This is a genomic window from Sulfitobacter sp. PS-8MA (assembly GCF_040933935.1).
In the GTDB taxonomy this organism is placed as follows: Bacteria; Pseudomonadota; Alphaproteobacteria; order Rhodobacterales; family Rhodobacteraceae; genus Sulfitobacter.
This window is the reverse complement of sequence record NZ_JBFQYJ010000007.1, coordinates 280,919-336,166: the sequence shown is the minus strand read 5'-3', so window position 1 is coordinate 336,166 and position 55,248 is coordinate 280,919. Positions and strand designations below refer to the sequence as shown.

The 55,248-nt window shown below is 61.6% G+C and carries 56 protein-coding genes and 3 pseudogenes (2 of these 59 only partly in view); 27 read left to right on the top strand and 32 right to left on the bottom strand.

Going from position 1 to position 55,248, the window contains the following annotated elements:
* Positions 1 to 1,756 (top strand): annotated as a pseudogene (locus AB4M76_RS15000) (hypothetical protein); it begins 286 nt to the left of the window's first position.
* Here AB4M76_RS15000 and AB4M76_RS14995 read toward each other — a convergent pair.
* Positions 1,753 to 2,634 carry a nickel/cobalt transporter gene (locus AB4M76_RS14995; RefSeq protein ID WP_368442808.1) on the bottom strand — a complete coding sequence of 294 codons (882 nt, stop codon included), beginning with the start codon at positions 2,632 to 2,634 and terminating at the stop codon, positions 1,753 to 1,755. The pseudogene AB4M76_RS15000 and the gene AB4M76_RS14995 overlap by 4 nt on opposite strands.
* On the bottom strand, positions 2,619 to 3,269 hold the full coding sequence (locus AB4M76_RS14990) for a DUF1007 family protein (RefSeq protein WP_368442807.1): 651 nt from the start codon (positions 3,267 to 3,269) through the stop codon (positions 2,619 to 2,621). The genes AB4M76_RS14995 and AB4M76_RS14990 overlap by 16 nt, the downstream gene beginning before the upstream one ends.
* A gap of 162 nt (positions 3,270 to 3,431) precedes the next feature.
* On the opposite strand from AB4M76_RS14990, the pseudogene AB4M76_RS14985 reads away from it, so the two are divergent.
* Positions 3,432 to 5,647 (top strand): annotated as a pseudogene (locus AB4M76_RS14985) (response regulator).
* Here the strand turns inward: AB4M76_RS14985 and yaaA are convergent.
* From yaaA to AB4M76_RS14970, 3 genes and pseudogenes are all read right to left on the bottom strand, one after another.
* Complete coding sequence (gene yaaA, locus AB4M76_RS14980; RefSeq protein WP_368442806.1) at positions 5,632 to 6,411, bottom strand: peroxide stress protein YaaA; 780 nt, start codon at positions 6,409 to 6,411, stop codon at positions 5,632 to 5,634. The pseudogene AB4M76_RS14985 and the gene yaaA sit on opposite strands and share 16 nt — an antisense overlap.
* Before the next feature lie 29 nt (positions 6,412 to 6,440).
* Positions 6,441 to 8,486, bottom strand: a pseudogene (gene recQ / locus AB4M76_RS14975) (DNA helicase RecQ).
* Between the two features lie 99 nt (positions 8,487 to 8,585).
* A complete protein-coding gene (locus tag AB4M76_RS14970; RefSeq protein ID WP_067267829.1) occupies positions 8,586 to 8,873 on the bottom strand; it encodes a YggT family protein in 288 nt (95 codons plus the stop codon).
* 132 nt (positions 8,874 to 9,005) lie between these two features.
* Between AB4M76_RS14970 and AB4M76_RS14965 the strand changes: the two genes are divergently transcribed.
* The 7 genes from AB4M76_RS14965 (at position 9,006) to AB4M76_RS14935 (ending at position 15,471) form a co-directional block, all read left to right on the top strand.
* On the top strand, positions 9,006 to 9,575 hold the full coding sequence (locus tag AB4M76_RS14965) for an acyl-CoA thioesterase (protein WP_368442805.1): 570 nt from the start codon (positions 9,006 to 9,008) through the stop codon (positions 9,573 to 9,575).
* A 68-nt stretch (positions 9,576 to 9,643) separates the two neighbouring features.
* Positions 9,644 to 11,017 carry an MFS transporter gene (locus AB4M76_RS14960; RefSeq protein WP_368442803.1) on the top strand — a complete coding sequence of 458 codons (1,374 nt, stop codon included), beginning with the start codon at positions 9,644 to 9,646 and terminating at the stop codon, positions 11,015 to 11,017.
* A complete protein-coding gene (mepA, locus tag AB4M76_RS14955) occupies positions 11,014 to 11,952 on the top strand; it encodes a penicillin-insensitive murein endopeptidase (protein ID WP_368442802.1) in 939 nt (312 codons plus the stop codon). Before AB4M76_RS14960 ends, mepA begins: the two co-directional genes overlap by 4 nt.
* Positions 11,925 to 12,839 (top strand): esterase-like activity of phytase family protein, encoded by a 915-nt coding sequence (locus AB4M76_RS14950; RefSeq protein WP_368442801.1) that lies wholly within the window; start codon positions 11,925 to 11,927, stop codon positions 12,837 to 12,839. Before mepA ends, AB4M76_RS14950 begins: the two co-directional genes overlap by 28 nt.
* Before the next feature lie 63 nt (positions 12,840 to 12,902).
* Positions 12,903 to 13,523: a queuosine precursor transporter gene (locus AB4M76_RS14945; RefSeq protein WP_368442800.1), complete on the top strand. Its 621-nt coding sequence runs from the start codon at positions 12,903 to 12,905 to the stop codon at positions 13,521 to 13,523.
* A gap of 382 nt (positions 13,524 to 13,905) precedes the next feature.
* Positions 13,906 to 14,328 carry an alternative ribosome rescue aminoacyl-tRNA hydrolase ArfB gene (gene arfB / locus AB4M76_RS14940; protein ID WP_368442799.1) on the top strand — a complete coding sequence of 141 codons (423 nt, stop codon included), beginning with the start codon at positions 13,906 to 13,908 and terminating at the stop codon, positions 14,326 to 14,328.
* A gap of 132 nt (positions 14,329 to 14,460) precedes the next feature.
* Complete coding sequence (locus AB4M76_RS14935; protein WP_368442798.1) at positions 14,461 to 15,471, top strand: PAS domain-containing protein; 1,011 nt, start codon at positions 14,461 to 14,463, stop codon at positions 15,469 to 15,471.
* A 3-nt stretch (positions 15,472 to 15,474) separates the two neighbouring features.
* Here the strand turns inward: AB4M76_RS14935 and pncB are convergent, their stop codons facing one another.
* The 3 genes from pncB to pncA are packed head-to-tail and all read right to left on the bottom strand — an operon-like array spanning position 15,475 to position 18,014.
* Positions 15,475 to 16,767: a nicotinate phosphoribosyltransferase gene (pncB, locus tag AB4M76_RS14930; protein ID WP_368442796.1), complete on the bottom strand. Its 1,293-nt coding sequence runs from the start codon at positions 16,765 to 16,767 to the stop codon at positions 15,475 to 15,477.
* A gap of 60 nt (positions 16,768 to 16,827) precedes the next feature.
* Positions 16,828 to 17,421: a hypothetical protein gene (locus AB4M76_RS14925; protein WP_368442795.1), complete on the bottom strand. Its 594-nt coding sequence runs from the start codon at positions 17,419 to 17,421 to the stop codon at positions 16,828 to 16,830.
* On the bottom strand, positions 17,418 to 18,014 hold the full coding sequence (gene pncA / locus AB4M76_RS14920) for a bifunctional nicotinamidase/pyrazinamidase (RefSeq protein WP_368442794.1): 597 nt from the start codon (positions 18,012 to 18,014) through the stop codon (positions 17,418 to 17,420). The genes AB4M76_RS14925 and pncA overlap by 4 nt, the downstream gene beginning before the upstream one ends.
* A 99-nt stretch (positions 18,015 to 18,113) precedes the next feature.
* Between pncA and AB4M76_RS14915 the strand changes: the two genes are divergently transcribed.
* A complete protein-coding gene (locus AB4M76_RS14915; protein ID WP_368443527.1) occupies positions 18,114 to 19,013 on the top strand; it encodes a rhodanese-related sulfurtransferase in 900 nt (299 codons plus the stop codon).
* On the opposite strand, the gene AB4M76_RS14910 is transcribed toward AB4M76_RS14915, so the two are convergent.
* Positions 18,973 to 20,220: an MFS transporter gene (locus tag AB4M76_RS14910; protein WP_368442793.1), complete on the bottom strand. Its 1,248-nt coding sequence runs from the start codon at positions 20,218 to 20,220 to the stop codon at positions 18,973 to 18,975. The genes AB4M76_RS14915 and AB4M76_RS14910 overlap by 41 nt on opposite strands.
* 146 nt (positions 20,221 to 20,366) lie before the next feature.
* Between AB4M76_RS14910 and AB4M76_RS14905 the strand changes: the two genes are divergently transcribed.
* From AB4M76_RS14905 to AB4M76_RS14885, 5 genes are all read left to right on the top strand, one after another.
* Positions 20,367 to 21,194, top strand: a complete 828-nt coding sequence (locus AB4M76_RS14905) for a flagellar motor protein MotB (RefSeq protein ID WP_368442792.1) — start codon at positions 20,367 to 20,369, stop codon at positions 21,192 to 21,194.
* A gap of 137 nt (positions 21,195 to 21,331) precedes the next feature.
* A complete protein-coding gene (locus AB4M76_RS14900; RefSeq protein ID WP_368442791.1) occupies positions 21,332 to 22,630 on the top strand; it encodes a flagellar hook protein FlgE in 1,299 nt (432 codons plus the stop codon).
* Between the two features lie 37 nt (positions 22,631 to 22,667).
* Positions 22,668 to 24,122: a flagellar hook-associated protein FlgK gene (flgK, locus tag AB4M76_RS14895; protein WP_368442790.1), complete on the top strand. Its 1,455-nt coding sequence runs from the start codon at positions 22,668 to 22,670 to the stop codon at positions 24,120 to 24,122.
* Between the two features lie 2 nt (positions 24,123 to 24,124).
* Positions 24,125 to 25,135 (top strand): flagellin, encoded by a 1,011-nt coding sequence (locus AB4M76_RS14890; RefSeq protein ID WP_368442789.1) that lies wholly within the window; start codon positions 24,125 to 24,127, stop codon positions 25,133 to 25,135.
* Positions 25,132 to 26,235, top strand: a complete 1,104-nt coding sequence (locus AB4M76_RS14885) for a flagellar basal body P-ring protein FlgI (protein WP_368442788.1) — start codon at positions 25,132 to 25,134, stop codon at positions 26,233 to 26,235. The genes AB4M76_RS14890 and AB4M76_RS14885 overlap by 4 nt, the downstream gene beginning before the upstream one ends.
* Positions 26,236 to 26,251: 16 nt before the next feature.
* On the opposite strand, the gene AB4M76_RS14880 is transcribed toward AB4M76_RS14885, so the two are convergent.
* The 5 genes from AB4M76_RS14880 to fliF form a co-directional block, all read right to left on the bottom strand.
* Positions 26,252 to 27,046 carry a hypothetical protein gene (locus AB4M76_RS14880; protein WP_368442787.1) on the bottom strand — a complete coding sequence of 265 codons (795 nt, stop codon included), beginning with the start codon at positions 27,044 to 27,046 and terminating at the stop codon, positions 26,252 to 26,254.
* 561 nt (positions 27,047 to 27,607) lie between these two features.
* Entirely contained in the window at positions 27,608 to 28,285 is a 678-nt protein-coding gene (gene fliP / locus AB4M76_RS14875) for a flagellar type III secretion system pore protein FliP (RefSeq protein ID WP_368443525.1), read from the bottom strand.
* Between the two features lie 59 nt (positions 28,286 to 28,344).
* Entirely contained in the window at positions 28,345 to 28,632 is a 288-nt protein-coding gene (locus tag AB4M76_RS14870; protein WP_368442786.1) for a FliM/FliN family flagellar motor switch protein, read from the bottom strand.
* A complete protein-coding gene (locus AB4M76_RS14865) occupies positions 28,625 to 29,221 on the bottom strand; it encodes a hypothetical protein (protein WP_368442785.1) in 597 nt (198 codons plus the stop codon). Before AB4M76_RS14865 ends, AB4M76_RS14870 begins: the two co-directional genes overlap by 8 nt.
* On the bottom strand, positions 29,218 to 30,846 hold the full coding sequence (gene fliF, locus AB4M76_RS14860; RefSeq protein WP_368442784.1) for a flagellar basal-body MS-ring/collar protein FliF: 1,629 nt from the start codon (positions 30,844 to 30,846) through the stop codon (positions 29,218 to 29,220). Before fliF ends, AB4M76_RS14865 begins: the two co-directional genes overlap by 4 nt.
* A gap of 120 nt (positions 30,847 to 30,966) precedes the next feature.
* Here fliF and fliL point away from each other — a divergent pair, with 120 nt between their 5' ends.
* The 9 genes from fliL to AB4M76_RS14815 all read left to right on the top strand — a co-directional run bounded on the left by fliL (position 30,967) and on the right by AB4M76_RS14815 (position 40,266).
* Positions 30,967 to 31,458, top strand: coding sequence for a flagellar basal body-associated protein FliL (gene fliL, locus AB4M76_RS14855; protein ID WP_368442783.1), 492 nt, complete (start codon positions 30,967 to 30,969; stop codon positions 31,456 to 31,458).
* Between the two features lie 10 nt (positions 31,459 to 31,468).
* Positions 31,469 to 31,921, top strand: a complete 453-nt coding sequence (locus AB4M76_RS14850) for a hypothetical protein (RefSeq protein ID WP_368442782.1) — start codon at positions 31,469 to 31,471, stop codon at positions 31,919 to 31,921.
* Positions 31,918 to 32,529 (top strand): MotE family protein, encoded by a 612-nt coding sequence (locus AB4M76_RS14845; RefSeq protein WP_368442781.1) that lies wholly within the window; start codon positions 31,918 to 31,920, stop codon positions 32,527 to 32,529. The genes AB4M76_RS14850 and AB4M76_RS14845 overlap by 4 nt, the downstream gene beginning before the upstream one ends.
* Positions 32,530 to 32,594: 65 nt before the next feature.
* Positions 32,595 to 33,464: a flagellar motor stator protein MotA gene (motA, locus tag AB4M76_RS14840; RefSeq protein ID WP_368442780.1), complete on the top strand. Its 870-nt coding sequence runs from the start codon at positions 32,595 to 32,597 to the stop codon at positions 33,462 to 33,464.
* Positions 33,464 to 35,725, top strand: coding sequence for a hypothetical protein (locus AB4M76_RS14835; RefSeq protein WP_368442779.1), 2,262 nt, complete (start codon positions 33,464 to 33,466; stop codon positions 35,723 to 35,725). The genes motA and AB4M76_RS14835 overlap by 1 nt, the downstream gene beginning before the upstream one ends.
* 179 nt (positions 35,726 to 35,904) lie before the next feature.
* A complete protein-coding gene (flhA, locus tag AB4M76_RS14830; protein WP_368442778.1) occupies positions 35,905 to 37,989 on the top strand; it encodes a flagellar biosynthesis protein FlhA in 2,085 nt (694 codons plus the stop codon).
* Positions 37,986 to 38,759, top strand: coding sequence for a flagellar biosynthetic protein FliR (locus tag AB4M76_RS14825; protein WP_368442777.1), 774 nt, complete (start codon positions 37,986 to 37,988; stop codon positions 38,757 to 38,759). The genes flhA and AB4M76_RS14825 overlap by 4 nt, the downstream gene beginning before the upstream one ends.
* Positions 38,756 to 39,841: a flagellar biosynthesis protein FlhB gene (locus AB4M76_RS14820; RefSeq protein ID WP_368442776.1), complete on the top strand. Its 1,086-nt coding sequence runs from the start codon at positions 38,756 to 38,758 to the stop codon at positions 39,839 to 39,841. Before AB4M76_RS14825 ends, AB4M76_RS14820 begins: the two co-directional genes overlap by 4 nt.
* Positions 39,838 to 40,266 (top strand): hypothetical protein, encoded by a 429-nt coding sequence (locus AB4M76_RS14815; protein WP_368442775.1) that lies wholly within the window; start codon positions 39,838 to 39,840, stop codon positions 40,264 to 40,266. The genes AB4M76_RS14820 and AB4M76_RS14815 overlap by 4 nt, the downstream gene beginning before the upstream one ends.
* Here AB4M76_RS14815 and AB4M76_RS14810 read toward each other — a convergent pair.
* The 9 genes from AB4M76_RS14810 to AB4M76_RS14770 all read right to left on the bottom strand — a co-directional run bounded on the left by AB4M76_RS14810 (position 40,260) and on the right by AB4M76_RS14770 (position 44,883).
* On the bottom strand, positions 40,260 to 40,754 hold the full coding sequence (locus tag AB4M76_RS14810; RefSeq protein ID WP_368442774.1) for a flagellar basal body-associated FliL family protein: 495 nt from the start codon (positions 40,752 to 40,754) through the stop codon (positions 40,260 to 40,262). The two genes, AB4M76_RS14815 and AB4M76_RS14810, sit on opposite strands and share 7 nt — an antisense overlap.
* A 9-nt stretch (positions 40,755 to 40,763) precedes the next feature.
* Positions 40,764 to 41,492 carry a flagellar basal body L-ring protein FlgH gene (gene flgH / locus AB4M76_RS14805; protein ID WP_368442773.1) on the bottom strand — a complete coding sequence of 243 codons (729 nt, stop codon included), beginning with the start codon at positions 41,490 to 41,492 and terminating at the stop codon, positions 40,764 to 40,766.
* A 9-nt stretch (positions 41,493 to 41,501) separates the two neighbouring features.
* Entirely contained in the window at positions 41,502 to 41,918 is a 417-nt protein-coding gene (gene flgA, locus AB4M76_RS14800; RefSeq protein ID WP_368442772.1) for a flagellar basal body P-ring formation chaperone FlgA, read from the bottom strand.
* Positions 41,918 to 42,703, bottom strand: a complete 786-nt coding sequence (flgG, locus tag AB4M76_RS14795; RefSeq protein ID WP_368442771.1) for a flagellar basal-body rod protein FlgG — start codon at positions 42,701 to 42,703, stop codon at positions 41,918 to 41,920. Before flgG ends, flgA begins: the two co-directional genes overlap by 1 nt.
* Before the next feature lie 28 nt (positions 42,704 to 42,731).
* On the bottom strand, positions 42,732 to 43,442 hold the full coding sequence (locus AB4M76_RS14790; protein ID WP_368442770.1) for a flagellar hook-basal body complex protein: 711 nt from the start codon (positions 43,440 to 43,442) through the stop codon (positions 42,732 to 42,734).
* Position 43,443: 1 nt separating this feature from the next.
* Positions 43,444 to 43,713: a flagellar biosynthetic protein FliQ gene (locus AB4M76_RS14785; RefSeq protein ID WP_368442769.1), complete on the bottom strand. Its 270-nt coding sequence runs from the start codon at positions 43,711 to 43,713 to the stop codon at positions 43,444 to 43,446.
* On the bottom strand, positions 43,713 to 44,000 hold the full coding sequence (gene fliE / locus AB4M76_RS14780; RefSeq protein WP_368442768.1) for a flagellar hook-basal body complex protein FliE: 288 nt from the start codon (positions 43,998 to 44,000) through the stop codon (positions 43,713 to 43,715). The genes AB4M76_RS14785 and fliE overlap by 1 nt, the downstream gene beginning before the upstream one ends.
* A gap of 101 nt (positions 44,001 to 44,101) precedes the next feature.
* Entirely contained in the window at positions 44,102 to 44,494 is a 393-nt protein-coding gene (gene flgC, locus AB4M76_RS14775; RefSeq protein WP_368442766.1) for a flagellar basal body rod protein FlgC, read from the bottom strand.
* Between the two features lie 2 nt (positions 44,495 to 44,496).
* A complete protein-coding gene (locus AB4M76_RS14770) occupies positions 44,497 to 44,883 on the bottom strand; it encodes a FlgB family protein (RefSeq protein WP_368442764.1) in 387 nt (128 codons plus the stop codon).
* Positions 44,884 to 44,963: 80 nt separating this feature from the next.
* Here AB4M76_RS14770 and AB4M76_RS14765 point away from each other — a divergent pair, with 80 nt between their 5' ends.
* On the top strand, positions 44,964 to 46,328 hold the full coding sequence (locus AB4M76_RS14765) for a FliI/YscN family ATPase (RefSeq protein WP_368442762.1): 1,365 nt from the start codon (positions 44,964 to 44,966) through the stop codon (positions 46,326 to 46,328).
* Between the two features lie 6 nt (positions 46,329 to 46,334).
* Here AB4M76_RS14765 and AB4M76_RS14760 read toward each other — a convergent pair whose 3' ends face one another.
* From AB4M76_RS14760 to AB4M76_RS14735, 6 genes are all read right to left on the bottom strand, one after another.
* Entirely contained in the window at positions 46,335 to 47,123 is a 789-nt protein-coding gene (locus tag AB4M76_RS14760; RefSeq protein WP_368442760.1) for a DUF1217 domain-containing protein, read from the bottom strand.
* Positions 47,123 to 47,527: a flagellar biosynthesis repressor FlbT gene (gene flbT / locus AB4M76_RS14755; protein WP_174860779.1), complete on the bottom strand. Its 405-nt coding sequence runs from the start codon at positions 47,525 to 47,527 to the stop codon at positions 47,123 to 47,125. The genes AB4M76_RS14760 and flbT overlap by 1 nt, the downstream gene beginning before the upstream one ends.
* Positions 47,524 to 47,895 (bottom strand): flagellar biosynthesis regulator FlaF, encoded by a 372-nt coding sequence (flaF, locus tag AB4M76_RS14750; RefSeq protein ID WP_368442758.1) that lies wholly within the window; start codon positions 47,893 to 47,895, stop codon positions 47,524 to 47,526. The genes flbT and flaF overlap by 4 nt, the downstream gene beginning before the upstream one ends.
* Before the next feature lie 81 nt (positions 47,896 to 47,976).
* The gene (locus tag AB4M76_RS14745; RefSeq protein WP_368442756.1) at positions 47,977 to 48,819 is read right to left on the bottom strand and encodes a flagellin; all 843 of its coding nucleotides are present in this window, start codon (positions 48,817 to 48,819) and stop codon (positions 47,977 to 47,979) included.
* A 207-nt stretch (positions 48,820 to 49,026) separates the two neighbouring features.
* The gene (locus tag AB4M76_RS14740) at positions 49,027 to 49,386 is read right to left on the bottom strand and encodes a flagellar biosynthesis protein FlgN (RefSeq protein WP_368442754.1); all 360 of its coding nucleotides are present in this window, start codon (positions 49,384 to 49,386) and stop codon (positions 49,027 to 49,029) included.
* Positions 49,376 to 49,654 (bottom strand): rod-binding protein, encoded by a 279-nt coding sequence (locus tag AB4M76_RS14735; RefSeq protein ID WP_368442753.1) that lies wholly within the window; start codon positions 49,652 to 49,654, stop codon positions 49,376 to 49,378. Before AB4M76_RS14735 ends, AB4M76_RS14740 begins: the two co-directional genes overlap by 11 nt.
* Positions 49,655 to 51,221: 1,567 nt before the next feature.
* On the opposite strand from AB4M76_RS14735, the gene AB4M76_RS14730 reads away from it, so the two are divergent.
* Both AB4M76_RS14730 and AB4M76_RS14725 read left to right on the top strand, forming a co-directional pair.
* Complete coding sequence (locus AB4M76_RS14730; protein ID WP_368442751.1) at positions 51,222 to 51,797, top strand: flagellar hook-length control protein FliK; 576 nt, start codon at positions 51,222 to 51,224, stop codon at positions 51,795 to 51,797.
* Positions 51,798 to 51,811: 14 nt separating this feature from the next.
* Positions 51,812 to 52,489, top strand: coding sequence for a flagellar hook capping FlgD N-terminal domain-containing protein (locus tag AB4M76_RS14725; protein ID WP_368442749.1), 678 nt, complete (start codon positions 51,812 to 51,814; stop codon positions 52,487 to 52,489).
* Between the two features lie 9 nt (positions 52,490 to 52,498).
* Here the strand turns inward: AB4M76_RS14725 and AB4M76_RS14720 are convergent, their stop codons facing one another.
* The 3 genes in view from AB4M76_RS14720 to AB4M76_RS14710 are tightly spaced (each overlapping or abutting the next) and all read right to left on the bottom strand, a layout consistent with a single transcriptional unit that may run on beyond the window.
* Positions 52,499 to 53,827, bottom strand: coding sequence for an NAD(P)/FAD-dependent oxidoreductase (locus tag AB4M76_RS14720; RefSeq protein WP_368442747.1), 1,329 nt, complete (start codon positions 53,825 to 53,827; stop codon positions 52,499 to 52,501).
* Positions 53,824 to 54,645, bottom strand: a complete 822-nt coding sequence (locus AB4M76_RS14715; RefSeq protein ID WP_368442745.1) for an ABC transporter permease — start codon at positions 54,643 to 54,645, stop codon at positions 53,824 to 53,826. Before AB4M76_RS14715 ends, AB4M76_RS14720 begins: the two co-directional genes overlap by 4 nt.
* Positions 54,642 to 55,248: the 3' portion of an ABC transporter permease subunit gene (locus AB4M76_RS14710; protein ID WP_368442743.1), read on the bottom strand. It continues 275 nt past the right edge of the window; only the last 607 of its 882 coding nucleotides appear in the window; its start codon lies off the right edge, out of view; the stop codon is at positions 54,642 to 54,644. Before AB4M76_RS14710 ends, AB4M76_RS14715 begins: the two co-directional genes overlap by 4 nt.

Below are 55,248 nucleotides of genomic sequence, written 5' to 3'. Positions count from 1 at the left end.
GGCGCGTATCACCGCCCGCCCCAATACCGAACTGCGCCGCATCACCGTGCCGGACGGGGCCGAGGACGCGGGCACCCGGCTGATGACCACGCTGGCCGATGCGCTGGCCGAAGAGCCGCGCGCACGCATTGCCGGTATTCTGGCGATCAGCGATGGCCGCGTGCATGACGCCGATCTGCCGCTCGACCTGCCCGCCCCGCTGCATCTGCTGCAAACCGGCAAGCAGAGCGATTGGGACCGCCGCCTGACCGTGCGCAACGCCCCGGCCTTTGCCATTATCGGCGAGCCGGTGACCCTGACCCTGCGCATCGACGATCTGGGGGCCGCGCCTGAAAGCGGCGGGCTGACCCAGCTTGATATCTCGGTCGACGGAGAAGACCCGCAGAGCTTTAACGTGCCGGTGGGCCAAGACATCGACCTGCCCGTCACCCTGCCCCATGGTGGGCGCAATGTGATCCGCTTTTCCCTGCCCGAGGCCGAGGGGGAACTGACCGACCGCAACAATGCCGCGCTTATTCAGATGAACGGCGTGCGCGACCGGCTGCGCGTGCTGCTGGTCTCGGGCGAGCCGCATGCCGGGGGGCGCACATGGCGCAACCTGCTGAAGTCCGACAGTTCCGTCGATCTGGTGCATTTCACCATTCTGCGCCCGCCGGACAAACAGGACGGCGTGCCGGTCAATGAGCTTTCGCTGATCGCCTTCCCGACGCGCGAGCTTTTCATGGATAAGATCGACGACTTCGATCTGATCATCTTTGACCGCTACCAACGGCGCGGCATTCTGCCGGCGCTCTACCTCGATAACGTGGCGCAATATGTGCGCAACGGGGGCGCGGTGCTGGTCGCCGCCGGGCCGGATTTCGCCAGCGCCGACAGTCTCTACCGCTCCCCGCTTGGCACGGTGCTGCCCGCGACGCCCACGGCCCGGGTGCTGGAAGAAGCCTATCCGCCCGCCGTCACCGATCTAGGCCAGCGTCACCCGGTCACCGCCGACCTGCCGGGCAAGGGCGACTGGGGCCGCTGGCTGCGCCAGATCGATGTGACCGCCGAGCGCGGCGATGTGGTGATGAGCGGCGCGGATCAGCGTCCGCTGCTGGTGCTGGACCGCGTCGGCGAGGGCCGTGTGGCGCTGCTGGCCTCCGATCACGCGTGGCTCTGGAACCGAGGCTATGAGGGCGGCGGGCCGCAGTTGGAGCTGCTGCGCCGTCTGGCCCATTGGATGATGAAGGAACCGGAGCTTGAGGAAGAGGCGCTGACCGCCAGCGCCGAGGGGCTCAGCATGCGCATCACCCGCCGCACGCTGGACGAAACCGTGCCGCCTCTCACCCTCACCGCCCCCGATGGCAGCGTGACCGAACTGTCCCTCACCCCGGCCGGGCCGGGACGTTTTGAGGCAGCGCATACCGGCGAGGACATCGGTCTCTACCGGCTGGAGAACGGCGACGAGGTCACCGTCATCGGCCTCGGCCCCGCCGCCCCGCGCGAATTTGTCGAGACCATTGCCAGCGACGACGCCCTGCGCCCGGTGATCGACGCGCTGCGCGGTGGCGTCGCGCGGGTGGAAGACGGTCTGCCGCGCCTGCGCGAGGTGCGCCTTGGCCGCCCCGCCGCGGGCCGCGGCTGGCTCGGGCTGACCCCGCGCGGCGCCTATGAGACCCGCGACCTGCGCCAGACGCCGCTGCTGCCGGGCTGGCTGGTCCTGTTGCTCTCAGGGTTTCTGATCACCGCCGCCTGGCTGCGCGAGGGCCGCCGCTAAAGCGCGCGCAGCAACAGGCCGCTTGCCAAGACCACGACGGTCATGCCGGCGGTCAGCTCGGCCAATGCCGCCGCCTGAGCGAGCCGGGGGGAGCCGGAAAACCCGCCCAGCAGCCCCGCCCGCAGACCCGTCGCGGCCAGTCCGGTGGCGATGGTGACCAAGCCGGTGCCAAGCGCCATGGCGAAGGCGCCAAGCACGCCGACCCCGCCGATCCCCATATGCCAGGTGATGACCAGCACAAAGAGCGCCCCGGTACAGGGCCGCATCGCGATCCCGCCGATCAACAGCAATGCGTCGCGCAGGTTTCCGGCCTGCTGCACCGCCTCGATGCTCGGCCCATGGGCATGGCCGCAATGGCCGCAGACCGCGTCAGGACCGGCGGTGCTGGTCCGCCGCGCATGGCGCAGCCCGCGCCAGATCAGCCAAAGCCCGATCAGCGCAATCGCCGCATAGCTGACGGGGGCCATGATGCTCTCGGTCACCCCAACCAGCGCTTCGCGTCCCAGCCCCAAAAGCATGATCCCGGCATAGACCAGCGCCACCGCCGTCACCGCCTGCCCCAAGGAGGCCGCCAGCGCGATCAGGGAGAGGCGCAGCATCGGCACCTGCCGGGCCAAACCATATCCGCCGATGACGATCTTGCCATGGCCCGGCCCCGCCGCATGAACGACACCATAGGCAAAGGAGGCCAGCAGCACCGTCCAGAACGCCGCCATATCGCCGCCCCGCGTGGCCCGCAGCCCGCCGGCGATGCTGTTCTGAAACCCCCGTTGCTGCCCGGCCGCCCATTGCGCCAAAGCGGCAAAGCCCCCGGTCCACCAGAGCGCGGCAAGGGTCACCAGGGTGACGAGCGCGGCAAGGGTTATGAGCTTTCGCATGTGACAACCACCTCATTGGCAAGCGCCGCGCCCAGATTGGGCAGGCCCACATCGCTCGGATCAGTCTGCGCATCCAGCTTGCTGAGATCGGCCTGAAGCGCCCGCAGATCGGCTGTCATATCCGGCATTTTCACCCGCGCGCGGCAGGCGTCATTCCCGGTGACAGTCACTTTGCCGACGACCTCATAGGCGGTGTAATAGGTCGGATCATAGGGTTTGATCACCAGCCCGCTGGCCTCTGGCTGTGCTCCTTCGACCGCGCGCAGATGGGTGGTGACGATCCGGCCTTCGGTGAATTTCGTCTCCACCTCCTGCGGGGCCGAGAGCGGCAATTCCGCCCCCGCCTTCAGCAGCACGGTGTCGCCGTTGAAGCCTTCGATCCATTGCATGTCGAACCCGTTGAGCGCGGCGATTTCGGCCTTGGTCAGCACCCCGTCATAATCGGGATCAAGGCCGCGGTCTTCGGTCACCAGCAAGGAATAGAATTCATCGTAAGCCCAGGTGATCCGCAGATGGGTCAACCGCCCCTCCGCATCGACGATCACCTCAAGCCCGGTATCGACAAAGATATGCGGATGCGCGCCAAGCGGCGCGGCAAAGCTCAGGCAGAACAGGGAGGCAAGCGCATGTTTCATGCCTCATGCTCTAACCGCCTTCGTCCCCTTCGGCAATTGCCCCACGCCCCGCCCGGTGGCGGGATCACGCCCGCGGCAGCGCCGAAAACCTGCCGCCGTTTAACGGATATTTACCAAGCCCGGCCAGATTGCGACCCAAAGACCTGCCACGCCGGAGCCGCCATGAGCCTTGCCCAGATGCTGACCGAAGAGCGCCGCAGCCGATTGGCGGCGGAGCGGATGCTGGAGTTGAAACAGGCCGAGCTTTTCGCCGCCAACCGCAAGCTGGGCGAACATGCGCAACAGTTGACCGAGGAGATCGTCGAGACCCGGGCCGAGGTTGAAACCATCCGGGGCGAGAACCAGCGCGTGAAATCGGACCTTTCGGCGGCGAACCAGCGCATCGCGCTGACCGAACGGCGGCTGTGGCAATCGATCGACGCGATCAAGGATGGGTTTGCCCTGTTCAACGCAGACAACAAACTGATCATGGCCAACCGAAGCTACCTGCATATCTTCGACGGGCTGGAGATGGTGAAACCCGGGATCAGCATCGTGTCCATCGTGCAGATCATGACCGACGAAGGCATCGTCAACACCGCCGAGAAATCCCCGCATGAATGGCGACAACAGCTTATCGAACGGCTGCATCAGACCGACCCTGAGCCGACCGTGATCCGGCTTTGGAACGACAAATACATCAAACTGGTCAACCAGCGCGGTGCGGGGGGCGATCTGGTGTCGCTTTGCCTCGATATCACGGCCACGGTGAAATACGAGCAACAGCTCAAGGAAGCCCGCAGCGTGGCAGAGAGCGCGAACCGGGCGAAATCCTCCTTCCTCGCCAATATGAGCCATGAAATCCGCACCCCGATGAACGGTGTCGTCGGCATGGCCGATGTGCTGACGGATACCGGGCTGACGCCTGAGCAATCGCTCTATGTCGACACGATCAAGAACTCGGGCGAAGCGCTTTTGGTCATCATCAATGACGTACTGGACTATTCCAAGATCGAGGCGCGCAAGCTTGAGCTGCACCCCGAACCCTTTGATCTGGAACGGATCATTCAAGAGATCCTGATGCTGCTGCAGCCCTCGGCCCGCGCCAAGGGGCTCGATCTGCTGCTGGATTACGATCTTTTCCTGCCCACGCAGTTGATCGGCGATCCGGGGCGGCTGCGGCAAGTGCTGACCAACCTCATCGGCAATGCAGTAAAATTCACCGCCCAGGGCTATGTGCTGGTGCGGGTGACGGGCGTGCCGGGCGATGCCGGGGGCCCACCGATGTACATGTCAGCATTGAGGACACGGGCGTCGGCATCCCCGCCGATATGGTCGACCATATTTTCGAGGAGTTCAATCAGGTCGAAAACGAACGCAACCGCCAGTTTGACGGCACCGGGCTGGGCCTGGCGATCTCGCAGCGGTTGATCGATCTGATGGGCGGGCAAATCTGGGTGACCTCCGAAGAGGGCGTGGGATCGAATTTCGGCTTCCGGGTCACGCTCACCCCCAGCGGGGCGGCCCCCCTGCCCCGCCCCCGGCTGCCGGAGGGGTTGAAACATGTGATGGTGGTTGACGATATCGAGGCGAACCGCACCATTCTGGACCGTCAACTCAGCCATCTCAGCATCAAGGTGACCTGCTGCGAAAACGGTGCGCAGGCGTTGGAGCGGCTTGATCCTTCGGTCGATCTGATCCTCACCGATCACCATATGCCCGGCATGGACGGGTTGGAGATGACCAGCCAATTGCGCGCCCGCGGGGACAGCACGCCGGTGATCATGCTCAGTTCAAACCTCGGCGCGGTGGAGGCGAACCCGGCGCGGCAGCATCTGTTGGGGCTGATGCAGAAACCCGTGCCGCGACAAAGCTTGATGGCCCGGCTTGGCGCCCTGTCGATGGACCCCACGGCACCGGTTGAACCTGCCGCCGCGACCGCCGTCACGCCGCCCCGAGCCATGCGCATACTCGCGGCAGAGGACAATAAGACCAACCAATTGGTGTTTCGCAAGATGATCAAGGATCTTGATGTTGACCTGACCTTTGCCAGCAACGGCGAAGAGGCCATCGCGCAGTTCCGCACGATTCAACCCGATCTGATCTTCATGGATATTTCGATGCCCCGGATGGACGGCAAACAGGCCACCACCGCGATCCGCGCGCTGGAGGCAAAATCAGGCGGCCATGTGCCCATCGTCGCCCTGACCGCCCATGCGATGGACGGCGACGATACCGGCATCCTTGCGGCGGGGCTGGATCACTATCTGACCAAACCCCTGCGCAAACCCGAGATCATCGAACGTATCCTTGCCGCGCATCCAGCCAGCACCCGCCCGCCGCTGCCGCCCGAGCCAGAGGAGAAGACATGCGCGCGCGCCGCTCAGCCTGAGGGATAGGGGCGGACGAAAACCGGGCGGTCCGGGGTCGAGGCATCGGGCTGGAAAGCATAGCCGCCGCTGTCGAAATCCTTCAAAGCCTCGGCGTCGCGCAAGCGATGCTGCACGATATAGCGCGCCATGGCCCCCCGGGCCTTTTTGGCAAAGAAACTGACGATCTTCGGCCCTTTGCCATCGCCCTTATCTTCCATGAACTGCGGGGTGATGACCTTGAGCTTCAGGGTTTTCAGATCGACCGCGCCGAAATATTCCTGACTGGCGCAATTGACCAATATGTCACTGCCCGTCGCCTCGGCCTGCGCGTTCAGCGCTTTCGACAAAGCGTCGCGCCAGTAGTCATAGAGGTTGCCGCCGCGCCGGGTTTTCAACCTGCTGCCCATCTCCAACCGGTAGGCTTGGATCGCGTCCAGCGGGCGCAGCACACCGTAGAGACCCGAGAGGATGCGCAGGTGATCTTGGGCATAGGCCATCTCATCCGCATCGAGGCTCGCGGCCTCCAACCCCTGATAGGTGTCACCGGCAAAGGCCAGAGCGGCGGGGCGGGTTGCCGCGGCATCGGGCGCGGCGTCAAAGGCGCGAAACCGGTCGCGGTTCAGCTTGGCCAGATCATCGCTCAGCCCCATCAGCTTTTTCAGGTCGCCCAGGGTCAGATTGCGCGCTGTGGTGGCCAGACGCATGGCATCTTCTTGAAAATCCGGCTGGGTGACATCCAGATCGCGCTCCGCCCAATCAAGCCGTTTGGCGGGAGAGATAACAACGAGCATAGGGGCCTCCTTTGGCGTGTCGGGCAGATCTAGCCCGCGTCGCGCAGAACGTCCAGAAAGGCGGGGCCAAAGCGCTCGGCGCGTTTGTCGCCGATCAGCCGTTCAATGGCGCTGCTGTCGGCGCTGCGCAGCTGCGCGACCTTGGCCAGCATCGCAGCAGAGCAGCTCAGCGGCTTCTCGGTGCCCTGCTCGCCGCGCGCCAGATCGGCCTGCACTTGTAGCAACTGGTCATAGACATTGCCCGCTTCGCGCCCCGCGAGCTTGCGCCGCGCTTTGTGCATCGGCTGCGCCTCGCCATTGATGACCTCAAGGAAAGCCGCGCCGTAATTCTCCAGCTTCTTCGCGCCGACGCCGCCGATCTTTGCCATTGCGTCAAGGTTTTGCGGACGGGCCTCGGCCATCTCGATCAAGGTGCGGTCGGTGAAGATGATATAGGCGGGCACCCGCGCGGCTTCGGCCAGAGCGCGGCGTTTGGCTTTGAGCGCCGACAGGAGCGGCGCATCCTCGTCGCTGACCATGGCCTTGACCGCGGGTCGCCGATTGGCCGCCGCCGCGCGGATACTGTCCCGCCGCAGGTTGATCGACGCTTCGCCGCGCAAGAGCGGCAGGGCCGCATCGGTCATGCGCAAGGCACCGTGGCGTTCGGCATCGGGGCGCACGAGATCATGGCCCATCATCTGCCGGAACACCGCCTGCCATTCATTGCGGCTGTATTCCCCGCCGACGCCATAGGTCGGCAGCGACTGATGCCCGCGCTGGCGGACTTTCTCGGTCTCATTGCCCAGCAGGATGTCGATCAGATGCCCGGCGCCGAACCATTCATCGGTGCGCAATATGGCCGAGAGCGCCTTGCGCACCGCCGTTGTGCCGTCGAAGACCTCCGCCGGGTATCGCAGAGGTCGCAGCGGCCACAGGTGATTTCAGTCTCATCGAAATACCCCAGCAGCGTCTTGCGGCGGCATTCCAGCGCCTCGGCCAGACCCAGCAGCGCGTTGAGCCGCCCGTGATCCGCCGCGCGGCGTTCCGGTGGGGCCAGCCCTTCGTCGATCTGCGCCCGGCGCAGGCGGATGTCGTCGGGGCCGAAAAGGGTCAACGTCTCGGCTGGAGCGCCGTCGCGCCCGGCACGGCCAATCTCCTGATAATAGGCCTCGATCGACTTGGGCAGATCGGCATGGGCGACCCAGCGGATGTCGGGTTTATCGACCCCCATGCCAAAATGCCACGGTGGCGCAGACGATCAGCCCGTCCTCCTGCTGGAAGCGGCGCTCGGCGATGCGGCGGTCTTCGGCCTCCATCCCGCCGTGGTAATGCAGCGCGGTCTGGCCCTGATCGCGCAGGGCTTTCGCCAGCCCCTCGGTCTTGGCCCTTGTGCCGCAATAGACGATGCCCGACTGGCCGCGCCGCGCGGCGGCGAAGTTCAGGATCTGGTCGCGCGGCTTGTTCTTGGCGGCAAAAGCAAGGTGGATATTGGGCCGGTCAAAGCCGCGCAGAAAGGCGCGCGGCGGGGTGCCGTCGAAGAGCTTCTCGACAATCTCGGCTTGGGTTTCGGCATCTGCCGTGGCGGTGAAGGCCGCCAGCGGCACGCCGAGCGTGCGGCGCAATTCACCAATGCGCAGGTAGTCAGGGCGGAAATCATGGCCCCATTGGCTGACGCAATGCGCCTCGTCCACGGCGATGAGATTGACACCGACGCGCCGCAGCATCCCCATGGCCGAGCCCGCCGCCAGCCGTTCCGGCGCCATATAGAGCAGTTTGAGCGTGCCGGCCTCCAGCGCCTCCCAGACCGCGTCGGTCTCCTCAGGCGTGTTGCCAGAGGTCAGCGCCCCCGCCGCCACGCCCGCCTCTTGCAGGCTGCGGACCTGATCGCGCATCAGGGCAATCAGTGGCGAGATCACCACCGTAACCCCTTCGCGCATCAGGGCCGGCAGTTGGAAACATAGGGATTTGCCACCGCCCGTGGGCATGATGGCGAGCACGTTCTCGCCATGGGTGACTGCCTCAACAATCTCTTGCTGGCCGGGGCGGAAACCATCAAACCCGAATACATCACGAAGAAGCGTGGCAGCGCCTGTCATGGGAAACCTGTAAAATTGTCTGCTCTTTTCATGCAGACTCACACACTAACAAATCGTGAACAAGACCCGATACCCACGGCAGAGGCGCGCGCCGCAGGATCAGTAAAAGGCCGCTGCATTATTGGTCAGCACGATCCGCGCCATGGCCACGGCGATCAGCACGATCAGCGGCGCCAGATCAAGGCCGCCCATCGGCGGGATCACATTGCGCACGCGGCTATAGACCGGCTCAAGAATACGGTTCAGCCCGTCCCAGATCTGCGCCACCAGCGGCTGGCGCAGGTTCAGCACCTGAAAGTTGATCAGCCAGGACATGATGACATGGGCGATGACGATGAACCAAACGATGTTCAAAAGCAGCATCAGAATTTGGAACAGCGACGTCATGGAATACCCCCTTGGTGTGACGCAAGACAGTTAAGCGCCCTGCCTGCAAAGGGCAAGAGTGCCGCGACGTCTATGCTTGACCCCGCGTGCCTTCCGCCGCAGATGCGCAGCGTCAACACAAAGGAAAGCCCGATGTTCCCGATCATCCGCATGGTAAAAGACGTCATCGTCGCCGCGCGGCAGGCGCCGCTGGAAAATCTGACCGACACCCATGTCAGCCACCACATCTGCTGGCCGCATGATCTCGACATCTGGATGGAGCTGAACAACGGGCGGGCGCTGTCGCTTTATGATCTGGGCCGCACCGCCATGGCGCAGCGCGCCGGGTTGATCGCGCTTTTGCGGCAGAACAAATGGGCGATCACAATCGCAGGCTCCAGCACCCGCTTTCGCCGCCGCATCCGCATGTTCGAGAGCTTCGAGATGCGCAGCCGGACGCTCTGCTGGGACGACAAATTCATCTATCTGGAACAATCCATGTGGAAGACGAACGGCGAATGCGCGAGCCATGTGCTCTACCGCTCTGCCGTGACGGATAAAAACGGGCTGATCCCGCCGGAAAAAGTGCTGAGCGCGATGGGCCGGCAGCAAGCCTCCCCGGCGATACCGGGTTGGGTGGCCGAATGGATCCGCGCCGACAGCCACCGCCCCTGGCCGCCGATGCAAGAGAGCGAGGCCGTCCGTCAAAGCCAGACCGGTTAGCACAAGCTTGCGCCTTGCCGCGCGCCCTGCTCTAACTCGACCCGAGGCAGGCCGCGAAAGGGCGTATTATGGCAGAGATCACGCGGCGTAAGCGTATCTGGGGATGGTATTTTTTCGACTGGGCGAGCCAGCCCTATAACACCCTGCTGCTGACCTTTATCTTTGGCCCCTATTTCGCCCAGACCGCGACCCAGGCGCTGGTCGAAGGCGGCATGGACCTGCGTGCCGCCAAGGCGCAGGCGCAGGCCTATTGGGGGTATGGGCTGGCGCTGGCGGGGGTTGCGATTGCGATACTGGCCCCGATCCTTGGCGCGGTGGCGGATTCCTCGGGCCGGCGGATGCCGTGGATCTGGCTGTTCTCGGCCATGTATGTGACCGGCGCTGGCGCGCTTTGGTGGAGCGCGCCGGACGGGTTTTCGATGCTCTGGGCGCTGTTCTTCTTTGGCATCGGGCTGATCGGCATGGAATTTGCCACGATCTTTACCAATGCCTATCTGCCGGAGCTGCACCCCGACGCGGATGAGCGCGGGCGTATTTCGGGCGATGGCTGGGCCTTTGGCTACGCCGGCGGTGTGCTGGCCCTGATCGCGATGATCGCCCTGTTTCAAAGCGGCGACAATGGCCGCACCATGGCCGGGCTGACACCGCTCTTCGGGCTCGATCCGGCAACCAAGGCGGACACCCGCGTCGTTGGCCCCCTGGTGGCGGCTTGGTTCGTGGTCTTCATGGTCCCCTTCTTTCTTTTCATGCGCGACACGCCCCAACCGGGGGCGGTGCGCATCCGCGTCGGGGCCGGCCTGTCAGACCTCGCCCGCACCCTGCGCCACCTGCCGAACCACCCTTCGCTGCTGGCCTATCTCGGCTCGTCGATGTTCTACCGCGACGCGCTGAACGGCATGTATACCTTCGGCGGGGTCTATGCGCTTGGCGTGCTGGACTGGTCGATCCAGGAGATCGGCATCTTTGGCATTCTGGCCGCCATTTCGGGCGCCGTGTTCTGTGTTTGGGGCGGCCGCATTGACCGGCGCTATGGGCCGATGCCGGTGATCGTCGCCTGCTGTCTGATCCTGGTTGCGACCGCCTGCCTGATCATCTCGCTCGGGCCGAATTCGGTGATGGGCGTTTCTTTGCCAGAGGGGTCGGCGCTGCCCGATATCCTCTTCTATGTCGCCGGTGCGTCGATCGGCGCCGCCGGGGGCGCCTTGCAGGCCTCCTCGCGCAACATGCTGACCCGGCAGGGAAACCCCGTGCGGATGACCGAAGCCTTTGGGCTCTATGCGCTCTCGGGCAAGGCCACCTCTTTTCTCGCGCCTGCCTTGATCGGCATCACAAGCGACCTCACGGGCAGCCAGCGGCTGGGAATTACCCCGGTGGTGGGGCTGTTCATCATCGGTTTGATCCTGTTAGCATGGGTGAAACCCAAGGGAGATTTCGCCAGATGATGCTGCACCGTGTCTTCGCTTCGGCCGCTCTGATCCTCGCGCTCGCCTCTTGCGGCGGGGGGGAGACAGAGACCGATATCAGCGGCAAGAAAGTTGCCCTGCCCACGATCGGCTCTTCCGGCGGGGCGCTGAACAATGTGGTGGCCAAGCGGCTGTTTGGGGCCAAGAGCTTTGCCTCCAGCCAGTCGCCCGCCGCCTATGGCAGCTATTCGAAAGGCTGTCTTGCGGGCGCGGTGCAATTGCCGGAAACCGGGCCGACATGGCAGGCCATGCGGCTGTCGCGCAACCGCAACTGGGCACATCCCGAAACCATCGACATGGTTCAGAAACTCAGCCGCAAGGCCGCACAGCAACCCGGCTGGGCCGGCATCTATGTGGGCGACATGAGCCAGGCGCGGGGCGGGCCGATGCTGACCGGCCACCGCAGCCATCAGATCGGTCTGGATGCCGACATCTGGATGCTGCCGCCGAAATCGCTGAACCTGAGCCGCGCAGAGCGTGAGAGCATCTCGTCGATCTCCCTGCGCCGGGCCAAAGGCGCCTACGTAAACGCATCCTGGACCCCTGCGCATCACGAGGTCATCAAAGCCGCGGCCCAAGACCCGCGCACCGCGCGTATCTTTGTCTTTCCCGGGGCCAAGGTGCAGATGTGCGAGGATGAGAAAGGCGACCGCAGCTGGCTGCGCAAAGTGCGGCCTTGGTATGGGCATCACTACCATTTCCATGTGCGTCTGAAATGCCCCAGCGGGGCGCGGGGCTGTGTCGATCAGGCCCCGCCGCCGCCCGGTGACGGCTGTGCAGATGCGCGGCAATGGCAGCGCAATATCCTGAACCCGCCGCCGCCAGACCCGACACCGCCCAAGACCAAACCACGCCGCGACCTGCTGCTTGCCGATCTGCCTGCCCAATGCAACACCGTATTAAACGCAGACTGACCGCCGCGCTGCTGCCGCTTTGGGTTGTGATGTCCTGTGCCGCTCCGGCGGCGCAGACCGAACCCGTCCTGCAGGCCGAGCCCAGTATCACATGGCACCATCCGGCCCCGTGGTTTGGCGGTTTTTCGGGGGTGGAGATCGCGGCGGACGGCAGCCGTTTGATCACCGTCTCGGACCGGGGCCGGCTCGTCCATGCGCGGCTGGTCCGCGCAGACGGGCATCTGGTCGGCTTGCGGGTCGTGAAACAGGTGCCGCTGAAAGGCCCCGGCGGCAAGCCCCTGCGCAAAAACGACAATGACCCCGAAGCGCTGGCCCGGGACAAGACCGGCGCGCTTTATATCTCCTTTGAGCATAACCACCGGGTTGCCCGGCTGGACCCCGACAGCGGGATCACCACCCCGTTGCCGAAACATCCGGATTTCGCCCGGCTCGGGGTCAATGCGGGGATCGAAGCGCTGGCGGCCCATCCGGACGGACGGCTTTTCGCCCTGCCCGAGCAATCGGTGCCTTCGGGGCAGGACTTTCCGCTCTATACCTTCGACGGTGCGAAATGGACCACCGGCGCCAAGATCCCCCGGCGCGGGCCTTTCCTGCCCGTTGGCGCTGATTTCGCGCCCGATGGCACGCTCTACCTCTTGGAACGCACCGTGACCCCGCTGGGCTTTCGCAGCCGCATTCGCAGCTTTGACCTCACCGCGCCCGATTTGGGCGAGACGATCCTGCTGACGACCGGCCCGGGCCAATATGACAACCTTGAAGCACTTGGCACATGGCAGGATGCGAAGGGCCAAACCCGTCTAATCCTGCTCTCGGACGACAATTTCTTCTTGATGCAGCGCAATGAGGTGGTCGAGCTGACCCTTGCCAAGCCCGGCCCGCAGGATTAAAGCCCGCCTGTCTGCGATGCCCGCAGGCCAAGTCGCCGCACCCTTGCACAAAACGGTTTACATATGACACGCACCTATCTCCCCGGCATTCTTGCCATGGCCGCTATTGTTGTGGCCTCGAATATCCTCGTCCAGTTTCTCTTTGGCCAATGGCTGACATGGGGCGCCTTTACCTATCCGCTGGCCTTCCTCGTCACCGATGTGATGAACCGCCTCTACGGCGCCTCTGCCGCGCGCCGGGTGGTGCTGGTGGGCTTCGTTGTCGGGCTCATCTGTTCGCTGATCGGCACCCAGATCATGGGCGAGTTCGGCCCTCTGGTCACCCTGCGGATCGCCCTCGCCTCAGGCACGGCCTTTTTGGTCGCCCAGTTGCTTGACGTGACGATCTTCAACCGCTTTCGGAGCGGCCCTTGGTGGCGCGCCCCGCTGGTCAGCACCCTGATCAGCAGCGCGATCGACACGGCGCTTTTCTTCTCCATCGCCTTTTCCGCGGCGCTGTCCTTTCTCCACCCGGCCACGGATGTCGCATGGGCTGGCGAAATGCTGCCGCTCCTCGGCAGTGGCCCGCTGGCCCCGCTCTGGGTCTCGCTCGCCGTGGCGGATTGGTCGGTGAAACTGGCCATCGCCCTGATCGCGCTGATCCCCTTCCGCCTGATCACCGCCCGGCTGATGGCGCGGGCCTGACACTCTTTTGGCGGGTGGCGCTTGGAAGGGAAACGCGCGGGGGAGGAACGCCCCCCGCGCCGGCCTGGCAAGTTGCCGCTACGTCAACTTGGGCAAAAAATGCTTTGTGAAATGCCAAACCTGTGCAACGCTCAAGGTGAGTTCAACAAATGAAAAGGAGGTGATCCAGTGTCAAGAAAGGTATTGGAGCGAGGTGTCGGAACAGCCAGAGAGGTTTCGCGCTAGGGCAGCCCCTGGCAGTCGCAACCACCTGGTGGATCACGGTCTAACCGATCCCCCTCCTGAAACCATTCGATTGGGCCGTTCCGCAAGGGGCGGCCCATTTCGCATCGCCCCTTCACCCTTTTGCCTGTGGCTGCCATGATATGCACAAGGAGAGCCCATGCTGCACATCAATGATGACATCGCCATTCAGGACTGGGAGCTGACCGAGAGCTTCATGCGCGCCTCCGGCCCCGGCGGGCAGAATGTGAACAAGGTCTCCTCTGCCGTTGAACTGCGCTTTGAAGCGGCGACCTCGCCCTCGCTGCCGCAACCGGTCAAGAACCGGTTGCGCAGGCTTGCCGGGCGCCGCTGGACGACGGAGGGGGCGCTGGTCCTGCAATGTGACGAGACCCGCAGCCAGGCGCGCAACCGCGAATTGGTGCGCGAGCGGCTGGCCGATCTGGTCCGCAAGGCACTGACGCCGCCAAAGCGACGGATCGCGACCCGGCCCACGCTGGGGTCGAAGAAGCGGCGCCTGAAGGCAAAGAAGGTCCGGGGCGAGGTCAAGGCGATGCGCGGCAAGGTGGACCCCGACGGGTAACTTCCCCCGCGGGTTTTAACAGATGTGGAATCCAGACGATCAGGCTTGCGGCGCCCCGACGCCCCCCTTGACCCGGCTTCCACCAATAAGGCACATGGAATGGACATTTCTTAATGGGGCGATGAACAGCGGATGAGCGATGCAACTGCGGCCCCGGTCCGGCCTGCCCTTCTTGAAGACATCCTTGGCAAAGCCGTGCGCTACGCGCGCCTGCCGCTTTGCATCACGGACCCCAAGCTGCCCGACAACCCCATTGTCTATGTCAATGCGGCCTTTACCGAGCTGACAGGCTACGCCCTGGAGGAGATCGTTGGCCAGAACTGTCGCTTTCTGCAAGGCCCGGAAACCACGCGCGACAGCATCAATGCGGTGCGGGAGATCTTGCTGGACCGCCGGGTGGATACCGTCGAAATTCTGAACTACCGCAAGGATGGCAGCGCCTTTCTCAACGCGCTGCAACTTGGCCCGATCAATGACGAAGAAGGCAATCTGGCCTTTTTCTTCGGCTCGCAGATGGATGTCTCCGAACGGCGCCGGGCCGAGCGCGAAGATCGCGAGCTGGCGGATCAGGAACTGCTGCACCGGCTGCGCAATATCGTGAATGTGATGACCGCCATGGTCCGCATGACCGCGCGTGAGGAAACCGACCCTGACCAATTTGCCGAAAAGGTGATGACCCGGCTTTCGGCCCTTGGTGCTGCGCATTTCGACACCATTGGCCGCAGCGACCAGTCCGCGATTGATTTCGCGACCCTGTTGGGGCCCATCGCGCGGGCCTATACTTCGGGCGAGAGCGCGCAGATCCGTCTGAGCGGCAAGAACCCGCTGATCTCGCATCAATTGGTCTCGCCTTTGACGCTGGCGCTGCATGAATTGGCGACGAATGCGGTCAAACATGGGGCGCTGAGCACGCCGCTCGGCAAGGTCGATCTGGATGTCTCGTTGCTGAAAAACCCCGCCCGGATGCGCTTTACCTGGCAGGAAACGGGCGGCCCCGAGGTGATCAAAACGAGCCGCAGCAGCGGTTCCAAGATCATTCAATCCCTGACCCGCGCCGCCGGGGGCACGCTGAGCTATGAGTGGCGGCGCGAAGGGCTCAAGGCGACAGCGGAATTTCCGCTCAGCGCCTTTCAACAGGGCTGAGCCTCAAACAATAACCTGCTGCGCGGTCTGATCCCCGACACCGAAGACCCGCTTATAGCGCGCGACCTCATCCGCCGGGCCCATCGCCTTATTAGGATTGTCCGAAAGCTTCACCGTGGGCTGCCCATTGGCGCTGACCGCCTTGCAGACCAGACTGAAGGGCGCCAGCGCATCATCTGGCACCAAGCCGCGAAAGTCGTTGGTCAGCAATGTGCCCCAGCCGAAGGAGATCTTGGCCTTGCCCGCGAACTGCGCGTGCAGCTCTTTGATCTTGCCGACGTCGAGCCCATCGCTGAAGATCACCCGCTTCCCGGTCGGGTCTTCGCCGCGCTCCCGCCACCAGTCGATGGCGGTCTGGGCAGCGGTTGCCGGATCGCCGCTGTCGACGCGAATGCCGGTCCAGCCTGCCAGCCAATCGGGCGCATTGTCCAAGAAACCCTTGGTGCCATAGGTGTCGGGTAGGATGATCCGCAGATTGCCCTCATGCTCATCATGCCAATCTTGCAAGACATCATAGGGGGCCTGGGCCAGCGCCGCGTCATCCTGGGCCAGGGCGGCATAGATCATCGGCAGCTCATGGGCATTGGTGCCAATCGCCTCGACCTCGCGGCCCATGGCGATCTTGCAGTTTGACGTGCCGGTAAAGGCATCGCCCAGCCCCTCGCGCATCGCCTGCACGCACCAATCCTGCCAGAGATAGGAATGCCGCCGTCGCGTGCCGAAATCGGCAATCGACAGCCCGTCAATCTCGCGCAGCTCCTCGATCTTCTCCCAGACACGGGTCATGGCGCGGGCATAGAGGATTTGCAGCTCGAAGCGGTCCATCCGGTTGAGCACGGCGCGGCTGCGCAGCTCCATCAGGACCGCCAAGGCGGGCACTTCCCAAAGCATCACCTCGGGCCAACTGCCCTCGAATGTCAGCTCATATTGATCGCCCTTGCGCTCCAGATGATAGGGCGGCAGGCGCAGGTTCTCGAACCACTCCATAAAATCCGGGCGGAACATCTGACGCTTGCCGTAAAAGGTGTTCCCGCGCAGCCATGTGCTTTCGCCGCGCCCAAGGCTGAGCGAGCGGATATGGTCAAGCTGCTCGCGCAGCTCGCCTTCGTCGATCAGGTCTGCCAGCGGAATCTGGGTGGAGCGGTTGATCAGGCTAAAGGTGACCTGGGTGTCCGGCTTGTTGCGGAACACCGATTGGCACATCAAGAGCTTGTAGAAATCCGTGTCGATCAGGGACCGCACGATCGGGTCGATCTTCCACTTGTGATTATAGACGCGGGTGGCGATGTCGACCATGGGGGGTTCCTTTTGATAAGGACCACGCCCGGCACGCGCCGGACGGGATTTCTATCGTTATTATTCTTTCTGAGAAGGCAAAGCAGCTGCGACAGCCTCTCGCAGCTCAGGGTGCATGATCCAGACCATGACATCGCCCCCTTGCGGATCAGCTTCGTAGGTCGCGAGGATGCCGGTCGGCACATCCCGGTCCGCTCTGATGGCCTTCGGTGCCGTCACTCCAAGGTGCTCTTCCAGTTTTCGGCCCAGTTTACCGTAGAGCGCATTCGCATTCGAAATCGTACTGTACCCGCCAGCTTTCGCAATCCGCAAAGGGGTTAGGCCGTTCTCGCCGGCCCGCGCATGCGCTCCGAGCATATCCAGTTCTGCGGGCTTAGGACCAGCGGCCTGTAGGGCTTCAACGAATTCATCTGTAGTGGGAACATGAAAATCGAGCCGCGCGATGTACCGCCGCGCTTGTACCCGTGAACTATAACGTTCTTTCAACGCGTCTCTCAATGTCTCAATTGCCGCCACGCTAGAAGTCCCTTCAACCTCCGCGACCACGCCTCGCCCCTTTGAATTGTTGCTATAGAATGCGCGGGCCACGTACTTTTCACCCAGCTTTCCCGCGACCAGGCGGTACTTGCCATAGATTGCCTCCTCTAGCTTCATACCAGCGTCACCCCCGCCGCGCGCATCCCTTCGCGGGCCTTGGCCAGCGATCCATCCAGATCAATTGCCCGGCAGAGGTCTTCGCGCACCTCCACCTCAAAGCCGAGTTTCGCCGCATCCACGGCCGAGAAGTTCACGCAGAAGTCCAGCGCCAGCCCGACCATCGTGAGCCGCTCGATCCCCCGCGTGCGCAGGTAGCCTTCGAGCCCGGTTGGCGTGCGGTGGTCATTCTCAAAAAACGCCGAGTAGCTGTCGATGTCCGGATTATAGCCCTTGCGAATGATCATATCCGCCCGGTCGATCTGCAGGTCCGGGTGGAACTGCGCGCCGATGCTGCCTTGGATACAGTGATCGGGCCAGAGCACCTGCGGGCCATAGGGCATGGTGATCAGCTCATAGGGGGTTTTGTCCGCATGCGAGGAGGCGAAAGACAAATGCCCCGCCGGGTGCCAATCCTGCGTCAGCACCACCGCGTCGAACTCGGGCATCAGCGCGTTGATCCCTTTCAAGACCGCGTCCCCCTGCGGCACGCCAAGCGCCCCGCCGGGCAGGAAATCATTTTGCACGTCAATCACGATCAGAGCATGGGTCATGGGCTGTCTCCTTCTGTCAAAGGGGTAGGGCCGCGGGGGCGGCAGGTCAATGGCGCGGGCCGGATTGAGCTTTGTGTCAGAAGTGCTTATTTGACGCTCATGTATACCATCGCCGCGCTCTATCATTTCACCCGTTTCGACGATCCCGCCGCCCTCAAGCCTGCGCTTCTGGCGCTTTGCGAGGCGCAATCGGTCAAGGGCACGCTGCTGCTGGCCGCCGAAGGGGTGAACGGCACCATCGCCGGGCCGCGCGCCGGAATCGACGCGGTGATCGCCCATCTGCGCGCCTTGCCCGGCTGCGCCGATCTGGAGTGGAAGGAAGCGACCAGCGACAAGCCGCCCTTTGGCAAGATGAAGGTGCGCCTCAAGCGCGAGATCGTGACCATGGGCCAACCCGATGTCGATCCGCGTGCGCAAGTGGGCCATTATGTCGATCCGAAGGATTGGAACGAGCTGATCCGCTCGCCCGATGTGGCGGTGATCGACACGCGCAACAGCTACGAAGTGGCGATTGGCACATTCGAAGGCGCGGTTGATCCGCAGACCGAAAGCTTTGGCGAATTCCCCGAATGGTGGGAGGCCAACAAGGACCGCTTTCACAACAAGAAGATCGCGATGTTCTGCACCGGTGGCATCCGCTGCGAGAAGTCGACCAACTATCTGTTGGGCCAGGGGGTGAACGATGTGTTCCACCTCAAGGGCGGCATCCTGAAGTACCTCGAAGAGGTGCCCGAGCAGGACAGCACCTGGGAAGGCGACTGTTTCGTTTTCGACAACCGCGTCAGCGTCGGCCACGGGCTGCGCGAGGGGCCGCATATGCTCTGCCACGGCTGCCGCCGCCCGATCCTGCCCGAGGATCGGAACCACCCTGCCTATGAGGCCGGGGTCTCCTGTCATCACTGCATTGACGAAACCTCCGACGCCGACAAGGCGCGTTTTCGCGAGCGCCAGCGCCAGATCACATTGGCGCGGGAACGGGCGGCCCGGGATCAGGGCTAGGCCTGCGCGGCGGGCGCGGGCTGCTGCGCCACAGCAGCCATAGCATGATCCCGAGATTGAGCCCGTTCCAGAGGATGCCATTGATAAAGGCCAGCGCATAAGAACCGCTGAGGTCGTAGATCTGCCCCGACAGCCAGCCGCCCAGTGCCATGCCAAGGATCGTCGCCATCATCACGAAACCGACCCGCGCCCCGGCCTCGCGGGCGGGCATATATTCGCGCACGATCACCGCATAGCTCGGCACGATGCCCCCCTGACTGAGGCCAAAGATCAGGCTCACCGCATAGAGCCATGCCAGCCCCCCGCTGGGCAGGTAGAGCATCAGCGCCAGACATTGCAGCGCAGAGCCGATCAGCAGCGTGCGCACCCCGCCCAGCCGGTCCGCCAGCAGCCCCGACAGGATGCGCGAGCCAACACCACCCAAGAGCATCAGCGACAGCATCTCGGCCCCCGCCTCCGCGCCAAAGCCCAGATCGACGGCATAAGAGACGATATGCACCTGCGGCATCGACATGGCCACGCAACAGCCGACCCCGGCCAGCCCCAGCAGATATTGCAGGCTGCGCGGGCTAAGCCCGGCGGAACGTGCAAAGCGGGTGGAGGCTTGTTCCGCCGCATCGCGGGTGCTGTCGCTCACCGTGCGCCGCAGGGCAAAGGCCAGGGGGATCACCCCGACCAGCGTCACCCCCGCCAGAACCAGATAGACCGCCCGCCAGCCATTCTCGGCCAAGACACCCGCCAGGAGCATCGGCCAGATCGCCCCAGAGAGGTAATTCCCACTGGCCGCAATCGCCACGGCGATGCCCCGCCGCCGCACGAACCAATGCGAGATATCGGCGATCAGCGGCCCGAAACCCACGGCAGAGGCAAAGCCGACCAGAAGCTGCGCGAGCGAAAGCATGGCGATGCTCTGCGACAGGGTGGCAAGCCCATAGCCCGTCGCCGTTGCCAAAGCCGCCGCGATCAGCGCGCGGGTGACGCCGAAACGGTCCACCGCATGGCCGATGAGGTAATTGCCCAGCCCAAAGCCGACCATGGTCAGCGTATAGGGCAAAGCAGCGCCAGCGCGGCTGCTGCCAAACTCGGCCTCGACGGCGGGCATGATGACAATGATCGCCCACATGCCCGCATTGACCGTCAGCGCAATCAGCAAGGTCAGGGCCAGCCGCCCCCAGGCATAGCCGCCGTCCGTTTCCTGCTCCGCCATCTGACCACCTCCCCTTATGCGTGCATCTGGGGCCAGCGCAGCGCAAAGTGCAAGAGCCGCCGAAATTTAGCGACAGTTGAAGATGTTAAGCCCCCGGTAAACCCGCTGCGCTAGACCTGAGCCTGGGTGAAAAATGGGTGAGTGATATGGCGGCGCATGCAAATGTGGCACCGGTCATCATCAAACGGAAGAAGGTCGTCGGCGGCGGCGGGCATCATGGCGGTGCCTGGAAAGTTGCCTATGCGGATTTTGTGACCGCGATGATGGCCTTCTTCATGTTGATGTGGCTGCTGAATGCGACAACCGAACAACAACGCAAAGGGATCGCGGATTACTTTTCGCCGACGATCCCGATCAACCGGATTTCCGGGGGCGGGACCGGCTCTTTCGGCGGCGATAGCATCTTTTCGGAAGAGACTTTGCCGCGCAATGGCACGGGTGCCACCTCCCCCGGCGCGCCGCGCGATGCAAAGTCCAACAGCGGTGAGGGCGACAGCGGGGTCGAGGATGAGGTCTTTAAGGAAGTCGATGCCATGCTAATGGGGCGCGGCGGAGAGACCATGGTCATGGAAAACGCCCTGCGCCATATCGTGACGCGGATCACCGACGAAGGGCTGGTGATCGAGCTTTTCGACCTCGACGGCACTCCTCTGTTCGAAGACGGCAGTGACACGCCAACCCAGGTGCTGCGCGATCTTGCCATCATCATCGCCGAGACCAGCAAGGCGGTCACCAATGGCATTGCCATCGGCGGCCATGTGCGGGCCAATCCGGTGGTGCTGAACCACAGCCCGGTCTGGGAACTTTCCGCCGCGCGGGCCAGCAAAATGCGCCTGCTGCTGGGCGATGCGGGGATCGCGCCGGGCCGGGTGCGGCGCGTTACAGGCCATGCGGACCGCGACCCCGTGACCGCCGACCGAATGGCCCGGCGCAACAACCGGCTGGAGATCGTGTTGCTGCGCGCGGACCGGTGACCCGCGCCCCCCGGGGGCAAACCTCGGGCGGCCCTGCGCGGCGCCGCGAATGTCGCGCATTTTATCTGTTAGTGCGGCGTTAAGCACAGGGCGTCTATTGCTGCTGCATCAGATTGATACAGCAGAAAGGCGTGTCCATGACAATTTCTTCTTCGCTCAACGCGGGTGTGGCGGGGCTGCGCAGCAATGCGACACGGCTCGCCTCGATCTCCGACAACATCGCGAATGCCTCGACCTTTGGCTACAAACGCGTGGTGACGGATTTCAATTCTCTGGTGCTTTCCTCGGGCTCGCGCACCTATACCGCGGGCGGGGTCGGCGCCTCGACCCAGCGGCTGATCAGCGAAGGCGGCTCTTTGGTCAGCACGTCGAACTCGACCGACCTTGCGGTGCGCGGGCGCGGCATGTTGCCCGTGGCCAGCCGGGCGGAGTTTCTATCGGGCAGCGGTCAGCCGCAGATGATGCTGACCACCACAGGCTCGTTCCGCATCGACGCAGACGGGCTTTTGGCGAATGAATCCGGCCAATTGCTGATGGGCTGGCCCGCGGCGAAAGATGGCACGGTGCCCTCCTACCCGCGCGACACCAGCGATGGGCTTGAGCCGATACAATTCGCGCTGAACCTCAGCGGCGATCCCACCACCTCGATCGACATGAGCCTGAACCTCCCGGCCACCGCAACGATCGCGGGCGCACCCGGTGAGGCGCAAGACCTGTCGATCGAATATTACGACAATCTCGGCACCTCGCAAAGCATTTCCATATCCTTCACCCCGACGGTCCCGGCCAGCGGGTCCTCGAATGAATGGACCATCGTCCTGCGCGATTCCGCGTCCAACGACGCTGTGGTGGGCGAATATGTCGTCACCTTCGATGATGGCCGCGCCTCGGGCGGAACCATCTCTGCGGTCACCACGGTGTCGGGGGGGAGCTATGATCCGGTCTCGGGCGAAATGGTCGTCGGCGTCGCCAGCGGCCCGATCGCCTTCAACATCGGATCGATCGGGGACACCTATGGCATCTCGCAACTGTCTGACAGTTTTGCCCCCATTTCGATCGATAAAGACGGCTCGCCGATCGGGAATATGATCTCGGTCGAGATTGACGAAAACGGCTTCGTGCAATCGGTCTACGATTCCGGCGTGACCCGCACCATCTATCAGGTGCCGCTGGTCGATATGTCCAACCCCGAAGGGCTGATCCCGATGGACGGGCAAACCTATCGCAGCTCGCCTGACAGCGGGGCCTTCTTCCTTTGGGACGCGGGGGATGGGCCGACGGGCGACATCAAATCCTACGCCCGCGAGGAATCGGCGACAGATGTTGCGACCGAGCTGACCTCGATGATCCAAACCCAACGGGCCTATTCCACCAATGCCAAGGTGATCCAGACGGTGGATGAGATGTTGCAGGAAACCACCAACATCAAACGCTAAACCGCCCAACCTTCCCTGACAGCAAAGCGAGTACCAGATGAGCATATCCGGGGCATTGTCCAATGCGATGACCGGTCTGCGCGCCGCCGGGCGCGGGGCCGAGATCGTCTCGTCCAACATCTCCAACGCATTGACCCCCGGCTATGGGCGGCGGGTGCTGGAACTCTCCCCCACTGCTATTGGCGGCGCCGGGGGCGTGCGGGTCGATGGGGTGGCCCGCACTGTCGATGAGGGCATAGCCTCGGACAAACGCTTGGCCGATGCGGAACAGGGCCATGCGCAGATGGCGGCGCAGTTTTATTCGAAACTCGAAACGCTGATCGGGACCCCGGATGATCCGAACTCCGTCTCCGCCCGTGTCGCACAGTTTGAAACCGCGCTGATCACCGCCGCCAGCCGCCCCGAAGCGCCCGAGCGGTTAAGCCAAGCCGTCACCGATGCGCGCAGCCTCGCCAGCAGCATTGCCAATGTATCCAACGGCTTGCAGGACGCGCGCAGCCTTGCAGACCGGACCATCGATGAACAGGTCACGGCCCTTAACACCGCGCTAAAACAGGTTGAGACCCTCAACGCGCAGATCACCGCTGCGCAGGTCCAAAGTCAGGACGCAACCGCTTTGCAAGACCACCGCCAACGGTTGGTCGATGAAATCAGCGCGCTGGTGCCTGTGCGCTCGGTCCCCCGCGACCATGGCCAGATCGCGCTCTATTCCACTGGCGGGGCGATCCTGCTGGATGGCAGGGCGGGCGAGATTGGGTTTGAGCGGGTCAACCTCGTCACCCCCTATATGTCGGTCGACGCGGGCACGCTGTTGGGGCTGACCCTGAACGGCAACCCGCTGCGCACAGGAAGCGAAAGCGGCGCCCTGCGGGGTGGGGCGATTGGCGCGCAATTTGCGATTCGAGATGAAATGGCCGTTACCGCACAGGGCGAGCTGGACGCTTTGGCCCGCGATCTGGTCATCCGCTTTCAAGACCCCGCAGTCGATCCGACGCTTGCCCCCGGGGATGCCGGGCTTTTCACCGACAGCAGCACCGCTTTTGCGCCGGCGGATGAGCTGGGTCTGGCCGCGCGGCTCGCCGTGAACTCGGCGGTTGACCCGGCCCAAGGCGGCGAGGCCTGGCGTATGCGCGATGGGATCAACGCGGTCAGCCCCGGCGACACTGGGAACGCCAACCTGCTGCAAAGTCTGACAGCCGCGCTCACCCAGGGACAAACCCCCGCCAGCGGCAGTTTCGGCGGCGGCAGCTACGCCTTGATCGAACTGGTCTCGACCCTCACCGCCGACATTGGCGCGGAGCGTGGCAATGCCGACCAAATGCTCAGCTTTGCCACGACAAGGCTGAACGTGCTGACCCAGCAGCAGCTCGCCGATGGGGTCGACAGTGACGACGAGATTCAGCGTTTGATGATCATCGAACAAACCTATGCGGCGAACGCGCGGGTGATCGAAGCGGTGGACGAAATGATGCAAACGATCATGAGGCTTTGACCATGAGCAGCACCTCCATCGGTGATCTTGCCCAGTCCTTTATGCTGCGCAATCGCAACACGGCCCTGAAACAAGAGATGGCCCGGCTGACGACCGAACTGTCAACCGGCCAAGTGGCCGACACGCGGGCGGTTCTGGGCGGAAACTACAGCTACCTGACCGAGATCGAGCGCAAGCTCGACACGCTGACGGGCTATGACGTCGCCACCACCGAAGCCGAGCATATGGCCGGGGCAATGCAATCGGCGCTGGAGAGGATCGAGAGCCTTGGCACCAACCTATCCCTCAGCCTGATCGCCGCCGGCACCAGTGCGGTCGGCACCTCGAAAGCCGTGGTGGCAGCGGAGGCGCGCAACGCGATGGCGGCCCTTGTCGGCACGGTGAACGCCAACATCGCGGGGCGCAGCATGTTCAGCGGCACCGCGACAGACCGCGCGCCCCTGCCCGATGACACGGCCCTGCTCAGCGCCTTGAAAACCGCGATCACCAGCGCCGGGGCCACCTCCCCGGCGGACATTATGGCGGCGGCAACGAATTGGTTCAACGATCCCGCAGGCTTTGCCGCTACCGCCTATCGAGGCTCTGACAGCGCGCTGGCCCCGATGACCCTATCGGAAACCGAAAATGTGCGGCTCGATATCCGCGCCACCGATACGGATCTGAAAACCATGTTGCGCCTCAGCGCGGTTGCGGCCTTGGCAGAAGACCCGGCCCTCGCCCTGACCGAGCCTGAGCAGAGCGAGCTTTTCGAGATGACCGGCCAGCAGATGTTGGCCGGACGCGACGGGATCACTTCGCTCCGGGCCAAAGTGGGTTTTGCCGAAGCCCGGATCGAACAGGTCAGCAGCCGCAACGCAGCCGAAAAAACCAGTCTGGACTATGCCAAGGCCACTTTGCTGGCCTCAGACCCTTACGATGCCGCCACCAAGCTGGAGGAAGTCCAATTCCAATTGCAAAGCCTGTATTCAGTCACGGTGCGCATGTCGCAGCTGTCCTTGGTCAACTTCCTATGACCCGCCTCCTGGCGCTTCTGGCCAGCTGCCTGATCATGGCCCTGTCCGCCGCCGCAGGGCCGGTGCGGATCAAGGATCTGGTGAATTTTGATGGGGTGCGCGGGAATGACCTCGTCGGCTACGGTCTGGTCGTGGGTCTGGACGGCAGTGGCGACGGTTTGCGCAATGCGCCCTTTACTGAAGATATCATGACCAATATCCTCGAACGGCTTGGCGTGAATGTCACCGGCGAGCAGTTTCGCCCCAAAAACGTTGCCGCCGTATTGGTCACCGCGACCTTGCCGCCCTTCGCCCGCGCGGGCGGGCAGATCGATGTTACCGTCTCAGCCATTGGCGATGCAAAGAGCCTGATGGGCGGCACGTTAATCATGACCCCGATGAACGCGGCGGATGGCCAGATCTATGCCGTGGCCCAGGGGACGATCATCGCCGGCGGCGCCAAGGCCGAGGGCGATGCCGGCAGTGTGACGCAGGGCGTGCCAACATCGGGGACGATCCCGTCTGGCGCGCGGGTGGAACGCGAACTCAAGTTTGAGCTTTCCGCACTAGAAGAACTGCGCCTCGCGCTGCGCGAAGCGGATTTCACGACAGCCGGTCGGATCGAACAGGCGATCAACCGCGATTTTGGGCGGCGGGTCGCAGTCATGCTTGATAGCGGAACCGTCCAACTGGACGTGCCCGCGACCCGCATGGCCTCCGTGGCGCATGCTTTGGGCCGGATCGAAAATATCAAGGTCGAGCCTGAACGCAAAGCGCGGGTGGTGGTCGATCAACGGTCGGGCACCATCGTGATGGGCGAAGATGTGCGGATTTCGCGCGTGGCCGTGTCGCAGGGGAACCTGACATTGCGCATCCAGGAGACGCCTTTGGTCTCACAGCCCAACCCTTTTTCCGAAGGCGAGACGATCGTCGTTCCGCGCACCAATGCGGCGATCCAGGAAGAACCGGGCATCGGGCTTGCCGAAGTCCCAAATGGCACCTCGCTCTCTGAGGTGATCGCCGGACTGAATGCGCTTGGCGTCTCCCCGCGCGATATGATCGACATATTGAAAAGTATCAAAGCCGCGGGCGCGCTTCATGCCGAGTTTGTGGTGCGGTAACTGGGTTTTCGGGCCATCAGAGCAGGCGAATGCGGCGAAAGAGCAGCGCTGTCAAACCGGGCCAAACCCCACGCCTTTGGCCGATCACAGCAGCCGCAGTGCCAAAAGTGACCAATTGTAGCGCCGCATAGAGTTGTGCGAGGGCCAAAGGCGTCTGCACCCGCAATCCATAGGCCAAGCCGGCCATCAAAAAGGCCCCCGTCAGACTCATAAGCGCCCATTCCCGTCGCTGCCCGGTGATCGTCAGAAACAAGGGACCGGCGCCAAATAACGCTGGGGCGGCCGCCCCCAGAAGCAGCCATGACAGCACCGCTTTTTCTGCTTCAAAGGGCGGCGGAAAAAGGGGCGTCAGCACCGAGAAAAGCGCCAGGATGCCAACGCAGATGCCGCCACCGATCAGCAACAGCCCGAGGTTCAGTCGCGCCGCATTGACCACAAAGCTTGGGGTGTTGCCATTCACCGCAGCGGCCCGAAGCCGTGCCTGTGCCGCAACCTTAACGGGGTGCATCGCCCTCGTGACAGCCAAGCCACCTGCACGCAAAACAAGATATCCTGTGACGGTGCGGGGGGAGAACAGCGAAAACAGGATCAAAACATCTATCGTGGCGAGCAATGCCGGGCCAATCGACAGCAAAGTCTCACGCAGGTAATGTCGCCGCGACCGCCTACCCTCGCCGAAAGGGGACGGCAGGCCGCGCCAAAGGATGAGGACCCATAAGAGCCAAAGCAATAGCAATGTCGCCAATTGCAGCTCAGGAGTGGTTTCAGCGATGTGATCCAAGCTCCAAACAAGCCCCGCGGCAAGGATCATGGGCGGCGATTGAATTAGGACAGCGGGCCGCCGCATGGCGCCCCGCAAACCGGTCGCGAAATGCATCAATGCCAGGAGCAAACTGGCGCCCGACAGATAGAGCCCGATCACCGGTCGACCTTCCAGCAAAGGCAGCCCTTTGCCGGCGGCAAGCGCCCCGAAAACAGCGACCAAGATCACCCAGCGCAAAAGCAGTGTCCCCAGCGCATCCGACCAATGCAAACCTTGCCCGCCGTCCACGCCATCGAAATGCATCAGCCCGATGGTCAGAAACCGTGCGAGAATTTCGGCCAAGACCAAAGCCGCCAGAACCGCCGCAAAGCCACCCGCGGGCAGAATTTTGCTTGCCGATAGGGCGAATAAGATCCAGCCGCTTCCCACGAGCAACCCGCTACAGATCATCGCAGGCAGGCCCTGCCCGTTTTCTTGTAAATGCCGCACCGAACATCCCCCAGATCCACGCCACCTCAGCGCAGCAGGAAAATGCCGGGTCGGTCTTTCACCTCGATTAACAGGTGAAATCCTTTGCGGACCCTTTGTTTCAAGATGAGGGGATCGCGCTTAGAAATAGCTGCGCACCAGACTGCCAGCGATCAAGCTCCACCCATCCGCGACGACGAAAAAAGCAAGCTTGAAGGGCAGGGAAACCACTGCGGGCGGCACCATCATCATCCCCATCGACATTAAAATCGCGGCAACGACGAGGTCGATGATCAGGAATGGCAGATATATGAGAAAGCCGATTTGAAAAGCGCGCGCGATCTCGGACAGCAGGAAAGAGGGGATCAGCACCGATAGGGGGGCATCGGCCGCGGGCTCCGCCGATATCGTGGCGGGCCGCAACTCCGCCATGGCAAAAAACGTATCCGGATCCAGCCGCGCGGCCATAAAGCTGCGAAAAGGGGCCAAACTGCGCGCAAAAGCGGTCTCTACATCGATTTCCTCATTCGTAAGGGGCTCGATCCCGTTCTCCCAGGCTGCGGTAAAGACTGGCTCCATGATGAAATAGGACAGGAAAAGTGCGAGGCTGACGATCAGCATATTCGGCGGGGACTGTTGCAGCCCGATCGCTTGTCGCAGGATAGACAGGACGGTCACGATAAAGGGGAAACAGGTCACCACAATGGCCAGCCCGGGGGCGAGGCTGAGCACTGTGATCAATGCGAAAAGCTGGATGGTACGGGCCGAGATAGAGCCGTCATCGCCCAGAGATAGCGAAAATTCCTGCGCCGTTGCCATGGCTGGAAGGGCCAGAAGCGTGATCGTAAAAAGCGCACGGATGTGTAAGTACAGAGCTGTCACGGGTTTTTCTGAAGGTCCACGACTTCGGTCAGCCGAACCACAAGCTGCCCAGAGGGATCGCCCTCTTGTTCTTCCAGCAGCCCGCGGGCGATCAGACGGTCCCCCACATAAAGCTCCACCGGGTCATCCATCCGGCTGTCGAGCGTCAGAACGGCGTTTTCGCCCAGCATGACCAGATCACGGATCAATGGCCGGGCCTTACCCACGCAGACGTTCACCTCGATCGGCACTGAGGTGAAGGGGTTCGAAATGTCGGCAGCGGGCGCGGCGGGGGTACTATCCACGGGAAGTCTCCTGTCGGGATTGAAGGAAGAAGGCGTCGAGGGCGTCGGACAGGCCAAGCAGCACGGTGTCGAGATTTATCTCTCGCTCTTGCGCATTTGCGCGCAGATAGACCTGTCCGGGGCTCAGAGTTGGCTCGGCTGTTAACAAGAATGGCAGTTTGATTTTCTGACTGAGCGTTTCTTGCATGGCATCCATCTGCTCGGGGGCCACGACAATCTCGATGCCGCCCTCGGCATTGTCAGCAAGCATCTTGCCGAGCAGTTCGACAACCTGTTCGGCCAGCGTGGCATGGGCAGCCACGGGCAAAACCTTGGCGACAACGCAGCGCAACAGCGGATGCAGGGCGTCAAGGAGCTTCCTCTGCACCTCGTGATAGGTGAAAGACATATCCTGAAGGCTCTGCGCGGTTTCCGACGCGGCACGATCGCGGTCCGTCGTATGCGCCTTTACGGCATCGTCCCATCCCGCCTGATAGCCCGCCTCAAAGGATTGAAGTTTTTCATCCTGCACCGCTTCGGCGATGGCGCCCTCCGCATCACCGGCGGCGCTGGTTCCGAAGTCATGGTAGCGGTGCGACAGGGAGGTCATGCGCTTTCCTCCTTATCTTCGAGCCAACTGCGCAGAATCTCGACGGTTTCTTCCTTGCGGTCACCGATCATGGCCCGCAGCCGGTCGACAGGTTCATCCCCGCCCATTGCGGGCGGGCCCGCCAATGCCGGCAGCTCTGCTTCCGTGCCGGCCCGATCGCCGGGATCAGGTAGATCGTAACTATCTGACGCGATATCGCCAGAAAGACTGCCTAGGTTTGCCACCTCATCAGATGCACCGACCGAAGATGGCGGCATGGCGGGGATATTGCTCGTTTCTTTGTCCGGCGCACGGGACAGCACCGGGCGCACGACGAAAAGTCCGAGAATGAGGGTGACGATTGCGAGCACGGCCATTTGAATGGCGGCCATCAAGTCGAGATCAAGACGGTCCAGAAGCGATGTACCGGCCACGGTGCCGCTGGGGGCGATATTCTGCAGGGACATCGATTTGATTGTGATAATGTCCCCACGGGCCTCGTCATAGCCGACGGCAGAGGAGACGAGCTCGCGCAGCGCTGAAAGTTCCGCTTCTTCCCGCGGTTGAGTCACCATTTCCCCGGCGTCATTCGTTGCCATGGGTTCGTTTACCAGCACGGCGACGGTTACCCGTTTGATGGCCCCGGGGGCGCGGATAATCTCCCGCTCCGTTTCCGACACTTCGTAGTTGATGCGCTCGCGGGTTTCGTTGTTTTGCGATGACGACGCTTCCCCGCCGCCGCCCTCTTGATCGGGCAGGTTGCTGGCGACGGTGACGTCACCGCCGCCAGCATCACTCGACGTATTGGTGCGCTCTTCTGTATCGGTGCTGATCGCCACCCGGCTTTCGGGATCAAAACGTGTCTCGCGAATGGCTTCGCTTTCGGTGACGGTATCCACGCTCACTTCAACAACCGCATTCCCAAAGCCCACGCGGGCCTCAAGAAGCCGCTGCACCCGATCCCGCAGGATCTGCGCTTTGTCATCGCCTCCGATGGCCGGGACGGCATCGTCCGTCTGCCCAATCAGAGCCCCGTTGGAATCAATCACTGCCACATCTTCTGGCGACAGCCCTGCAACGGCCGATGCCACCAGATAACGTATCGCCTTGGCCTGTGCCGTGGTGGCAGCACCGCCGGTCGGTGTGATCGAAACGGAAGCCTTGGGGGTGATGCCGCGCTGAAACGGGTTGGACCCGGTGCTGGCGATATGCACCCGCGCCATTGCAATATGCGGGTTGGCCACGATTGTACGGGCCAATTCACCCTCTTTCGCGCGCCAATAGGCGGCGTCAAACATTTGCGACGTCGTGCCGAACCCGGTCAGACTATCGAGCAACTCATAGCCGCGATTGCCATTGGCCGGCAGCCCCTCGCTCGCAAGGGTCAATCGCAACTGGTCGCGCTCCTGCGCATCGACAAAGATCGAACCGCCGCGCACCTCAAAGGTAATCCCACGCTGCTCCAGCGACCGCACCACATCGCCCGCGGCGCCATTTTCCAGCCCCGCGTAGAGCAGGGTCATCGTCGGCGCCGTCGCCATTCGAGACATCGCGAGAATCGCCGCGAACATCGCAACAGTCGCGAGGATGACAGTGATCTGGCGGCGCAAATCAAGGCCGAACCAGACGTTTAGTAATTGCTGCACAGTCGCCTCCGTCTCGCCAGACTTTCTGCCTGGCGCTGACCGACAGATGAACGATCAGCCTTAACATTCGGTTAGTGCAAAACCGGCTATACCGATGGGGAAGCAAAAAATGGACAGCCCATGCCCGAAGAAGAAACACAGCCCGATGAACCGCAGAAAAAGAAGTCCAAAATGCCAGTGATACTTGGCGTTATACTGGGTCTTGTCGGTGCGGGGGGCGGCTTTTTCGCCGTTTCCTCGGGGATGATTCTGGCCCCCGGTTCTGAAGAACAAGTCGGAGACACGAGCGCCGGTGATGTGCCCGCCGTGCGGGATGTGGCCTTCGTTCCTGTAGAGCCCCTGGTGATCTCGCTCCGCGCTCCATCGCAGTCACAGCACCTGCGTTTTCGGGCTGAATTGGAAGTGCCGACCGCGTCTCAGGCGGAGGTTGAGAAAATGCTGCCGCGGGTCGTGGATGTGCTCAACAGCTACCTGCGCGCGCTTGATCCGGGGGATTTGGAAGATGCGTCGGCCCTTACACGTCTGCGTGCACAGATGCTCCGACGGGTCCAGACTGTCGCCGGGCAAGAGCGTGTTAACGACTTGCTTGTTATGGAATTCGTACTGAATTGAAGGGGCGAAGATGGAATTGATCGCAGATATCTTGATGGCCGCCGGCGCCATCGGCGCGGGCTTCTACTGCTTTGTTCTGGGGCGCCGGCTGAATCGTTTCAACGACTTGGAAAAGGGCGTGGGCGGTGCGGTGGCCGTGTTGTCTGCGCAGGTGGACGATCTGTCGAAAACCCTGACAGCAGCCCAGACCACCGCCGCGGCATCGGCTGAAACGCTGACTGCCTTGACCCGTCGCGCAGAAGAGACGTCGCGCCGATTGGAACTACAAATGGCGGCATTGCGGGACCTGGAAAGCAATGGGGCAACGGGCCCGGCGCCCGCCAAACCTGCGGAAGGCCCGGCGGATCCAGACGCCGCAGAGAGACCTGGGCAACAGTCGGGGGGCAAAGCCCAGCCGCCTGCGCCAACAGCCCCCGGCGAACCAATGTTCGTCCGCCACCGCCTAAGTGGAGACGCCGCATGAAATTCTTTCGGAAACCCCAGATCCGTCGCCGTGCACGTCGCGGCTCAATCCTGTTGATCGCCAGTCTGCTGTGCACCTCGGCTTTGCTGAGAATAGCGGCAGGGGTGGATATTGCCGTGGCCGCAAACAGCAGCGCTGAAAAAGACAGGGCGGTTCAGGCCGAAGCCTCCAAACCGCTGGCGAATGGCGGTAAGGACCGGGCAGAGATGGGGCGGCTCTTGTCGGCCCTCCAAGAACGCGAATCGCGGCTGAAAGACCGCGAACAGCAAATTGAGGCACGTGCCAAAGCGCTTTCCGTGGCCGGGGAGGAGATCGAGCAGCGGCTCAAGACGCTGGAGGCCGCCGAAGCGAAGTTGCGTGACACTCTGGCGCTGGCCAGTGGCGCGGCTGAGGATGATCTCGCAAAGCTCACAACGGTTTACGAAAGCATGAAGCCCAAGGATGCGGCCGCGCTTTTTCAAACCATGGAGCCTGATTTTGCCGCCGGTTTTCTGGGCCGAATGCGCCCGGAATCGGCAGCCTCAATCATGGCCGGGCTGCCGCCTGACGTGGCCTATTCGATCAGCGCCATTCTGGCGGGCCGCAACGCGAATGTACCCAAAAGCTAAGCTGCTGAAGGTTTCTTAATCCAAATCTGAGAGGCTGCGGTCACAGGTCTTAGCTGGGGAATATCATGATCGGAATCATCGGAATCATCACCATCTTTGTCATGGTGTTTGGCGGCTATCTGGCCGCCGGTGGCAAGATGGGCATCATCCTGAAATCGCTACCTTTTGAGATGACAATGATTGGCGGCGCCGCGCTTGGCGCGTTTCTTATCAGCAACGATGGGCCCGCAATCAAACATACGATCAAGGACGTCGGTAAAGTCTTCAAAGGGCCGAAATGGAAACATAGCGATTATCGCGATCTGCTCTGTCTGCTGTTTGAGCTCATCCGTCTGGCCCGTCAGAATCCCGTCGCCATCGAAGAGCATATCGAGGCTCCGGAAGAGTCCTCGATCTTCTCGAAATACCCTAAGATTTTGAGCGACAAGGAAGCGATCGCGCTGATCTGTGACACGATGCGCTCTGCCTCAATGAATTACGATGACCCGCATCAAGTCGAAGAAGTGCTCGAAAAGCGCATGGAAGCGAATATGCATCGCGCCATGCATTCCAGCCACGCCCTACAGGTGGTCGCGGATGGCCTGCCCGCGCTTGGGATCGTTGCGGCCGTTCTGGGCGTGATCAAAACCATGGCCTCAATCGACCAACCACCGGAAATTCTTGGCAAATTGATCGGTGGCGCTTTGGTGGGGACTTTTCTTGGCGTCTTTCTGGCCTACGGTCTCGTTGGCCCATTTGCGTCCAAGGTAAAGGATGTCACCGAAGATGAGGCGCATTTTTACCAGCTAATTCGCGAAGTTCTGGTGGCAAACCTGCATAACCATGCGACCAATATTTGCATCGAAGTGGGCCGGCAAAACACGCCTTCACACTGCCGCCCCAGCTATGCCGATCTTGAGGAAGCGCTCAAGTCAGTCAAACAGGACGCCGCCTGATGCGTGGCCTTGCTCTCATTCTGGGGCTGATCCTGCCATTGGCCGCCAATGCCGCACCCTTTCCAGTACAATCCGGGGAGCATGACGGCTTCACGCGAATTGTTACTCAGGTGCCGAACGGCGATGCCTGGGGCGTGACGCAGAATGGCCGCCGGGTGACGGTGACCATCGGAGGCCACCGAGATGGGTTCGACACCAGTACGGTCTTTCGACGTATCGCGCGCGACCGGATTGCTGCGGTTGAAAGTCGCCCTGCGTCGTTGATCTTAACCCTCGATTGCGACTGCCGGGTCTCGGCTTTTCCGTCTGGTGCAGATTATGCGGTCATCGATGTCGCCTCCCCCGGCGTCGCACTACCTACTCCCTTGATCGCGCGGGAAAACTCACGCCCACCTGAACTACAGGAGCAGAAGGCGACAGCCCAAGACCGTCCAGCAAAGCTAACACCTGCCCCCCCCATTCTTCCGGTTATCGTCAAGGCACCCGAACCCAAAGAGCCACCGCAGCTTGACCTGGACCGCGCGCCATTGAGCGGCGCACAGCAATCTGCGTTGAATGAGCTTCAGAACCAGTTGGCGCAAGAGCTCGGCGCAGCGAGTACACGTGGCCTGCTGATCCCATCTGCCCGTGTTCCGCCCGTGTGGCCGCAAAGCGCCGAAGCATCTGAGCCCGCCGAGGTGCCAGTTACGACCCCTGAACCTGCCAGTTTGGCACAAGACCCGATGCAGAATATGCAGATCACGAGCAGTATGGATGCCCCTGCACGCCAGAAAACGCGCCAAACCACGCGCAAAGGACGGTCCTGCCCCGATGACTCCAGCATTGCGATCGAAACTTGGGGCGAGCCTGAGACTTTCGATCAGCAGATCAGCGCGGGCCGGGCGGCACTTTTTGGCGAATTTGACCGTGTTGATCCCGCCGCGGTGTTGAGCCTCACTCAGTCCTATCTCTACTTCGGTTTCGGTGCCGAAGCGCGGCAGATCCTTGCACTTGCGCCAGAGGTTGCCCGCGATAACCCACTGTTGTTTGATTTGGCCGATATCATGGATCATGGGAAGCCGCGCCGAGTTAAGCGCTTACAGGCCTTCGCCGATTGTCGGTCTGATATTGCTCTATGGGCGATCTTTGCGCTCGATGGCACCGCTAACCATGCCCTGCCAGTCCGCACCGCTTTAAGAACGGTTAACAAATTGCCCGCTCATCTGCGCCGTTTGCTTGCGCCGCAGCTGAGCAGACGGCTGCTGGCGCGCGGCTATGACGATGCCGCCGCCGCTGTTCTGCGCAGCCTCGAACGCCTTCCTGAAGCTTTGCCGGCAGAAGCCAGATTGGCACAGGCGCAGATGGCGCTTAAGGGGGGAGAGGTCAACGCCGGCACCGCCAAGCTTGAGACCGTTGTTGCACAAAATACCCCGCATACCCCAGAAGCGCTCATTGCATTGATCGAAGCGCGGGTTGAAGCAAATGAACCGATTAGCGCCGAGACAGCGGCGCTCGTCGATACCTATGCGCAAGAACACCGCGGGACCCCGCTGGGCACTAAGTTGCAGCAAACCCATGCTCTGGCATTGATTAAGTCAGGTCAGTTTGACCGCGCTGCAAAGGAAATTAAGCAGCACAGCGACCCTGACAACATTCAAGCTACATTAGCGCTCAATCTAAACTTCCTAAAGGAGCTGACCGAGCAAGGCGATGACATCCTCTTTCTTGACCATATCCTCGACCATCCGGAGGACAGTATTTCTCGTCTGCCTAAGCCAGAGAAATACGATCTGATCACCCGGCTTTTGTCGCTCGGCTTTGCTGCCGAAGCGCAGCGTATTCTTGCAACTGGGCCAGAGACAGACCGTTCTCTCAGGCGGCAACTCCTCGCGGCTAAAACTGCGCTCGCGCTCAACCAGCCATTTCAGGCGCTGGCGGCCTTGCTGGGCATCGAAGACCCGGACGTAGCCCCGCTGCGCGCGGAGGCCAAAGCGATGGCAGGTAAATTCGGCGAAGCTCATGATCTCTATCAGCAATCCGATCTCGACAGGTCGGCCCAGGATAGTGCTTGGTTGGCGGAGGACTGGCGCGAGTGGACAGCGGAGGATGCTCCAATCTACGGCCCGACCGCCCGCTTGGCGGAAAGCCGCCCTGCATTTTCTGATGATCCCAACGGCATGCTCGCACGCATGACCGCGGCTTTGAACGAGAGCGCCGCTGCGCGGGACACGCTTGGTAAACTTCTTTCGGCGACCGCTTTGGTCCAAGGCCCGGCTGATTGAACTCTATGTTCGCCCAATCGGGCCAGTTCTAGTTACGAAAAATAAACTTCCTCATCCTAACCTCCGAACAGTCGCAGAAAGTGACTTTTCGGAGATTTAGAATGCCCATACCGTCCTTAGGTTTGGCCTATGCCATCACGCCCTCTGGCCGCTGCACTTGCCGGACCGGAGGTTAGCTCATGGGAAATTTCACGACCAAGGCGCTTTTCAACCCGACCATTCTGCTGGCCGTGGCCTTGATGGGTGTCATTGTAATGATGATCTTGCCGATGCCCTCATGGGTGTTGGACACTGGGCTCGCGGCCTCTTTCGCCCTGGCCATTCTTATCTTTACGGTCACACTTTTCATTGAGCGCCCGCTAGATTTCTCAGCCTTTCCGACGATCCTTCTTGCCTCATTGATGTTGCGATTGTCGCTTAATGTGTCTTCAACAAAGCTGATCATCGGCGAGGGCCATACCGGCACCAGTGCCGCCGGAGATGTCATCGAAAGTTTCGCGCAATTCGTCATGGGCGGCTCGGTATTTTTGGGCTTGGTGGTTTTTTGCGTCCTGCTGATCGTGAATTTCATGGTCATCAACAAGGGTGCAACCCGCATGGCCGAGGTCGGGGCACGCTTTGCTTTGGACGGCATGCCAGGCAAGCAAATGGCAATCGACAGCGACATGTCCGCAGGTGCTATCACCCATGATGAAGCCCGCGAACGGCGCGAACGTGAGCAGCAGGAAACCACATTTTTCGGCTCGCTCGATGGCGCATCAAAATTCGTGAAAGGCGATGCCATCGCCGGGCTTCTCATCACTCTTTTGAACCTCGTCGCGGGGCTGGTGATGGGGGTGGTCGTGCACGGCATGCCCATAGGGGCGGCCTTTGAAACCTATGCGATTCTTACCGTTGGTGACGGGTTGGTTTCCCAGATCCCGGCTGTGGTGATCTCGATCGCCTCGGCCCTATTGCTGGCCCGCGGCGGGGCACAGGGGGCCACGGATCTCGCCGTTTTCAGTCAGCTGGGCAAACACCCCGCCGCGCTGGCCACGGTTGCGGTGCTGATGGTAATGTTCGCGCTGTTCCCGGGGCTGCCGTTCCTGCCCTTCGTCCTTGGCGGAGCCGGGTTGGGAACGGCGGCTTTCGTCATGTACCGCGCCGAGAAACGCAAGCGTGCTCTTCCGGATCCCGCGCAGACCGAAGACATCATGCCGCGCGAAAAACCCTTGGGTGACGTGCTGGAACTGGATGATATCCACGTCGAATTCTCCCCCGATCTAGTGAATATGGTGCTCGATCCCGGGACGGGGATGGACGCGCGAATTGCCAATATGCGTACCCATGTGGCATCGGTCTTTGGCGTCATCTTGCCCGAAATCCGGCTGACTGATCACCCCGGCCTGCCGATTGGCACCTATGTGCTGCGCATTCAGGGGGTCGAACAGGCCCGCGCGCAGTTAAACCCTGATCAAATTCTCGCGCTAATCCCCGAAGACGGCGGCTCCCTGCCCGCTGGTGTCGAAACCACCGAGCCGGTCTATGGCGCGCCGGCGCGCTGGATCAACAGTCGGGACCAAGAGGACGCGGCCCTCGCGGGGGTCACCCTGGTCACCCCTACGGAAATCCTAGCCACCCATTTGCTTGAGGTCGTCAAACGCAACTTCAGCCGCCTGCTCACGTTGAAGTCACTTCGACGGTTATTGGCAGAGATGGTCAATTTATCCGATCCCGGCCGGGCAGAGGCGAACCGAAAACTGTTGGATGAGCTCATTCCCGACAAAGTGCCAATCGACGTGCTGCATGCGGTTTTACGGCTTTTGCTCGATGAGCAGGTGTCGATCCGCAATCTGCCCTTGATCCTGGAAGCCACCGCCGAAGCGCGCGGGCAGAATGCCCAGCCGGAAGCAATTTGCGAACATGTTCGCCAACGTTTGGGGTTTCAGCTTGTGGCGGAGATGCGCCGCGCGGATGGAACACTTCCCCTGGTCCAATTGGCGCCTGAATGGGAAGAGACATTCGCGACATATCAAGTCGATGGTCAACGAGGCTTGGACATTGCATTGCCACCGGACCTTTTCAATCAACTGGCGGAAAAAGCCTCCGAAAAGCTGAGCGATGCAAGTCAAAATGGTATCTATGCCGCGCTGGTGACCAATACGCGAAGACGACGTTTCCTGCGCACCGTGATGCGTGCCAAAGGCATCAGCAACCCGGTCTTATCATTTGAGGAAATTGGTCTGGATGCACGGCCAGCGCTGGTCGGCGTCGTTGCGGCATGACCTACGCCGGCGCCGATCTGCTGGCTTTTATCGAAGCGACCCTGTGGCATGGCTTTGCCGTTTTCCTGCGGGTTGGCGCCATGGTGGCCCTGATGCCCGCCTTTGGAGAGACCTCCGTCCCGATGCGGGTCAAACTTGTCGTGATTGTCGCGTTTACCTTTATCACCACCCCCGCCATCGCCGCCCCGGATCTACCGCCTTCCGCCGAAAACCTGATCTGGCTGGCTCTTTCGGAAACACTGGCTGGGCTATTGCTGGGGCTCGGATTACGCATGTTTGTTCTTTCTCTACAAACCGCCGGTGCCATCGCCGCGCAATCGACCTCACTGTCGCAAATCCTAGGGGTTGCCGCTGCGGAACCGATGCCGGCGATGGGCTATGTGCTCGTGATCGGCGGGCTGGCCTTGGCAGTGATGACAGGGCTGCATGTGAAAGCCGCTCAAATGGTGATCCTGTCCTACGAGCTTTTGCCCATGGGGCGCTTTCCCAGCGGGGATATCGTGTCGGGCTGGGGGCTTGGGCAAATCAGACGTGCCTTTTCCCTGGCTTTCACCCTCGCCGCGCCCTTTGTCATCCTGTCTTTGCTGTACAATCTTGCGCTTGGCGCGATCAATAAGGCGATGCCGCAGTTGATGGTGGCCTTTGTCGGTGCGCCGGTGATTACCGCGGGCGGGCTGTTCCTACTTTTTCTCGCCGCGCCAATCATCTTGTCAATTTGGGTCGCTGCGCTTGATCGTTTAATCGCAAACCCATTCGTGGTGCCGCCATGAGCGGGCAGGATGATGACAGCGACAAATCATTCGAAGCGACCCCGCAAAAACTGCTGGATGCGCGCAAAAAGGGTGAAATCGCCAAGTCAACTGACCTCATGACAGCCGCCGCCTATGCGGGTTTGCTCGCTGCACTCCTGCTAACAGGCCATGCCACGATACAGCGTATTGGCACCGCCTTGATGGTGATGATCGACCAATCTGCGCAACTGGCACCGACATTTTTCGATGGCAGCCCGAGTGTTGCAATCGCAGGGCCTATGCGCGAAATCGCCGTTGGCGCGCTGCCCCTTTTCGTCTTACCGGCGGTTGCCGTGGTTTTGGCAATTGTCGCTCAGCGGGCCTTGGTTTTTGCCCCGAGCAAGATCAGCCCAAAGATGTCGCGCATCTCCATCCTATCGAATGCCAAGAACAAATTTGGCCGTTCCGGGATGTTCGAATTTGCCAAGAGCTTCACCAAGCTGTGCCTATATTCGATCTGCGTGGCGTTTTTCATCCGGGCCCGGCTGGGTGAAATGATTGGAACTCTGCGCAGCTCACCCGAGATGGCGCTGAGTTTTATGGCCGAGCTCTGCTTGGCCTTTCTGTTTGTCATGACCGTTGTTTCTGGCGCGATCGGCGCAATCGACGCGCTTTGGCAGCATTTCGAACATCTGCGCAAGAACCGGATGTCGCGCAAAGAGATCACCGATGAGACCAAGAATGCCGAAGGGGACCCCCATCAGAAGCAAGAACGCCGGGCGCGGGCCATGGCGATCTCGCAAAATCAAATGATGGCCGATGTGCCGAAGGCAGATGTGGTGATCGTGAACCCGACCCATTTCGCGGTCGCCTTAACCTGGAGCCGCGAACCCGGTTCCGCACCCGTCTGTGTCGCCAAGGGCGTGGATGCCATCGCACTGAAAATCCGAGAGATCGCCATGGAAGCCGGCGTGCCGATCCACGGTGACCCGCCCACTGCGCGCGCCTTACATGCCACAACGGACATCGGGGATCAGATCCCTTACGATCAATATCATGCGGTGGCCGCGGCGATCCGTTTTGCCGAAGCCATGCGGCGCAGAGCGAAGGGCTGGACATGAGAGACCTCGCCGAACTTCGCCATTTGGAGGCCATCTGCCAGGCGAAATACGACCAGCAGCGTCAATCCTTTCTACGCATAAAGACTGAAGAATCCCGCCTGCGCAGGGAGTTAGAACGGCTCGACCATATGGCACGGCAGGCGAACGACGCCAGCACCCGGACCGGCGTAATGCGCGCGGTCGGCGCGGATATCATGTGGCAGGCCTGGATCGGCCGAAGCAAGAATGAGCTGAACCTCAAGCTTGCGCAGGTATTGGCAATAAAAGACCAGCAATTGGCTCAAGTGCGACAGGCATTCGGAAAGCTACAGGTTGCACAGGAGCTGATTGCCAGCGTCCAAAAGAACCAGCGCAAAAGAAGGGACCAGTCCCAAATGGAACTGGCCATCGATATCGCATTGCTGCGTCAAAGGGGCGATCAATAATCTTGTCGCGCTATCTCCAAGATCAACACGTCACTGACCACGTCTTTGCCCATATCCTTTTGCGCGACTTCACGAAGGGCGTTACGCAGCACCGCGATGTTGTTCGCGTCGGTGAAAGCCCCTTCGAACCCCCCCATATTGGCGTGATCGAATAGCACGCCCAGGAATGAATCCCTCAATTTGGGCTCTCGTTGGAATACCACATCCTTATTCCCCTCGGTGACCTCCATGCTCAGAGAAAGAACGACGAGGGCGGCGACTTCGCGGTCTTTGATGATCGGAACGACAAACTGATTGTTCAGTTTGGCATATTCCATCATCGGCGCCGGGTTGTCAGGGCCGTAGGGCTCTGCCGGTTCTGCTTCTTTAGGCGCTTCGGCCTCTTGGGGGGCGGCAGCCTCGGGCGCCGGGCGCAAAGCCATCCCCGCGCCGACCCCCGCGCCCGTACCGATAAGCAACAATACAATTGGTAAGATTTGCTTAAGCATGGCCCGCTCCTAGAATGGCATGACAACGTCCAGCACTTGCTGTCCGTAGCGCGGTTGCTGCATGTCGGTGATTTGGCCGCGACCGCCATAGGACACACGCGCAGAGGCGATCTTGTCATAGGTGATTTCATTCTGCCGCGAGATATCAGCCGGGCGGACATATCCCGTCACAAGCAGTTCGCGCAGTTCGAAATTCACCCGCAGTTCCTGCGAGCCCGAGATCGACAGCACGCCGTTGGGCAAGACATCCACCACCGTGGCGGCCACCCGCAATGTCAGCTTTTCCTTCCGCTTGACAGATCCGTCCCCTGAAGCGCTACTGTTCGAATTGATCCCGACCAGGTCAGCCGATGTGGCCCCCTCGGGCAAAATGCCGTCGAGCCGCTGCGGAATCCCGAACAGCCCCGGCATCCCCATCGCTTCGCTGCCGGAACGGGACCGGTCCGTGGCATTGGAAATCTCGGCTTTTTCGTCGATCTCGATCACAACCGTCAGAATATCGCCGCGCTGCATGGCCCTGCGATCGCCAAGCAGCGACTGTCTTGTGCCGGACCAAAGCGACGCCCGATCGATCTCTTGCTCTTCGATGATACGGATCGGCAGCGCCGACGTCACCATCGCGGCATGTTCGCGCGATTCGAGCGGCGGGGAAAACCCGGGCGGCTTGTTCAGATGGTCCGTCCGGGCACAGGCGGCACTAAGCATAAGAAACAACGCGATAAAAATGTGACGTTTCATGGGGATATCCTATTGCCGGACCAGAATGGTGCCGTCGTCTTGCACCTGGCCAAAAAGGGTTGCGCGCGAAGATAGGTTCATAATCCGCAACAAATCGCCGATTGCGCCGCGCTCCAGCGCGCGCCCTTCGGTGACGATCTCCAGACCGTTGCCGCGGAAATGCACCTGCACGATCTGATTGCGCGTGACGAGTGCCGGCGGGCCAATGTCGTCCACCAAAATCGGGCGCCCGGGATAGAGCACCACCCGCGCCTCCTGCCCCACGACATCCACAAGACGCTGGTAGCCGTTTGGCACCGCCATGGTGCTGAGCGCGACATCGGTATCGGCGATGATCGCATGGGCGCGGATGGTGCGTGTGGCGGTCACCGTCTCGGCCTGGGCCGGTAAGGACAGGAGCACTATCAGAAAAAACCGCAGCATCATCAGCGGACCTGCGTCGTTGCGCCCATCATCTGGTCCGCTGCGGAGATGACCTTGGCGTTCATTTCATAGCCCCGTTGGGCCGCAATCAGTTCCGTGATTTCACGCACGGCATCGACAGAACTGTCCTCCAAATACCCTTGCCGAAGTGTCCCCAACCCGTCGACGCCCGGGGTCGCGATCAGCGCCGGGCCAGAGGCTTCGGTTTCGGCAAACAGATTGCCGCCCAAAGCCTCCAGACCTTTGACGTTGGAAAAGCCGGTCAGATTGAACTGGCCCAACTGCTGGCCCTCGGTGGCATCGTCGAAATAGGCGTAGACTTCGCCTTCGGCATTGATCGAAATGCTGCGCGCATCGGCTGGGATGACGATTTCGGGCGCCACGGGAAAGCCATCAGAGGTCACAATGAGCCCTTCGCCTGTCCGCTTCAATCCGCCGTCGCGTGTATAGGCCGCCTGCCCCGAGGGCAGCGAGACCTCTAAAAATCCCGGGCCTTCAATGGCCACATCCAGATCCCCGCCGGTGGCGGCGAGCGAGCCTTGGGCGACCTGCATGGACACGGCGGCGGGCCGAACCCCGAGCCCGAGCTGCACGCCGGTCGGCAGCACCGTGCCGTCAGAGGCGTTGATCGCGCCGGCGCGGGCCATCTGCTGATAATGCAGATCGGCAAACTCGGCCCGGCGCGCATTGTAGCCCGTGGTGCTCATATTCGCGAGGTTGTTCGAAATCGTTTCCACCCGCATTTGTTGGGCAGACATGCCTGTTGCGGCAATTTGTAGGGCGCGCATTCTGGCACCTCCTTTGTCACGTAAAACATCAGCCCATCAGGGCTTTGAGAGCACCGCGTACCCGTTCATCTTCGCTCGTCAAAAAGCTTTGCCCGAGCTCGTAAGCGCGCTGCACTTCAACCATGCGGGACAGCTGACCGATCGCATTCACGTTGGAGTTCTCGACAAAGCCCTGCATCAGCCGCGCCTTATCGCTCGGCTCATGCCCGGCCTCGGCGCGGAACATCACCCCATCTTCGCGAACCATATTTAAAGGCTCTAGCGGGCGAACGATCCCAATCTGGCCCAGCGGTGCGCCATCGGCGCTGACCGTACCATCGGCGCCCACGGAAACCGCCGCGCCCGGAGGGACAAAGACCGGCGCGCCGCCTGAGTCGAGCACGCGAAACCCGTCATATGTCACCAAATCGCCGTCGGCACTGGGCGAGAATGCCCCCGAGCGCGTCAGTCTTTCGCCCGCCGGTGTCTCGACAAGAAAATAACCGTCGCCTTCAATTGCAAAGTCGAAAGTGCCGCCTGTTTGGGTAAGCGCCCCCTGATCGAAGGCGGTATTGCGCAGGTTGCCCTGCCCCATCGAGAGCGACGCGCCTCCGTCCAGCGGTTTCACATATTCCGAGAAAATAAGCCCCTCGGCCCGGTAGCCGGTCGTTGCGGCGTTGGCGATGTTGTTGGCGACGATCTGCATTTCTCGCGCCAGCCCCGATTGCCGGGTAAGCGTGGTATATCCTGCGTTGTCCATGTCAGCCCCCGATGATCAGTGGAATGATGCGGTCGTGGAAAAAGGACACTAGCGTCTGCGTCATGAACCCCATCGAGAGCCAGAACACCGCGCCAATTGCCGCGAGCTTTGGCACGAAGGTCAGGGTCATTTCCTGTATCGAGGTCAGCGCTTGCACCAAACCGATCGAAACCCCCGCCAATAGCGCGACGGTCAGGATCGGGATGGAAATCACCACCGCGACCCAAAGCCCCTGACGCATCGTGTCGAAAAAGATCACTTCGCTTTGCATCAGACCGGCATCCTCAGGATTTCCTGGTAGGCCTCGACGACCTTGTTGCGCACCGTCACGGCGGTTTCCACCACCAGTTCGGTCTGCGCCAATGCGGTCACCAGCGCATGCGGATCAGCATCGCCCACCATCGCGTCTGTGGCGAGTTGCTCCCCTTTGGCCAGCGTGTTTGCGAAGTCAGAAAAGGCCGCTTTGACGCCGTTCATATCCCCTGACGCATCGCCCGGTTCGGTCGCGGGTTTGGAGGCGGCGTATTTCTGGATCGCTGAAAGCGCTTTGATATCCATTCTGGATCTCCTTTTATTGTGTTCTTCGCAGCGTTCCGCCGCAGGTGTTCCGTCGCAGCACCGGGCCACGTTCTCAGTCGCTCAGGCGTGTCCCGGGGCGTTTACCGCCGCAGCAGATCCAGCAAGCCCGTCGACATTTTTCGCGTTTGCTCGAACATCTTTAGATTTGCCTCATAGCTGCGCTGAGCCTCGCGCGCGTCGGCCAGTTCGATCAGAAGATCCACGTTAGAGCCTTCAAAATAACCGCTGTCATCCGCAAGAGGATGGGAGGGGTCATAGACCCGCTCCAGATCGCTGCGATCAAGGTTCACGGCCCCGGTGCGAACCGATGACACGCCGTCACCCGTGCCAAAGGCAGCCTCGAACGTGATGGTTTTGCGCCGGTAACCGGGCGTATCGGCATTCGATATATTCTCAGACACATGCCGCAGTCGAGTTGCCTGCGCCCGCAGGCCGCTGGAGGCGACGGAAAGGGATTTGAAAAACTCGCTCATCATCACCCCCTGATCGTACTGCGCAGGATGTTCAGCCCGGATTTATAGATCGCCAAGGCCCGGTCGTGCTGGCGCTTTGCGTCCACGGATTTCAGCATTTCCGTTTCCAATGAAACACTGTTGCCGTTGGGCGCCGCGCCGTCCCGAGTGGCGAAAGACGCGGCAATCGCCGCCCCGCTGCGGCTGCCATGCAAATGGCCTGCCCGCGTAGCACGGGGCAAACCGGAAGCTTCGGTCGGGCGAAAAACACTTCTGAATTCGGGCAGATCGCGCGCTTGGTACCCGGGCGTATCGGCATTGGCGACATTCTGCGCCGCAATCGCCTGACGCTGTCCGGCATGGGTCGCCATGGCCGTCGCCATTCTGAAGATCTCCAGCTTTTCAAACATCGGGGCTTCTCCCTCGTGCAATTTCAATCAAGGCTTAACCCTGATTCCTTTAGAAAGCGTTTGCAGCCGAGAGGAATGACATGACCTTTGAAACAAATTTCGACGGGCTGGTGGCCCAGATCAACAGCCTTGCTTCAGAGCGGCCTGTGGGTCGTGTGACAAGAGTGGAGGCCGGGGTGATCCATATTTCGGGCCTCGCGGGCGCCGCTCGGATCGGGGATGCGATCACAGTTTGCAGACAAGACGCCACTGCGCTCAGCGGCGAGGTGGTCCAGCTGCGCGACGATATCCTCGTCGCGCTTCCAGATGCGGCACCGGATGGCGTATCCCTGAACAGCCGGGCCATGCTCTCGCCACCCTTCACAATTGCGCCGAGTGAGGATTGGATTGGCCGGATTGTCGACCCAACGGGGCTGCCATTGGACGGCCGCCCCCTGCTGCGGGGGCCTGTTGCGCGCCCTTTACAAGCGCCTCCGCCCCCTGCCGCCGCGCGACGCGCCCTGGGCGCACGGCTGGATACCGGCATGGCGGTTATGAACACGATGCTGCCGGTGGTCAAAGGCCAGCGCGTCGGGTTGTTCGCGGGCTCTGGCGTGGGCAAAAGCAGTCTTATGGGACATTTGGCGCAGCATATGCAGGCCGATGTCGTTGTGATTGCGCTGATTGGGGAACGCGGCCGCGAGTTGCGGCATTTCATGGAAGAAGTGCTTGGCCCCGAAGGACTTGCCCGCAGCGTGCTGGTCACGGCCACATCGGACCAATCGCCCCTGCAACGCCGCCGCTGCGCTTGGACAGGAATGACCATTGCCGAACATTTTCGCGCAGAGGGGAAATCGGTCCTCTTCATGGCCGATTCAATCACCCGCTTTGCCGAGGCACATCGCGAGGTTGCCGTTGCCGCGGGGGAGGCACCGGTGCTGCGCGGCTACCCCCCATCCACTGCGCATTTGATCATGTCGCTTTGTGAACGCGCCGGGCCGGGGAGTGAAGGCGAAGGTGACATCACCGGCATCTTCAGCGTATTGGTGGCCGGCTCCGACATGGACGAGCCGATCGCAGATATTCTGCGCGGGGTGCTGGACGGTCATATCGTCTTGGACCGCAGCATTGCCGAACGGGGTCGCTATCCGGCAATTGATGTGCTGCGTTCGGTGTCGCGGTCGCTTCCTGACGCCGCGACGGATGCCGAAAACGATCTGATCAAACGCGCTCGACGGCTGATGGGGGTCTATGACCGCAATGCGATGATGATCCGTGCCGGTCTCTATGCCCAGGGCAGCGACCCCGAAGTCGATCAGGCCATCGCCATATGGGATGAGCTCGACCTGTTTCTCGCCCGCGTCGAACGCCAAGGCATCGATCAGAGCTTTAAGCAGCTTGACCTTCTATTGCGCCGCGCCAAACAGACCCATGCCCCGCGCGGCCGTGGCCCCTCGGCCGGCTGAGAGGTGTCACCGTTGCAGCAGGGTCAGCGCGATGGATTGGCCGGACATACCGGCATTGAATGAAGCAATCTGATTGCGCACCACATATTTGGTGATCAGATCCTCCACCATTCCGGGGTCTGCAAAGTCAGTCAGTTGGTCCGTTCCAAACACCGACTGAGCGCGTTCCTGAAAGACACCTAGCTGCTGATCCACATCGATTTGGCCAATAGACGACGGCAGGTTCAACGCTTTTTCGAACAATGCGCGCATGGGCGGGTCCCCCATCAGGGTGAACCATTTTGCATCGTTGGACATATCCGCCCCCGCAAGCTCAGCGACCTCGCGCTGCGCATAGAGGGCGATGCGCATGGATTCGTCCTGCTCCCCGGCGGCCACTTCGAAACTATTGGCCTCGAACCGAGCGACGATTGCATCGACAAAACCGGCTTCCCCAATCTTTAGGAATTCGCCGGGGCCGAAACCAAAGGCTTCGGACATTTCCTTGTAGCGCGGATCGGTGAACCGATTGGCCAGCGCGTCATCACTGGTTGTGCCTTCTTCGAGCATCTTTCGGATGAAAAAACGATTGTCGATGTCGTCTTGCAGGCCAAATGCGCCGAGTGTGACAGCCATCAACCGTCGGTCCGAAACCAGATCCTCGGCCCTGGAGATCGCCCCGATATTCTCGCGAAAATAGTCCGTATCCCGTTGGAGTTCGGCCGATTTGTTGAACGCCTCGAACTGCGTGTCATAGGTCCGCTGAAGAAACCTCCAGCCGGCCAAACCGCTCATGGGGATGACGGGCCGGTACATCAGTTTGCCCGTAGCGCCAGCAGCCGATCTTCGCGGGGCAGCAGACTGCGCAGCGCTTTGAGACTGTGGTAATGCTGCGCCTCGATCACGCCTCGGCTGGCTTCGGCCAAAGCGTTGCGGCTGTCGTTGTCGGTAAAGACCTGGCTTAGCTCCTCAATCTGTCGCAGCAGGCCGTGATGGGCGCTGGCCGCATCTTTGTCGCCCGACAGCACCAGCTGCACTGCAAAGAGCACCCGCCGCACCGGGGTCTTGGCATCTTCAGGGTGGATCGCATCGCGCAGACGCAAGATATTGGCATCGGGGGACATGATCGCCAGTCGGCTTCGTCGATCGCCATTCTCGATCACGGCGCCATTGACCAGCACCCGTTCCTTTGGGCTGAGTTTGAGAACCAGACCACTCATGACACTGCCCTTTCCTGCTTCAGCCCACGTAGAATGGCGGTATTCACCTCCAGCAAGGGCACGGCGGACACTTTTTTGCGGATCACTTCGCCGGTATGATGGCTGGTGAATTCGGCGAGATAGAAGATCCGCGCCCGAAGATCATCGGGCAGCAGGTTTTCATCATCTGCCACATCGATTGCCAGCGTGCGCCAGAGTTTGCGGTTCTCGTGCAAGGCTTCGAGCAGCAGCGGCAATTTGCCCTTTTCAATCGCAGCCTTAAGCCGATGGGTGATGCGCGCGATGACATCATATTCGATACTGCGGGCCGAGCGTGTCGGCGCGGCAGTGGGCGCATAGGCGCGCTGAGCCAGAGTGGTTGCGTTCACGGGAATACCTTGCCTGTTGTTATCGTTCGGTGCATGCCGGTTAGGTCAGGGGCGCAGCGACGCGCGCCCCTGCAAGATGGCTTAGCGGAACAGAGACAAGATGGTCTGCGGCGCTTGGTTGGCGATAGACAGCGCCTGAACACCCAACTGCTGCTGGGTCTGAAGCGCCTGAAGCTTGGCCGAGGCCGCCTCCATATCCGCATCGACGAGCGAGCCGATCCCGGATTTAACAGCATCGCTCAGTTTGCTGACAAAATCGCCTTGGTCCGAAATGCGCTGCGCCGAAGCGCCCAGTTCAGCTGCGCCGTCAATCGCGACGGTCATAAAGGCTTCGATCTCGCCAAAAGCGGTTGCCGCTGTTGCGGAATCGCTGATCGGGGTGATCGTCGTTGCATCAAGGCTGGCTTCGAAATTGACAGAGGCCACATCGATGGTGCTTACGGTTGGCGCCGCGCCGCCAATACGGTCCAGCGAGGACACGACGGTCAGAGAAGTGCCGCCATTGCCGTCCGCATCCGTCGCCAGCAGATTCACACCATTGAACTGCGAACCGCCGGTGATCGCCGTGATCTGAGCGACTTTCTCATCCATATCCGCCTGAATCTTGGTGAAATCCGCTGTCTCACTCTGCCCCGAGATCGCGAGCTGCTTCATCTCCTTCAGCGTTTCAACAATCTCTTCCGCACCGGCCGAGGCCACCGCGACCGTCGATTCCCCCAGCGACAGGGAGTCGGACACCGCTTCGTAACCGGCCACGTCAGATTCCATGACCTTGGAGATCGCCCAGATCGCGGAATTATCCTTGGCCGAGGAAATGTCTTTGCCTGTCGCGATGGCGTTCTGGGTCTGGCCGAGATCGGAGTTGATCGACTTCAGCGTTTGCAGGGCAACCATGGCAGAGTTATTGGTGTTGATGCTCGACATAAGCATGTTCCTTTAGTCTTTTTGACGCTTTGCGCCCGTTGCTGTCTCACCCCCCTGGGGCGGACTGGAAAGTCTTTCTGACCTATGCAACGCTCCTGAACCGAACGATGCGCCACCCGACCTCGGATGCAGCGCCACCATGACCCTTTGGGACTTAACACTGTCCTAAACGCGAACCGGCCATTGCACGGCTTTTTATTCAAACGCTCAGGCGCGCTTCTCAACCGCGCGGGCCGCGTCCAGCTCCACGTTGCATTTTCGACCGGTGGAATCATACGTCTCCAACGAGCCTTTTATGCGGCGCAGCGCCGCCATGCGGCGCGCAACGCTCCGTATGCCCTCCAATGCACCGTCCAGAAGAAGCTGGTTGCGTTTCACCTTTGCATCAAGCCGCTGTAAAGCCTCCAGATCTCGGTGCTCGGCCCCGTTCAAAGCCAAGATCAGCCCTTCCTTATCTTCCAGCATGTTTGCCAGCTTTTCGAGTTCGCCATTCAGCAGCGCCGTCCGCTCAGCGTCCAGCAAGCTGTCGAGCGCCGTCAATTTCTGGGTGGTTTCCTCAGAGTTCATCCTGCCGCTCCTTCAATGCTTCGTAGAGCGATTCGCTCAGACCGATGCCGCCGGCCTCTACCATTGCCATGGCCTGTTCTTGCACGAGAAATGAGCTGAATTGATCCTCCCCCGCGCCGCCGCCAAACTCTGCACGGGTCGCGCCAAGCCCCGCTGATTTCAGCATTTCCGCCAGAAAGCTCGCCTCCAATTTCTGCGCCGCCGCCATCAGCGCCTTGTTCTCGTCCTTCAAAGGCGGCGCGGGTTGGACCGAAGAGATTAGCATCATCCTGTCTCCTTAAATTGCGTTCTATTTTCCTGATCTTGCCCCGGTTTCGGTAAACAACCGGTAAGGAAGTTCCCCCATGGTGACGAAATCAGAGAAGAACTCTCGGAGCGATCACGTGCACCCATTGTCCCTGCCTTCCACGGCCTCATCATCACCACGCCCTGACATTGCCGCCTCGCGTTCGGCGGTGACGGATCCATCTTTGGAGCCAGAGGAGCCGCGGCAGGAGTTCGCGGATATTCTCGATGGGTCCGGCGGTCGGGGGGACAAGAATCCAGCAGGATCGGAGGGCTTAGCGACAGAACCTAAGGCCGCCTCCGATGCAAAAGATGGCGCGGTGGAGGATGATATGTCGGTTAGAACCAAGGAAGGTGGCCACGATCCTGCGTCGCAACGTCGGGAAATGGCGATCACGCGCGCGGGTCAAGCGACTCTGCAGGCCGATCACACGGAACAGACCGTCACCCCAGCGGGGTCTTTTGGGGAAGTGGGGTCGGGGAGATCATTTAACCTTGCGAAGGGGCAGCCGAGTTTGATCCCTTCGGCGGAAAATTCCTCAAATCAATATGATGCCGGCGCGACAGGCTCGATGGATAGGGTAATACGTCCCGACTCGCAGCCATATGACGCTCATAAAGCAACTGCGGCTTCTGAGATTAATTCTTTGGCGGTTCCATCAGCAAATGCCCTGCCTTCTTCGCAGGAGCTAGACGAGACAGGCAGGCCATCGGCGCCAACCGCGCTCGGTCCGCGTCAAACCCATCCGCATACTGCCGCAGCGCAAGGGGATCCGATAGACGCGCTGACCATACCTCAGACCGCTGATCCAACGCGGTCCCCTCGTGCAGAACCCCCGCCATTTCCGGTACAAGAAACGGTCGAGGACCTGAAGCCAGACAGCGTGCAAACCGCCTTCCCCCTGCAGACCGCTTCACCTCGCGAAACCTTCGCGGCGGAGGTGACTGGGGCGTCACAGACCGCCGCGGCAAACGGGGGCAAAGTGGACATGTCTTTGCAAAAGAGCCCCCCGCCCGTTTCTGCTCTAGACGCAGCCTCTATGCCGGGCAGCCTTTTGAGAACGCCGCCCGACGCCTTACCGGGGGCGGTATCACTGGATGCCACTCTCTCGGCTCCCAGTTCTCATCCGCGCGCGCATCCAAATATGACAATATCCGCGGACGCTCGGCCACGGTCGGAAAGCGCTCCACATCCCACTACCGCCGCAACAGCGGGAAACGGTGATAAGACGCACACCCTCAAACAGGGCATAAGTCCGCCGGGATTACAGAGCGCCGATAGCGCGCTTTCGTCCGCCAGCTTTCCACAAACGCAAAGCCCGGCCGGAACAGAGCGCTCCTCCCTCACGACAAGCATACTGGCAGACACGCAGCCAGCTAAACGCGCCGCGCTATCGCATCTACGATCAGAGCCTGCGCAGCAAAACACGACAACGCAAACATCCATTCCTCACTCTGCCGGTGCAAAGGAGGATCACCCCCTACCCGCGACCAATCGCGACATACCAGCACAGCCGCCCCAGACGAGTGCCCTGATCCCGCAGTTTTCCGTGCCAGCAACACCGCCGCGGCGGACCGTTCCGGCAGAGCGCGCTCAAACGCAGGATACCCTCGAAAGCGCTTCTGAAATGCGGCTGTACCCTTCAGAACCTGCTTTGTCGCAAAGCTGGGAGACCAACGCGCCGCAATCACAACATTCTGCGACCGCCACGCGGGCGCCGCTACCCCCACAGGTCGCGGCTCAATTGATCGAGGTCGTCCGCCAGATGCCGAACCGGCCTGTGGATATCGCGCTCAGCCCCGAAGAGCTTGGGCGGGTCCGACTGTCCATCACGACGCATGAAACGGGCGTCATGGTGAATGTACTGGCGGAACGCCCCGAAACGCTTGATCTGCTGCGCCGTCATATTGACCAGCTCGGTCAAGAGTTCCGCGATCTGGGTTTCGCCGATATCGCGTTCTCTTTTGCCGCGGGAGATCAGGCAGCGGGTGGCTCTGACCCACGCGATAAACCACCGGGTCAACATGAAAGCCCGGCTTCCCCTTTATTGACGGAGCCGGACACGGCCAGCGCCCTGCCCCCCCTCGCCGCCGGAGCCTTGACCGGTCTCGATCTGCGCCTGTGACAGAAGATTTTGCTATGAACATTTCACCCACGACACCGCCGACAAATCAAACAGTCCCCCCGACGCCCGCCGCGGCGGAGGCGCCCTCAAACTCTGTGCTCTCGTCAGATTTTGAAACTTTCCTACAAATGCTCACTGCCCAGGCGCGTTATCAAGATCCGCTGGAACCGATCGATTCCTCTGAATATGCAGCCCAGCTGGCGCAGTTTTCGATGGTCGAACAACAGGTTATGTCCAATGACCTGTTGACCGCTTTGATGACCCAACTGGGCGCCAGCAATATGGGGCAGATGGCGGGTGTGATCGGCATGGAAGCACGCACAACCTCGCCCGTGCAATTCGATGGTGCCCCGATCACAGTGGCGCCGAACCCCGCGGCGGTTGCGGATCAGGTGTTCCTCGTGACCTATGACGGCGATGGTGAGGAGGTACTGCGCCAATCGATCCCGGTTTCTGCCGAGCCGCTTGAGTGGGACGGGCGCGATGTCAATGGCACCCCCCTCCCCGCCGGCATCTATAGTTTCGGGGTCGAAAGCCATGCGGAGGGCGAGTTGCTCATGCTTGAGCCCGCCGAAGCCTATGGCCGCGTGACCGAGGCGCGAACCCAAGGCGGGCAATCCATTTTGATGTTGGAAGGGGGATCGATGGTGCTGACCAGCGACGTGAACGGGCTGCGCGAACCGCGCGATTGAGCTCAGCCTTCAGCGATCTGACAGGGCAAAACCGGCATAGGCAAAGGGCATGACAGCGCGACGAAAACGGCCCAGCTCAAACCGCGCAAGGGGGGCGCGCATGGGCGGCGGATAGGGGCGCTCTGGCCTATGTCCCTGCACCAGATCCGCGAGCAGCGCACCGGAATAACTGGCCATGGCCACGCCATTGCCATGGTAGCAGAGCCCCGCAAACATACCCTTCTGCTCTGGCACCGCGCCTACGAAAGGCATGCGATTGCGCGCGATACAGACCATTCCAGACCAACCATGCGGCGTTTCCACATGGCGCCAGGCCGGAAACATCCTCTCGAAATCCGCCCGCGCACGGCGCAAGGCGCGGGCTTCGGAAGCCGGGTTGGACAGCAACCCGCCGCGCACACCGAAGAGCATGCGATTATCTGGCATCAGCCGAAAGTAATGGAGCAGATGGCGGCTGTCATAGCAGGCCTGACGGCTGGTCCAGCCCTGGGCCGACAGTTCGGCTTCGCTTAACGGGCGGGTGACAATGACGGTCGATTGGGTCGGCATATAGCGCGCGGCAAGCCAGTCGGGCAGGTCTTCGGAGGAATAGCCGTTGGTGGCGATAATGACGTTTTCGGCACGAATGCGGCCGCGCGGCGTGGCAACCTCAAAGGCATTGCCCGCCCGCGCCACCGACGTGGCCGGGCTGCGGTGGTAGAGGGTCGCCCCCGCCTCTTCGGCCGCCTGCGCCAAGGCGGTCAGATATTTGCGGGGGTTCAGGCCAAAGCCGATCGGCACGGTAAGCGCCCCTTCAAAGCCGGCATTCAGCCCTTCCGCACCGAGGTCGGCCTTTTCGGTCAAACGCCCAGTAACGCCGTAATTTTCGGCGTAATAGGTCAACTTGCTGCGCATCTCTTCGAAATCGCGCGGGCGGTGCGCGAGTTGCGTTTCGCCTTCCGAATGACGGTCCACGTCGATGCCGCGGGTGGCGATAAACTCTTCCACCTGCCGGATCGCTGCCATCTCTGCCTGCCGCCATGCAAGACGGGCATCGCGCCCAAACTTTTGGTCGAGCGCCGCATCCTCCAGCATCCCACCGCCGAGACAACAAAAACCGCCATTGCGCCCGGACGCCCCGAACCCTATGCGCTCGGCTTCCAAGACTGTCGCCTGCACACCGGCCTCGGCCAAATGCAGCGCCGCGTTCAGCCCGGTGAAACCGCCCCCGATGATCACCACATCGGCCCGCGCGTCGCCTTGCTGTGCCGGACGGTCTGGCGCTTCACAGGTCTCGTCCCACCAGCAGCCCGCGCGCGGGGCTTCAGAATAGGCGTAGTCCGGGTAGATGCGTCTCATGTGGCGGGCCGTTCCGCCGCGCGGGCGTCCTGCTGCGCGCGTAGGCTTGAGCGTTTGCTCACCAATGACGCTGTGATGACGCCCAGGGTGACGATGGCGATCATGATCGTCGACAACGCGTTGATTTCGGGCGAGACCCCCAGGCGCACGGCGCTGAAGATCTTGATCGGCAGCGTGGTGGCCGACGGGCCGGCGGTGAAGGAGGCGATGACCAGATCATCGAGGCTGAGCGTGAAGGCCAAGAGCCAGCCCGAGATCACCGCGGGCGCGATGATCGGCAGGGTCACGAGGCGGAAGGCTTCCCATGGGGAGGAGCCGAGATCAAGCGCGGCCTCTTCCAGCGAACGGTCAAAGGACACGAGCCGCGAAGACACCACGACCGAGACATAGCACATCGAAAAAGTCGTATGCGCCAGCACGATGGTCAGCACGCCCCGGTCCAGCCCGATGCCGATGAAGAGCAGGAGCAGCGACAGGCCGGTGATCACTTCGGGCATCACCAAGGGCGCGTAGATCATGCCGGAAAACAGCGTCCGCCCCATGAAGCGCCCGCCGCGGACCAGCACGTAAGCGGCCATGGTGCCCAGCACCGTGGCGATGGAGGACGAGATCACCGCGACCTTCAGCGTGACCCAAGCGGCGTTCAGGAAGGCTTCGTTCTGCAGCAACTCGCCATACCAGCGGGTCGAAAAACCGGCCCAGACCGTCACCAGTTTGGAGGCGTTGAAGCTGTAGATCACCAGAATGATCATCGGCAGATAGAGAAAGGCGAACCCCAGCGTCAGCGAGGTCACATTGAACCATGTCATCCGCTTCATTGTTCGGCCTCCGCTTGTTTTTGCTGGTTGCGCTGGAACAGGATGATCGGAATGATCAGGATCAGCAGCAAGATCACCGCCACAGCGCTCGCCACCGGCCAATCGCGGTTGTTAAAGAACTCTTCCCAGAGCACCTTACCAATCATCAGCGTGCCGGAGCCACCGAGCAGCGAGGGGATCACGAATTCACCCAAGGCCGGGATAAAGACCAGAAAACTGCCCGCGATGATGCCGTTGCGCGACAGCGGGATGGTCACCAGCCAGAAAGCCTGCATGCGCGAACAGCCCAAATCCTCCGCCGCTTCATTGAGAGATTCATCCAAACGGTCCAGCGCGGCGTAGATCGGCAGGATCATAAAGGGCAGATAGGTATAGACGATGCCGATATAGACAGCCGTGTTGGTGTTAAGGATCTGGAAAGGTTCTGCCGTTAAACCCAAGCCCATGAGCAATTGGTTCAGCAGCCCTTCGTTGCTCAGAATGCCCATCCACGCATAAACGCGGATCAGAAAGGATGTCCAGAATGGCAGGATTACCAGCATCATCAAGGTGGCGCGCCACTCTTCGGGTGCGCGGGCCATGCCATAGGCAATGGGATAGCCC

Bases quoted from the DNA above. Each gene is read 5' to 3' on its own strand.
- AB4M76_RS14995 (WP_368442808.1), bottom strand. From the start codon at position 2,634: ATGCGAAAGCTCATAACCCTTGCCGCGCTCGTCACCCTGGTGACCCTT.
- AB4M76_RS14990 (WP_368442807.1), bottom strand. From the start codon at position 3,269: ATGAAACATGCGCTTGCCTCCCTGTTCTGCCTGAGCTTTGCCGCGCCG.
- yaaA (WP_368442806.1), bottom strand. From the start codon at position 6,411: ATGCTCGTTGTTATCTCTCCCGCCAAACGGCTTGATTGGGCGGAGCGC.
- AB4M76_RS14970 (WP_067267829.1), bottom strand. From the start codon at position 8,873: ATGACGTCGCTGTTCCAAATTCTGATGCTGCTTTTGAACATCGTTTGG.
- AB4M76_RS14965 (WP_368442805.1), top strand. From the start codon at position 9,006: ATGTTCCCGATCATCCGCATGGTAAAAGACGTCATCGTCGCCGCGCGG.
- AB4M76_RS14960 (WP_368442803.1), top strand. From the start codon at position 9,644: ATGGCAGAGATCACGCGGCGTAAGCGTATCTGGGGATGGTATTTTTTC.
- mepA (WP_368442802.1), top strand. From the start codon at position 11,014: ATGATGCTGCACCGTGTCTTCGCTTCGGCCGCTCTGATCCTCGCGCTC.
- AB4M76_RS14950 (WP_368442801.1), top strand. From the start codon at position 11,925: ATGCAACACCGTATTAAACGCAGACTGACCGCCGCGCTGCTGCCGCTT.
- AB4M76_RS14945 (WP_368442800.1), top strand. From the start codon at position 12,903: ATGACACGCACCTATCTCCCCGGCATTCTTGCCATGGCCGCTATTGTT.
- arfB (WP_368442799.1), top strand. From the start codon at position 13,906: ATGCTGCACATCAATGATGACATCGCCATTCAGGACTGGGAGCTGACC.
- AB4M76_RS14935 (WP_368442798.1), top strand. From the start codon at position 14,461: ATGAGCGATGCAACTGCGGCCCCGGTCCGGCCTGCCCTTCTTGAAGAC.
- pncB (WP_368442796.1), bottom strand. From the start codon at position 16,767: ATGGTCGACATCGCCACCCGCGTCTATAATCACAAGTGGAAGATCGAC.
- AB4M76_RS14925 (WP_368442795.1), bottom strand. From the start codon at position 17,421: ATGAAGCTAGAGGAGGCAATCTATGGCAAGTACCGCCTGGTCGCGGGA.
- pncA (WP_368442794.1), bottom strand. From the start codon at position 18,014: ATGACCCATGCTCTGATCGTGATTGACGTGCAAAATGATTTCCTGCCC.
- AB4M76_RS14915 (WP_368443527.1), top strand. From the start codon at position 18,114: ATGTATACCATCGCCGCGCTCTATCATTTCACCCGTTTCGACGATCCC.
- AB4M76_RS14910 (WP_368442793.1), bottom strand. From the start codon at position 20,220: ATGGCGGAGCAGGAAACGGACGGCGGCTATGCCTGGGGGCGGCTGGCC.
- AB4M76_RS14905 (WP_368442792.1), top strand. From the start codon at position 20,367: ATGGCGGCGCATGCAAATGTGGCACCGGTCATCATCAAACGGAAGAAG.
- AB4M76_RS14900 (WP_368442791.1), top strand. From the start codon at position 21,332: ATGACAATTTCTTCTTCGCTCAACGCGGGTGTGGCGGGGCTGCGCAGC.
- flgK (WP_368442790.1), top strand. From the start codon at position 22,668: ATGAGCATATCCGGGGCATTGTCCAATGCGATGACCGGTCTGCGCGCC.
- AB4M76_RS14890 (WP_368442789.1), top strand. From the start codon at position 24,125: ATGAGCAGCACCTCCATCGGTGATCTTGCCCAGTCCTTTATGCTGCGC.
- AB4M76_RS14885 (WP_368442788.1), top strand. From the start codon at position 25,132: ATGACCCGCCTCCTGGCGCTTCTGGCCAGCTGCCTGATCATGGCCCTG.
- AB4M76_RS14880 (WP_368442787.1), bottom strand. From the start codon at position 27,046: ATGATCCTTGCCGCGGGGCTTGTTTGGAGCTTGGATCACATCGCTGAA.
- fliP (WP_368443525.1), bottom strand. From the start codon at position 28,285: ATGGCAACGGCGCAGGAATTTTCGCTATCTCTGGGCGATGACGGCTCT.
- AB4M76_RS14865 (WP_368442785.1), bottom strand. From the start codon at position 29,221: ATGACCTCCCTGTCGCACCGCTACCATGACTTCGGAACCAGCGCCGCC.
- fliL (WP_368442783.1), top strand. From the start codon at position 30,967: ATGCCCGAAGAAGAAACACAGCCCGATGAACCGCAGAAAAAGAAGTCC.
- AB4M76_RS14850 (WP_368442782.1), top strand. From the start codon at position 31,469: ATGGAATTGATCGCAGATATCTTGATGGCCGCCGGCGCCATCGGCGCG.
- AB4M76_RS14845 (WP_368442781.1), top strand. From the start codon at position 31,918: ATGAAATTCTTTCGGAAACCCCAGATCCGTCGCCGTGCACGTCGCGGC.
- motA (WP_368442780.1), top strand. From the start codon at position 32,595: ATGATCGGAATCATCGGAATCATCACCATCTTTGTCATGGTGTTTGGC.
- AB4M76_RS14835 (WP_368442779.1), top strand. From the start codon at position 33,464: ATGCGTGGCCTTGCTCTCATTCTGGGGCTGATCCTGCCATTGGCCGCC.
- flhA (WP_368442778.1), top strand. From the start codon at position 35,905: ATGGGAAATTTCACGACCAAGGCGCTTTTCAACCCGACCATTCTGCTG.
- AB4M76_RS14825 (WP_368442777.1), top strand. From the start codon at position 37,986: ATGACCTACGCCGGCGCCGATCTGCTGGCTTTTATCGAAGCGACCCTG.
- AB4M76_RS14820 (WP_368442776.1), top strand. From the start codon at position 38,756: ATGAGCGGGCAGGATGATGACAGCGACAAATCATTCGAAGCGACCCCG.
- AB4M76_RS14815 (WP_368442775.1), top strand. From the start codon at position 39,838: ATGAGAGACCTCGCCGAACTTCGCCATTTGGAGGCCATCTGCCAGGCG.
- AB4M76_RS14810 (WP_368442774.1), bottom strand. From the start codon at position 40,754: ATGCTTAAGCAAATCTTACCAATTGTATTGTTGCTTATCGGTACGGGC.
- flgH (WP_368442773.1), bottom strand. From the start codon at position 41,492: ATGAAACGTCACATTTTTATCGCGTTGTTTCTTATGCTTAGTGCCGCC.
- flgA (WP_368442772.1), bottom strand. From the start codon at position 41,918: ATGATGCTGCGGTTTTTTCTGATAGTGCTCCTGTCCTTACCGGCCCAG.
- flgG (WP_368442771.1), bottom strand. From the start codon at position 42,703: ATGCGCGCCCTACAAATTGCCGCAACAGGCATGTCTGCCCAACAAATG.
- AB4M76_RS14790 (WP_368442770.1), bottom strand. From the start codon at position 43,442: ATGGACAACGCAGGATATACCACGCTTACCCGGCAATCGGGGCTGGCG.
- AB4M76_RS14785 (WP_368442769.1), bottom strand. From the start codon at position 43,713: ATGCAAAGCGAAGTGATCTTTTTCGACACGATGCGTCAGGGGCTTTGG.
- fliE (WP_368442768.1), bottom strand. From the start codon at position 44,000: ATGGATATCAAAGCGCTTTCAGCGATCCAGAAATACGCCGCCTCCAAA.
- flgC (WP_368442766.1), bottom strand. From the start codon at position 44,494: ATGAGCGAGTTTTTCAAATCCCTTTCCGTCGCCTCCAGCGGCCTGCGG.
- AB4M76_RS14770 (WP_368442764.1), bottom strand. From the start codon at position 44,883: ATGTTTGAAAAGCTGGAGATCTTCAGAATGGCGACGGCCATGGCGACC.
- AB4M76_RS14765 (WP_368442762.1), top strand. From the start codon at position 44,964: ATGACCTTTGAAACAAATTTCGACGGGCTGGTGGCCCAGATCAACAGC.
- AB4M76_RS14760 (WP_368442760.1), bottom strand. From the start codon at position 47,123: ATGTACCGGCCCGTCATCCCCATGAGCGGTTTGGCCGGCTGGAGGTTT.
- flbT (WP_174860779.1), bottom strand. From the start codon at position 47,527: ATGAGTGGTCTGGTTCTCAAACTCAGCCCAAAGGAACGGGTGCTGGTC.
- AB4M76_RS14745 (WP_368442756.1), bottom strand. From the start codon at position 48,819: ATGTCGAGCATCAACACCAATAACTCTGCCATGGTTGCCCTGCAAACG.
- AB4M76_RS14740 (WP_368442754.1), bottom strand. From the start codon at position 49,386: ATGAACTCTGAGGAAACCACCCAGAAATTGACGGCGCTCGACAGCTTG.
- AB4M76_RS14735 (WP_368442753.1), bottom strand. From the start codon at position 49,654: ATGATGCTAATCTCTTCGGTCCAACCCGCGCCGCCTTTGAAGGACGAG.
- AB4M76_RS14725 (WP_368442749.1), top strand. From the start codon at position 51,812: ATGAACATTTCACCCACGACACCGCCGACAAATCAAACAGTCCCCCCG.
- AB4M76_RS14720 (WP_368442747.1), bottom strand. From the start codon at position 53,827: ATGAGACGCATCTACCCGGACTACGCCTATTCTGAAGCCCCGCGCGCG.
- AB4M76_RS14715 (WP_368442745.1), bottom strand. From the start codon at position 54,645: ATGAAGCGGATGACATGGTTCAATGTGACCTCGCTGACGCTGGGGTTC.